The sequence below is a fragment of the Tardisphaera saccharovorans genome (assembly GCF_046635845.1).
Classification (GTDB): domain Archaea; phylum Thermoproteota; class Thermoprotei_A; order Marsarchaeales; family UBA168; genus UBA168.
In genome coordinates this window covers 628994-686664 of record NZ_JAQQXN010000001.1, presented here as the reverse complement: position 1 = coordinate 686664, position 57671 = coordinate 628994, and the positions used below count along the sequence as shown (strand labels likewise).

39 protein-coding genes and 2 pseudogenes (2 of these 41 running past the window's edge) are annotated in these 57671 nt (G+C 50.5%); 23 read left to right on the top strand and 18 right to left on the bottom strand.

Going from position 1 to position 57671, the window contains the following annotated elements:
* A protein-coding gene (locus tag PRZ02_RS03270; protein ID WP_449464441.1) for a sulfatase crosses the window boundary here: on the bottom strand, nucleotides 1-944 show its 5' portion. 463 nt of this gene lie to the left of the window's left edge; the window shows 944 of its 1407 coding nt (coding positions 1-944); its start codon is at nucleotides 942-944; the stop codon falls past the left edge of the window.
* 613 nt (nucleotides 945-1557) lie between these two features.
* Between PRZ02_RS03270 and PRZ02_RS03265 the strand changes: the two genes are divergently transcribed.
* Both PRZ02_RS03265 and PRZ02_RS03260 read left to right on the top strand, forming a co-directional pair.
* Entirely contained in the window at nucleotides 1558-2562 is a 1005-nt protein-coding gene (locus tag PRZ02_RS03265; protein ID WP_449464405.1) for a sugar phosphate isomerase/epimerase family protein, read from the top strand.
* A 3-nt stretch (nucleotides 2563-2565) separates the two neighbouring features.
* Nucleotides 2566-3624: an aldo/keto reductase gene (locus PRZ02_RS03260; RefSeq protein ID WP_449464404.1), complete on the top strand. Its 1059-nt coding sequence runs from the start codon at nucleotides 2566-2568 to the stop codon at nucleotides 3622-3624.
* 225 nt (nucleotides 3625-3849) lie between these two features.
* Here the strand turns inward: PRZ02_RS03260 and PRZ02_RS03255 are convergent, their stop codons facing one another.
* On the bottom strand, nucleotides 3850-5091 hold the full coding sequence (locus PRZ02_RS03255) for a GNAT family N-acetyltransferase (protein ID WP_449464403.1): 1242 nt from the start codon (nucleotides 5089-5091) through the stop codon (nucleotides 3850-3852).
* 266 nt (nucleotides 5092-5357) lie between these two features.
* Here PRZ02_RS03255 and PRZ02_RS03250 point away from each other — a divergent pair, with 266 nt between their 5' ends.
* Nucleotides 5358-5573: a hypothetical protein gene (locus tag PRZ02_RS03250; RefSeq protein ID WP_449464402.1), complete on the top strand. Its 216-nt coding sequence runs from the start codon at nucleotides 5358-5360 to the stop codon at nucleotides 5571-5573.
* Between the two features lie 193 nt (nucleotides 5574-5766).
* Nucleotides 5767-6495 carry a glycerophosphodiester phosphodiesterase gene (locus tag PRZ02_RS03245; RefSeq protein ID WP_449464401.1) on the top strand — a complete coding sequence of 243 codons (729 nt, stop codon included), beginning with the start codon at nucleotides 5767-5769 and terminating at the stop codon, nucleotides 6493-6495.
* A 592-nt stretch (nucleotides 6496-7087) separates the two neighbouring features.
* On the opposite strand, the gene PRZ02_RS03240 is transcribed toward PRZ02_RS03245, so the two are convergent.
* Complete coding sequence (locus PRZ02_RS03240; protein WP_449464400.1) at nucleotides 7088-8281, bottom strand: MFS transporter; 1194 nt, start codon at nucleotides 8279-8281, stop codon at nucleotides 7088-7090.
* A 1956-nt stretch (nucleotides 8282-10237) separates the two neighbouring features.
* Between PRZ02_RS03240 and PRZ02_RS03235 the strand changes: the two genes are divergently transcribed.
* Complete coding sequence (locus PRZ02_RS03235) at nucleotides 10238-11413, top strand: ammonium transporter (RefSeq protein WP_449464399.1); 1176 nt, start codon at nucleotides 10238-10240, stop codon at nucleotides 11411-11413.
* Nucleotides 11414-11774: 361 nt separating this feature from the next.
* Here PRZ02_RS03235 and PRZ02_RS03230 read toward each other — a convergent pair whose 3' ends face one another.
* Both PRZ02_RS03230 and PRZ02_RS03225 read right to left on the bottom strand, forming a co-directional pair.
* The gene (locus tag PRZ02_RS03230; protein WP_449464398.1) at nucleotides 11775-13079 is read right to left on the bottom strand and encodes an ABC transporter permease; all 1305 of its coding nucleotides are present in this window, start codon (nucleotides 13077-13079) and stop codon (nucleotides 11775-11777) included.
* Nucleotides 13076-13984, bottom strand: coding sequence for an ABC transporter ATP-binding protein (locus tag PRZ02_RS03225; RefSeq protein WP_449464397.1), 909 nt, complete (start codon nucleotides 13982-13984; stop codon nucleotides 13076-13078). The genes PRZ02_RS03230 and PRZ02_RS03225 overlap by 4 nt, the downstream gene beginning before the upstream one ends.
* Before the next feature lie 475 nt (nucleotides 13985-14459).
* Here PRZ02_RS03225 and PRZ02_RS03220 point away from each other — a divergent pair, with 475 nt between their 5' ends.
* Complete coding sequence (locus PRZ02_RS03220) at nucleotides 14460-15797, top strand: PhoPQ-activated protein PqaA family protein (RefSeq protein WP_449464396.1); 1338 nt, start codon at nucleotides 14460-14462, stop codon at nucleotides 15795-15797.
* Between the two features lie 955 nt (nucleotides 15798-16752).
* Here PRZ02_RS03220 and PRZ02_RS03215 read toward each other — a convergent pair.
* A complete protein-coding gene (locus tag PRZ02_RS03215; protein WP_449464395.1) occupies nucleotides 16753-18063 on the bottom strand; it encodes a fucose isomerase in 1311 nt (436 codons plus the stop codon).
* Nucleotides 18064-18463: 400 nt separating this feature from the next.
* Nucleotides 18464-21001, bottom strand: coding sequence for a family 78 glycoside hydrolase catalytic domain (locus PRZ02_RS03210; protein WP_449464394.1), 2538 nt, complete (start codon nucleotides 20999-21001; stop codon nucleotides 18464-18466).
* Between the two features lie 777 nt (nucleotides 21002-21778).
* Here PRZ02_RS03210 and PRZ02_RS03205 point away from each other — a divergent pair.
* Together PRZ02_RS03205 and PRZ02_RS03200 are read left to right on the top strand one after the other, a co-directional pair.
* Nucleotides 21779-22333, top strand: a complete 555-nt coding sequence (locus tag PRZ02_RS03205; protein WP_449464393.1) for a family 4 glycosyl hydrolase — start codon at nucleotides 21779-21781, stop codon at nucleotides 22331-22333.
* A 12-nt stretch (nucleotides 22334-22345) separates the two neighbouring features.
* Nucleotides 22346-22987, top strand: a complete 642-nt coding sequence (locus PRZ02_RS03200) for a family 4 glycosyl hydrolase (RefSeq protein WP_449464440.1) — start codon at nucleotides 22346-22348, stop codon at nucleotides 22985-22987.
* A gap of 160 nt (nucleotides 22988-23147) precedes the next feature.
* On the opposite strand, the gene PRZ02_RS03195 is transcribed toward PRZ02_RS03200, so the two are convergent.
* From PRZ02_RS03195 to PRZ02_RS03185, 3 genes are all read right to left on the bottom strand, one after another.
* Entirely contained in the window at nucleotides 23148-23921 is a 774-nt protein-coding gene (locus PRZ02_RS03195) for a sugar phosphate isomerase/epimerase family protein (RefSeq protein ID WP_449464392.1), read from the bottom strand.
* A complete protein-coding gene (locus tag PRZ02_RS03190) occupies nucleotides 23905-24891 on the bottom strand; it encodes a Gfo/Idh/MocA family protein (protein ID WP_449464391.1) in 987 nt (328 codons plus the stop codon). The genes PRZ02_RS03195 and PRZ02_RS03190 overlap by 17 nt, the downstream gene beginning before the upstream one ends.
* A 91-nt stretch (nucleotides 24892-24982) precedes the next feature.
* Nucleotides 24983-25192 carry a hypothetical protein gene (locus PRZ02_RS03185; RefSeq protein WP_449464390.1) on the bottom strand — a complete coding sequence of 70 codons (210 nt, stop codon included), beginning with the start codon at nucleotides 25190-25192 and terminating at the stop codon, nucleotides 24983-24985.
* 395 nt (nucleotides 25193-25587) lie between these two features.
* Here PRZ02_RS03185 and PRZ02_RS03180 point away from each other — a divergent pair, with 395 nt between their 5' ends.
* The 3 genes from PRZ02_RS03180 (at nucleotide 25588) to PRZ02_RS03170 (ending at nucleotide 30216) form a co-directional block, all read left to right on the top strand.
* Nucleotides 25588-26691 carry a Gfo/Idh/MocA family protein gene (locus PRZ02_RS03180; RefSeq protein WP_449464389.1) on the top strand — a complete coding sequence of 368 codons (1104 nt, stop codon included), beginning with the start codon at nucleotides 25588-25590 and terminating at the stop codon, nucleotides 26689-26691.
* Nucleotides 26692-27254: 563 nt separating this feature from the next.
* Nucleotides 27255-28700, top strand: a complete 1446-nt coding sequence (locus PRZ02_RS03175) for an L-fucose/L-arabinose isomerase family protein (protein WP_449464439.1) — start codon at nucleotides 27255-27257, stop codon at nucleotides 28698-28700.
* Nucleotides 28701-29394: 694 nt separating this feature from the next.
* On the top strand, nucleotides 29395-30216 hold the full coding sequence (locus PRZ02_RS03170; protein WP_449464388.1) for a sugar phosphate isomerase/epimerase family protein: 822 nt from the start codon (nucleotides 29395-29397) through the stop codon (nucleotides 30214-30216).
* A gap of 233 nt (nucleotides 30217-30449) precedes the next feature.
* On the opposite strand, the gene PRZ02_RS03165 is transcribed toward PRZ02_RS03170, so the two are convergent.
* Together PRZ02_RS03165 and PRZ02_RS03160 are read right to left on the bottom strand one after the other, a co-directional pair.
* A complete protein-coding gene (locus PRZ02_RS03165) occupies nucleotides 30450-30995 on the bottom strand; it encodes an N-acetyltransferase family protein (protein WP_449464387.1) in 546 nt (181 codons plus the stop codon).
* Between the two features lie 240 nt (nucleotides 30996-31235).
* The gene (locus PRZ02_RS03160) at nucleotides 31236-32273 is read right to left on the bottom strand and encodes an aldo/keto reductase (RefSeq protein ID WP_449464438.1); all 1038 of its coding nucleotides are present in this window, start codon (nucleotides 32271-32273) and stop codon (nucleotides 31236-31238) included.
* A 131-nt stretch (nucleotides 32274-32404) separates the two neighbouring features.
* Between PRZ02_RS03160 and PRZ02_RS03155 the strand changes: the two genes are divergently transcribed.
* The 8 genes from PRZ02_RS03155 to PRZ02_RS03120 all read left to right on the top strand — a co-directional run bounded on the left by PRZ02_RS03155 (nucleotide 32405) and on the right by PRZ02_RS03120 (nucleotide 45760).
* Complete coding sequence (locus PRZ02_RS03155; RefSeq protein ID WP_449464386.1) at nucleotides 32405-33631, top strand: NADP-dependent isocitrate dehydrogenase; 1227 nt, start codon at nucleotides 32405-32407, stop codon at nucleotides 33629-33631.
* A complete protein-coding gene (gene acnA / locus PRZ02_RS03150) occupies nucleotides 33628-36201 on the top strand; it encodes an aconitate hydratase AcnA (protein ID WP_449464385.1) in 2574 nt (857 codons plus the stop codon). The genes PRZ02_RS03155 and acnA overlap by 4 nt, the downstream gene beginning before the upstream one ends.
* Nucleotides 36202-36258: 57 nt before the next feature.
* Nucleotides 36259-37443, top strand: coding sequence for a citrate/2-methylcitrate synthase (locus PRZ02_RS03145; protein WP_449464384.1), 1185 nt, complete (start codon nucleotides 36259-36261; stop codon nucleotides 37441-37443).
* A 215-nt stretch (nucleotides 37444-37658) separates the two neighbouring features.
* On the top strand, nucleotides 37659-38861 hold the full coding sequence (locus PRZ02_RS03140) for an MFS transporter (RefSeq protein WP_449464383.1): 1203 nt from the start codon (nucleotides 37659-37661) through the stop codon (nucleotides 38859-38861).
* Nucleotides 38862-40275: 1414 nt separating this feature from the next.
* Complete coding sequence (locus PRZ02_RS03135; protein ID WP_449464382.1) at nucleotides 40276-41256, top strand: aminotransferase class I/II-fold pyridoxal phosphate-dependent enzyme; 981 nt, start codon at nucleotides 40276-40278, stop codon at nucleotides 41254-41256.
* Between the two features lie 563 nt (nucleotides 41257-41819).
* A complete protein-coding gene (locus PRZ02_RS03130; protein ID WP_449464381.1) occupies nucleotides 41820-42935 on the top strand; it encodes an MFS transporter in 1116 nt (371 codons plus the stop codon).
* 420 nt (nucleotides 42936-43355) lie between these two features.
* Nucleotides 43356-44759: a hypothetical protein gene (locus tag PRZ02_RS03125; RefSeq protein ID WP_449464380.1), complete on the top strand. Its 1404-nt coding sequence runs from the start codon at nucleotides 43356-43358 to the stop codon at nucleotides 44757-44759.
* Nucleotides 44760-44839: 80 nt separating this feature from the next.
* On the top strand, nucleotides 44840-45760 hold the full coding sequence (locus PRZ02_RS03120; protein ID WP_449464379.1) for an ROK family protein: 921 nt from the start codon (nucleotides 44840-44842) through the stop codon (nucleotides 45758-45760).
* Here the strand turns inward: PRZ02_RS03120 and PRZ02_RS03115 are convergent.
* Entirely contained in the window at nucleotides 45733-45942 is a 210-nt protein-coding gene (locus tag PRZ02_RS03115) for a hypothetical protein (RefSeq protein WP_449464378.1), read from the bottom strand. The two genes, PRZ02_RS03120 and PRZ02_RS03115, sit on opposite strands and share 28 nt — an antisense overlap.
* A 188-nt stretch (nucleotides 45943-46130) precedes the next feature.
* Here PRZ02_RS03115 and PRZ02_RS03110 point away from each other — a divergent pair, with 188 nt between their 5' ends.
* Nucleotides 46131-46955: a sugar phosphate isomerase/epimerase family protein gene (locus tag PRZ02_RS03110; protein WP_449464377.1), complete on the top strand. Its 825-nt coding sequence runs from the start codon at nucleotides 46131-46133 to the stop codon at nucleotides 46953-46955.
* Between the two features lie 130 nt (nucleotides 46956-47085).
* Here the strand turns inward: PRZ02_RS03110 and PRZ02_RS03105 are convergent.
* Nucleotides 47086-49326: pseudogene (locus PRZ02_RS03105) on the bottom strand (ABC transporter substrate-binding protein).
* 63 nt (nucleotides 49327-49389) lie between these two features.
* Between PRZ02_RS03105 and PRZ02_RS03100 the strand changes: the two are divergent.
* The gene (locus PRZ02_RS03100; RefSeq protein ID WP_449464376.1) at nucleotides 49390-50277 is read left to right on the top strand and encodes a glycosyl hydrolase 2 galactose-binding domain-containing protein; all 888 of its coding nucleotides are present in this window, start codon (nucleotides 49390-49392) and stop codon (nucleotides 50275-50277) included.
* Nucleotides 50271-51512, top strand: coding sequence for a glycoside hydrolase family 2 TIM barrel-domain containing protein (locus tag PRZ02_RS03095; protein WP_449464375.1), 1242 nt, complete (start codon nucleotides 50271-50273; stop codon nucleotides 51510-51512). The genes PRZ02_RS03100 and PRZ02_RS03095 overlap by 7 nt, the downstream gene beginning before the upstream one ends.
* 4 nt (nucleotides 51513-51516) lie before the next feature.
* Here the strand turns inward: PRZ02_RS03095 and PRZ02_RS03090 are convergent, their stop codons facing one another.
* The 4 genes and pseudogenes from PRZ02_RS03090 to PRZ02_RS03075 form a co-directional block, all read right to left on the bottom strand.
* Nucleotides 51517-51903, bottom strand: a complete 387-nt coding sequence (locus tag PRZ02_RS03090; protein ID WP_449464437.1) for a glycosyl hydrolase-related protein — start codon at nucleotides 51901-51903, stop codon at nucleotides 51517-51519.
* A 1107-nt stretch (nucleotides 51904-53010) separates the two neighbouring features.
* A pseudogene (locus PRZ02_RS03085) lies at nucleotides 53011-54159 on the bottom strand (glycoside hydrolase family 38 N-terminal domain-containing protein); the annotation flags it as partial.
* 425 nt (nucleotides 54160-54584) lie between these two features.
* The gene (locus PRZ02_RS03080; RefSeq protein ID WP_449464374.1) at nucleotides 54585-55838 is read right to left on the bottom strand and encodes a GNAT family N-acetyltransferase; all 1254 of its coding nucleotides are present in this window, start codon (nucleotides 55836-55838) and stop codon (nucleotides 54585-54587) included.
* A gap of 882 nt (nucleotides 55839-56720) precedes the next feature.
* Nucleotides 56721-56930: a hypothetical protein gene (locus tag PRZ02_RS03075; protein WP_449464373.1), complete on the bottom strand. Its 210-nt coding sequence runs from the start codon at nucleotides 56928-56930 to the stop codon at nucleotides 56721-56723.
* Nucleotides 56931-57468: 538 nt separating this feature from the next.
* Between PRZ02_RS03075 and PRZ02_RS03070 the strand changes: the two genes are divergently transcribed.
* Nucleotides 57469-57671, top strand: the 5' end (the start) of a protein-coding gene (locus tag PRZ02_RS03070; protein WP_449464372.1) for a sugar isomerase. 943 nt of this gene lie beyond the right edge of the window; the window shows 203 of its 1146 coding nt (coding positions 1-203); the start codon lies at nucleotides 57469-57471; its stop codon lies beyond the right edge, outside the window.

Here is a 57671-nt window from a genome sequence, read left to right as displayed (position 1 = left end):
TCTGGATACAGCCCCGATGCGACCTTTCCAGTTAGGTTGTGCTCCCCAAGCTGATGTCCGTGGTCAGATATGACAGCCAGAACGGTGTTCTTATCGAGGCCCAGCTCGTAGAACTTCTGCATGAAGATCCCAAACCACTTATCCACAAGCGTGACCTCTCCCGCGTAGTTTGCCCTCATGTGCTTTAGCTCCGCCGGCGTCAGGTAATCCGCGGTGCCGTACTTGGGAGTTATGACGTTTACGCCGCTATAGCCTGGATCGTACATGTCCACGAACTCCTGGGGTGGGTCCCAGGGCTCGTGAGGATCAAATGGCTCAAGCGCCAGGAAGAAGTCTTGTTGCTTGGCGTTCTCCTCGAGCCACCTAGCTCCCTCCCTGAACGTGCTGGGCGCAAACCAGTCCTCCTCGCTCCTCCTGAACTTGACGTTGCCGAGGTAGTGCCTCACCAGTCTTTCCACCCCAGTCCCCTTCAGGGCTGGAGTGAGATGCGACCTCACCTCTTCTTCCGATACCAGCGTCGCTGACCTGTACTTGTCCCATTCCTGTCCCCTAACGAATATCCACTCATCAAACCCCCTGTTGAAGTTCATCCCCGGCTCGAAGAGGTGGTAGTTGTCCCCAATGAGCGCCGTCCTGTAGCCCTTGAGCTTGAAGACCTCGGAAAGGGTAACGTCCTCATCGCGGAGAGGCTCCCATCCAAACATGAAGACGTTGGGAAAACCCTTCGCGAACCTTCCGGATGGGACGAAGGGAAAAATTCTTTTGCCTGTATATAGGCCACGCCTAACAGGTATCGTTGGAAGCGATTCGGGATATGCGTCATCATAGATCACCGACTCCTTCGCAAGCGCATCGATGTTGGGTGTGCGGGCGATCCCACCGTAACATCCAACGTGATCCTTCCTTAAGGAGTCAATCACCACAAGAATCACGTTATGTGCCATCTTCAAAGTCTCGCTTCGGGAAGTACCTAGATATACACCTTCCGGCATCGACTTCGCCTCAATGATTTAGCGTAGGCATGTGCTGTAGCTTTGGAAGGCCATAAGGGCTCTGTGGGTCGAGAGACGCAAGTAGATGTGATGATGAAATCGGCCTATGAAGATGGCCTCTTACCTCATATTGCAACGATAAGCTACACAAACGTTAGAATCGCGTCCCGTTCGTATCAGATAATGTTTTGCAATTACCACGCGGAAGCTAGAACGTTGAAGGAACGCAGGAAGCTGGTCTTCGTAGTCAGGGTACGTTTTGCAATTACCACGCAAAGCAGGCTTTGTCTGCACGTTACCTTCGCACCAATGCCAATTTTGGTAATGGCTTGCCTCCTTTCTAGAGGAGGAAAAAGGGTCGCAAACAGGCACACCCCACGAATCACGTAATGCTCTTGCAGTTACATCCGCATTTTGGCAGCCATGCAGCGCTGCATCCTAACGCTGTTGAAATTGACGCTACCTTTTGTGAGGACCATTTCCAGCGTACTGGCGCGTTCAGAACAAGGTCCTACTACCGACCAAGCAATAATCAACCCTTAAATTTCGTTGCCATATTACCCTCATGTATTCAGGGATAAGGGATTTTACGCTCATATGGGCAGGTTATCCTGACATCGTAACCGGGATGAAAGACCTCGGCCTTGTCGGCCTTGAGGTTTACGTTGGGCCCGACCTCAAGTCTTCTGATTACTCGGATATGGGTGTAAGGGCGTCCACTGGGTTGGACTTTAGCAATGCTGCGGCCCGGCGCCAGTTCCAGAAAACGCTTAGGGACCACGGGGTAAAGATATCAGCAATTCTCATAGAGAATGACTTCGGAAGAGAAAACCTTGAAGCGGAACTCAAGTGGATGAGGGCTGCTTCCATGGTCGCTCAACAGCTGGAAACGGACGTCGTAAGGATTAACTCCGTGATGTCTCCCAAGCAAGGGGTTCCTTTGGAAAAATATGTGGAGAGGACCGTTCAAGCGGTAACTCAAGCCATCAAGTCCACGGAGTCCGTGAGCTTTGCCATGGAAAATCACGGGGTGGTGGGAAACAGGGAGGACTTCATCGTCGAAGTACTTGAGGGTGTAAATTCCGATAGGTTTGGACTAACCTTGGATACTGGCAACTTTTACTGGTACGGCTATCCGCTGAGCAAAGTTTACGACCTGGTTTCCCGCTTCGCACCCCATGTTAAGCATACGCACGTCAAAAACATGACTTTTTCACCTGATGCCAGGGAGAAGATGAGGGACTGGTGCCGCGACTGGCCAAAGGAGGCCACCCCGATCTTTGAGGGAGATATCGATTACTCCAAGGTTTTACGGAAATTAGAGCTTGCAGGATATGGCCGCGACATTACCATAGAAGACGAGTCGTTGGGAAATTATCCTAAGGACAAGGCACTGCAGTTCCTGAAGAGGGATGCCGAGTTCTTAAACGGGCTTCTAAGCCGCTTCGCGCGACATGAAAGCTGGCATGGGAGCACGCGTTCCCGCACTGAACGATCCATCAAAAAGCCGGTTAGCATAAAAGCAAGCCCTGCGCGCAGGAGAACCCTTAAACTTGACTACTTAATGTAAAGTATGGAATACATTAATCTAGGTAATAGCGGTCTAAAGGTATCCAAGCTTTGCTTGGGCACTTGGCACCTACCTCCGTCGAAGGAAAGAGATCAGTTCGGCGTGCTGAAGGTAGACGAGGAACTCACAAAGAAGATCGTGCAAAGAGCTGTCGACCTTGGCATCAACTTCTTTGACACCGCCAACATATATCATGGGACCATGCAAGGCGTAGATCCCGCACATGCGGGTAACTCAGAAAGAATACTCGGCGAATCCCTGGAGGGCTATGACAGGGAGTCGCTGGTAATAGCGACTAAAGTGCTTGGGAGGGTAGCGGAGCACGCCAACGGAGCTGGGCTCTCGAGGAAGCACGTAAACTGGCAGATAAAGGAGTCTCTCAAGAGGCTAAAGACGTCTTACATCGACGTCTATCAGATGCACCGCCCGGATCCCAGCACGCCCATCGAGGAAACTCTGGAGACGTTTTCCGACTTGGTGAGGCAGGGATTGGTGAACTACGTTGGCGAGAGCTACTTCGACCCCGTGGACATAGCCGATATGGTGCAGATCTCTGCCTCAATGCATCTCCCCTTCATATCGATGCAGGAGCCTTATAACCTAATTGAAAGAGGGATAGAAACGGAGAAGTTCTGGCTGGCCAAAAAATACGGCCTAGGGATCATGGCTTACATACCGCTGGCACAGGGCGTGCTCACGGGCAAGTACGAAAACGGAATACCCCCCATGTCGAGAGCCGAATACGTTTCAGAGATAGGAAGAAGGTACCTTACGCCTCAGACGCTTGAGGCCGTTAAGGAGTTGGGCGAGATGGCAAGGGAAAAAGGTGTGAGCAGTTCTCAGCTGTCGTTGGCGTGGATCCTTAAGCAATCCGAGACAAACGGTATAACCATAGTACCCATAATTGGCGCCACCAAGGTAGAACATCTGGAAGATAACGTCGGCGCCCTTGACGTTAAACTGATTTCAGACGACATGAAGCGCCTAGACGAAATCTCGAAGAAAGCCGTTGTGAACTGGAAAGACGAGTTCACCAAGGTCCGGCACAGAAGCTACGGCTGAACGCTGCAAGCCAATGGCGCTTTGTCATAAGTTTTGAAATGGGTTCAATGGTATTTAAAGCTGGCGATGCCCCCGCCTTGCCATGCATCGTTATCATGGCCCGTGAGCTAAATTAGAGGTGCCACATCGCAGGGAGCTCATTCGATGGGAGCACATTTAGCCGTGATTTTATGGCCCACCATAGGGGCTAAGCACCGACAGGAGCCAAACTCGCTGCGACGCAGGTCACCAGTGATCAGGGGGCCATAGGTGAAAACGCCGGAGGTAGAAAAGAGACCTAAGAGAGGTCATAAGGTAAGAGGAAATCCCGCTGACCTCAATTAGCCCTGCTTCTGCCGCCCTCTCGGGCGATTCCAGCCCCGCTATCATCCTCAAGAGCGTCCTCTGGTGCAAGCCAACCCTTACGTCTGCCGCCTTTTCTGTTGGCGTGAAGTCTCTTAGGTTAACGTTTACCGGCTCCAGCTGAGTTACGTCATTGTAAACTCTTAACTCGGCCACGCCTGAACCTGCCCCGGCCAAGGGCCCCACCTGATTCAAGAAATCCCTCAGGTTAGTTATGCTCATCATGTAAGATCCCGGCTCCCTGAACTGGTAAAAGTCGCCAAGGAGGTAACTGGCTGCGGGATCTCCCTCAGGAATCGATATCGTTATTTCATGCGCATCCTGATGTTGCTCGATGGCTTTCCCGTATAGCGACGCCAGTGCCCCAAAGTCATTGGGATGAGCCAAGCATTCCCTTATGTGAAGCGCTTTCCTTTGCTCATCCCAGTCAAGATAAGCGTATCCCCTATCTGGAAACACAAGCACGTCATCAGGGCTCAGCTCCCTGTAGAAGAACGTCTGCCAAGAGTTCCTTTTGAAAAGCTTTTCCTCCCAGTACCCGTCGCTTCTCCTGTGAACTCCCATGGTGATTTCGGCGTTTTCCGCATAGATTTTCTTCATGGCTTCCTCCTGATTTCTCTCAAAGGGCTGCACTTCATCCATCCCTTCAGAAAAGCGCTTAAGCTTGTCAAGGCTTCTCCGCGCATCCCATGCCTCCGCAGACAGACGAGCGAAGAAGTGAAACGGAGAAAAGCCCACCCTGCGATAGATTCTGTGGGCAGATGAGCCATATCCCGTATCCAACCCCGCTAGGCAATACTCCTTCGAGACCTGCTCCATGACGAACCTCATGAGATCAGTGGCCATGCCCATCTTCCTGTATTCGGGATCTGTGCACACGTTGGCTATGCCCGCCGTCCTCACGAACTTCCCGAAGTGCAGCTCTCTCTCAACCACTTGGACATGACCAACTATCTTCCCATCCTCCTCAGCAACAAAGGCGTTTTCTCTCTTAAAGCCTGGATCTACCTCGTAACCCAGCCACTTTTCAGGGGTTAGGCCCCATTCCCGGAAGGTGGAAAACGACTTGTTCATCACGCTGACTATCCCTTCCTCATCTCCGCTTTCATACCTGCGAAATTTCATGAGCTGAACTTCGCCGTCGCACTTAAGTTATGCTTTCCCACCAGCCACTTTCTCTCACGTTTTACGCTTAACCGCGCAGTGCTGTATTTTTTACTGATGGCTTACCACTCTGCATGGTACGGTACAAATCTGGCGCTGGGAAGGGCAGGTGGCTTGGCATAAGCATGCGCAAGTTTTCACCACGACTCATGATAAGGTGATGCGTGCGGCTTTCCTTTACTCAACAGCGCGTGGAAGACTTATTTGCCAGCATGCTTCACGTAAGCATGAACAGTGCCAGCGATCTCATAGGCGAAGCCAAAAAAGAGCTAGAGGAGATAAGGCGTTTGGTCATAGAGACGGAACAGGCCGGTGAGATCAATGAGGATGACCTTGTGGAAATAGGCGTGCGCATAACGGAATCAATCAACAGGGCAGAGAAGGCACTGGAAAGCGCGCAAAAGCTCCTTGCGACTAGGCGCGACGCTGGTGAAGGCAGCTGAAGCGATAAAAGCGGGCTATTAAGACGGGCTGCCCAGTCGCTTGGCTGATTCTTAGGTTCAATATACGTTTAATCCAGAGCGGAGAAGGGCGCTAAAGACATCCTCAGAACTGCGCAAATCGACAACGATTAGGTTACATAAGCACGTACCGCGTTTGGCCCTCAACCTTTTACGTGAGGTGCTCTTGTTTACCATGTTTGTGGTAGGCCACAGGGGTTACCCGGTCAAGTCCCCTGAAAACACGATACCCTCGTTTCAGGCCGCCATAAGGGCTGGAGCCAAGGGCGTGGAACTCGACGTGCACATGACCGCCGATGGGCAACTCGTAGTTATCCACGACCCCACGCTGAGGCGCACAACTGATGGACAGGGCGAGGTAGCCAATCACACCCTAGCAGAGATCAAAAGGCTCGAGGCCGGTGTTAGGTGGGGCATGAGCGGTATCAGGGTACCGACGCTGAGCGAAGTCTTCAGAGAGGTTAATGCGGAGCTCTTCATAGTGGAGCTGAAACAAGGGCTGTCCTCTCCATATCCAGGCATCGAAAAGAAGGTAGTAGAAACGATTTCGTCTTGCAGGCCTGCAGGAGAAGTCATGGTTAACTCTGCCGACCCATCTTCTCTCGTTAAGGTCAAAGAGATTGACGAGCGCATCAGCACGTGCTTGACCGTTGATGGAAATATAGAAAGTTCGCTGCAGGCAGCGAAGGCTGCAGCCGTTGACGGCTTGCACGTCAACTTCAAGGCCGCCACGGCCCAAGGAGTGAGCTTGGCCAAAAGCAAAGGGCTCAGAGTAGGGCTTTGGACTCCTAACAAGGAAAGTGAGCTCCTAGAGGCGATTTCGCGCGGCCCCGACTGGATCACATCAAGCTACGTGGAGAGAGCACTGGCAACGTTACGGCTAAGGGGGGAGACGGCGCCATAGTTTCCCTTAGAGCTCACGGACATGGCTAAATGAGGCCAACAAAAAGCGCGTCCTCATCAAGTCCTTGCTCCGGATACTAAGGAGGCCGGCAGTCAGCAGGATATCCCTATCCCTATCCTGCTAAAAGGTCAGCTTTGTTGCCCCATGGTCGCTTGAAATGAGGCAGGGCATTTGCCAATAGGGGCTTTGTGACGCACTTCACCGCACGGGCAAATGAGGCACCTAGGCCCGGAAAAGTCCAATACCGGATGAGAACAAAGTTAAGGGATCCATGCAGAGTTCTCGGCCTGATTACGCTGAGCATAGGCCCTACAAGCGCATACCGCAAAGGGTCGTTCTGCGATTTTCGCGGTCCATTTTTGGCCCACCTTGGCCTCTAAAAAAACAAAACGTGGGACGCTTCTCTCTTTTTGAATCGCTCCGAGTTCCAAATCATGAGTTGATGGTGCAAAGAAGCGCTTCAATCTGAGAAGTGACCCCAGCGTAATCATGCCAACTCAAGTCAAGCCCGCGGGACAGCGATGCGAGCGGGCAAAAGAAAGCGCGGTTTTCTCCTCGCAAGGGCCTGAAGTACTCACGTCGATAGGCTACCCTAAGCTAAGAGATCCGCCACCCATCGGTATCGCTTTTCGCCCCATTGGCCTTTGAACATCAAGTAGTAAAGCAACGGATCAAAAAGAGCTATGGCGCCGCCAAGAAGCGGGAGGTAGGTTATGAACTCACGCATGGCGTACCCCGAGATCGCGGCGCCAACGGAGGAAGCGGTATTCCTGCTGAAGGAAGTTGAACCGTTGGCCGTGGCCCTTTCCGTTTCATGAACGTTCAACATGACAAAGGACTGCCTCACTGGCATACCACCCATGGCGAAGGCTCCCCTCAAGATGAGAAACAGCCCTGCTATGGGAAATATGGGAGAGAAGGCCATCAAAACGAACGATAGCGAGCTGGCAACCCTTGTGAAAACTATGATCTTCAGCCTGCCGGCCTCGCGGGCGAGCCTGGGGATCACCAACGTGAAAGCTATCATGGCAAGGTCCATTGCCCCGAAGACGGCACCTATCTCTCCCGTTGTGGCGTTGTACCTAAGCTTAAACCAAAGTGAAAGAAGCGGGATCACAAGCCCTGATCCAAGCCCGCAAGGAATCGTCGGCGCGCTTAACTTGAATATGTTTTTGTAGGAAAGAGAAGGAACAAGCTTCTGGCTGCGTATCCCCATGTCTTTTATGAAACCAGACCCAATGGCTGAGGCAAAGCCCAGCAAGGCGGCAACGTAGAATAGGGAGTAAGGGCTAACGCCCAGAAACGATGCCGCGGTGATGCTAAACGCCCCGAGCATAGCGGACGCCATTTCCGCCACGGCCGCGATCCCCAGTAGCTCCGACATGCCAGAGCGCGAACTGACCTCTGATATTATGGCCGTCTGAACTGCCCCCAAAGGGCCACCCGAGCCGATTGGGCCACCCGTGGCTCCAGAGGTAAAGCCTGCAAGCCCAGCCAGCAAAGCCAGTAGGATTGGGCTTCTAAGCGATGTCGTGAGGGCGGCCGACGCGGCAAACGCGATAAGCAGGGCGGTAAGGACGTACTTCCTTCCGTAATGATCTGCGAGCATTCCCGCTAAGACCGCCAGGGCCGCATTCATTACCATGGCCGCGAACACGGTGACACCCACCAAGGGGGTTGAAAACCCGATTTTCTTGAGGTAAAGCGGAAACAACACCACGATAAAGCCGTAAGCGTAACTCACAACTGCCCTTGACGTTATGGCTAACTTCGCGTTGAGCTGCAAGGTAGACCACGTTGGTTAAGGATTAGCACTTACGGGTATCGATTTACCTATATAATATCCGTTCAGGGCATCAAATAAGGTAGAGGCGAAAGAGAGTGCCCGATTTCGTGGCACCTAATCCCGACAACGAACTAAGGCAGACCGACCTCAAGGGCTGCGACGCACCGCCATGGCGCGGTCGGCACCGGGAGGCGCGGGCAAGGCCATTGGCGCAAAAACCCGGCAACCCCGAGATCGACCATTTTTTGCCCTAGCAATCTAGGGTACCTTGACCAAAAAATTTGAAGCTCGCCCCTCTGGCTAAAGCACTCGCGCGGGGACGCTCGCCGTGTACCAACACGGAAGACCCCCGGGACAGCCGACCGCTAAAGCGATCCTCGGACGCCGCCGAGGCGCCGGCATTGTGTCATAACAGCTTTGCTGAAACGGCGGCCGCCCGCACAAAAACCAGGGGGAGTACCGAATTTCAGCTGAACTGTTATGCGGACCCCCCTCGGAAAGGGAGCATGGTAGCTGAGTTAAAAAATATCCGAAGTCGTCAAAGTAACAGTTCAGCTGAAATAGCTCAATCGGCGGGATCGTTCAGGCGTCCCTGACTTCCTGTACGCGACTAACGCTCCTTTGACGAAGAACCTAACTGGGCCGAAGATCAAGAATAACGTTCCCAGGCCGAGAAATGCGGCATAGCACGGCGGGGATGCTCCCAAAGAAGACCACGAAACCGAACTCAAAAGAACTCAAGCCTCCCCTTACGCAGGAAACGGCGGTCTGAATCATGTATCCTCTAGACTTATCGACCAAGAAGAGGGGGCAACCGCCGCAGCGATCAGTCCAAAGACTAACCACATGATCCAGGGAAGCGCGCTAATAAAAGAAGCGCCAGTTCGTCCTATGGATAAGGTGGAAGACAAAAACATCAGTGCAACGGCAGTTGCATACCAAAGAACGGCTAGGCCGACTTTCTTTAGCTTCATCGCTTCTCAAATTCCTCTCGCTCTTTCACGCTTAAATTTTTGACAGATCGATATCCAAATTCGCGCATAAGAAGTTCCTCGCGCCCATCGAGGCTCATACGTTGGTTAATTAAGTCAGGTCTGAGATTCCTGCGATATGATGCGTTAGTGCCCTTTTTCTGCGTAGCTCCCTTTGTGGGGTTCTTCCGGGAGCAGGTAGCCAAACCTTCTTTGCGATCGCGCGATGCGCCAATCCGCACAGAACGACGGGCGCAGCGAAGATCAACGGCCTGGAAAACAGCCTTTTAACTTTGAATTACTAAGTTAAACATAGCCAGACAAAGCGAACGCGTCCTAAGCCAATTTTCAAGCACTTAATAATACCGTTCTCGGGCATAAATCAAGTTAAGCTAGTGACCCAGATTTCCTGGGGCACCTCTAGAAAAGAGAAGATTCCATGCAATGGGCCCGCCACGGCTGTTGAAGCAGTGGCTCCGTGCGCCAAGGCAGGCATTTTTGCCGTGATTTATTAGCCGCAGCTAGCTCTACTCCTTTAAAAACATCGCTTTGCTATTTACTATATATTACAAAGATTACCGTTGATCTACGCGAACTTTTAGAGGGAAATCTCAGATCTGCACGTTAACAAGTTTTACGCTTGGGATGCCGTAAGATGATCTTCGAGAAGCCTCGTTAACTTTACAGCCGCTTAAACTAATGGATATCTCGAAGGGGAACCCGGCCCCGGTAAAACTTCCTTCCTGCGCTATTATCCTTAGATGGGCAAATTTTAGCCGTAGGCACCTAGGGTACTATGGCCAAAAATCCCTGCTCTTCGATGCATGAATCTTATGGCTACGTTTTTTCTTAGATTGACGAATGATTTTGCATAAATCTGCTTAAGTGATTAAGTATTATTCACATTTGTCATCAAAAATCGGAAAGGCGTTCAAAATATTTGCCTATATTTAGAAAAGCTTTTAGGCCCATTACACAACGTTTCATGCTACCAAACGCTGCGTCTACCGCATGGGTATTGGTCTCGTCAGCCTTGGTAATGATAATGATACCGGCGCTCGCGTTATTCTACGCAGGCATGGTGAAGGAAGAAAGCCTCCAAGCCGTTGCCGAGCAAACGGTCCTTGCTTTGGTTATTGTTTCGATAGAGTGGGTTCTGGTGGGTTTTTCGTTGGTTTTCTCGACTGGCTCGCCTTTAATAGGGGGCACGTCTTGGTTTGGATTATCGGGAATAACGTTCCAGGAAGTTCTCCAGGGTTCCGACGTTCCCATGCTTGCTTACGTGACGTTCATGGGACTTTTTGCGGCCATAACTCCTGCGCTTATAATGGGTGTGTTTACCACAAGGGTAAAAGCCACGACGCTCGCGCTTTTCATCGTTACATGGTCGGTCCTCGTTTACAATCCGATAGCTCATTGGATATGGGGAGCTGGTGGTTGGCTTAAGTCATTGGGCATGCTCGACTTCGCCGGAGGAGCGGTAGTCCACCTGAACGCCGGCATGGCTGCGCTTGCCTTTGCTCTCTACGTTAGGAAATGTGGAAGGAGACCATCCGTGAGCGAGCCAGGCAATAGCACTTACCTCGTTTTGGGTTCTTTACTGCTGCTTTTTGGTTGGTTCGGTTTCAATGCCGGAAGCGCTTTGAGCGCTGACGGCCTTGCTGCCCTTGCTTTCGCCAACACGTTGTCGGGCGCATCAGCGGCTGGCCTCGTATGGATGCTTATTGGTTGGCACAGAAGGTCCCACGGAATATTGGATGCCATGCAGGGCATGATAGCTGGCCTTGTCGCCATCACTCCAGCTGCTGGCTTTGTCACCCCCGCGTACGCCATGATCATCGGTTTTGTCGGAGGGATCATTACAAACTTAGCTTCAAATTTCAGGGCAAAAACAGGACTTGCCGATCCTCTCGACGTTTGGGGCGTGCACGGAATGGGAGGAGCGTGGGGAGCGCTGGCGACGGGATTGTTTGCGAGCGTCGGGGCAAGAGGCCTAATATTAGGTAATATGAGCACCGTATTGGTCCAAGGACTTGGCGTGGTAACCGTGGCAAGCTACTCATTTGCGGTATCGTTCCTCATCATTGTATTTCTGGATCGCTGGTTAGGCTTTAACCTGCCGGAGGCCCTACCGCTAGCCGCATCTAAAAAAGCAAACTGAACCTAGGGCGCCTGACGCAAAAATGCCGATCAGAAAGCACAATAAGAGCTAGCAATACTCATGAATACCAAGGACAACAGACGATTGAAGATCACATGTGGACGATATGTATTCGGTGTTCAGGCAACCAGGGCCGCAGCTCACAGGTACGTTGGCAGTGAGATGGGCCTCGTTCCCAACGATTTGTCGCCAACGTGCCTCTTCGAAAGAATAAGATTTGCGCCTACCTCAGCGCCTATCAAGAGACATGTCAGCGAACAGGCTGCTAACTGCGCAGAAACATGCTCCAGTAAATTAAAAAGAACTCGGTCCTGCATCTTGCCGTCATACTTTTTCCATACCAACCTAAGGGACTTCTCATTCACGCAACCCTCTGCCTTTCATAGGAGATCATCGCACCGAGCAGTGGGAGAACTATCCAGAGGACCGCTGCAACGCCCACCATCAGGGGGCTGGAGTAGGGGAACAACAAAGACGTATTAGAAGAGGTGCCAAAGCTTGCTATCATGTCGTAGAGCCCGCGAGGGTCTAGATAGTAGAGGTTTGGCAAGTTCTCGAGGAGCACGATCAGGTCGAATATACCCATGAAGAAGAATATGAAGGCCGCTATGGATATCCCAAGGTAAGACCCTGTCCCTCTGACCCACGTCCCTATGAGGAAAGAGAGGGAGAAAAAGGCCAGCAACTCAACGGAAAGGCCGGCGAAGATCAGTCCAATGTCTGAATAAGTCGGCTGGACCCCCAGGAGAAACGCCACAGTTAGCCCAAGAGCGGCGGCAACGATGCCCGCCGATACCAGGAGCGTGAGCGCGCCCCCCAGGTACCTGGCGGTGAACAGACCCCGCTTCGTGACTGGACGCGCAAGTATGAACTCCAGCGCACCGGTTGCCCTAGGGCTGACGAACATGGCGTACACGAGGTAGAAAGCCATTATCGGGAAGAACTCAGCGAAGATGGTCGCTGAATTAAATAGGACGGAGGCATAGCCCGTCGGCATAAGGAGCTGATAGATCTCGTTCGAGCCAGACGTAAGCACGAGACCAGTGGTGGAGTTCACCTCGGCGTAAGAAACAAACGGGAGACTGGCGTTAAGGGCAATGACGTGACGGAAGATGGGAGACGTTGCGACCCCCAAGTCCGTCATCTTTGCGTACTCGCTGGGGCTATTGGTCGTCACGGAGGGAAAGCTCTTCGACTGCTTGAAATATATGGAGAGGCCAGGCCTTGCCCCAACGATGAATATGGCCGAGTGAGAGGCGAGGTTGATTCCCACGATCGCATCGAAGCCGGCGCTGGCCGTGTGGTTAGAGCCGCGAAAGCTGAACGTCACTGGCGCGCCGATCATCAGGGGTTGTGTCGGCGAGCTTTCCCAGTGGAAGTAACCGCTGGAGTTTGTGACGGCCTTACCGCCCGTGAGGTATAAGGTGGCCCCTCCTAAGCCAGTGCCCTGCTGGTTGAAGAGATAGCCCAGTAGCTCCTGCGAGCCGTTGGCCTCAGCTGGCCCAGGGTACCCGTAAACCACGTAATAGCTCGGCTGGCTGATGCCCATGGTGGAAATGTCGAGGTAAGCTATGCCCACGCCGGCCGCCACGAAGAGAATCACAAGCACTATCAGCGAAGGCCTGAAGAGGGAGCGCCTGAAGTCGTAGAGCACGCCGTTAGTCATGGTTGCTCACCTATGAGCTTAAAGAAGTAGGACTCGAGGTTCCCGGTTACCCTCTCGATCCCTGAGACCTTGTAACCCTGTTGGACGAGCACCGAATTCAGGTCCTCTGGGTTGATCTTGATACCCTCGACCTCGTAGCTGCCCTTCCCGAGCTCCTTGACTTCCCCATAAGAAGAAAGTATGTCCTTAAGATGGGCGTCTGGGTTGGAAACGGACACCTTCACACCTGAAGTCTGCACAAGGGACAGGATCTCATCCATGCCCTTGACTGCCAAGACCCTTCCCTTGTGTATGAAAACGACCTCGTCAGCTATGCTCTGGACCTCTGAAAGTATGTGCGAGGAAAAGAGGACGGCCTTTCCCTGCTTCCTGAACTCCACGGTCTTATCCCTGAAGAAAGCGATGCCCTGGGGATCCAGGCCGTTCATCACCTCATCCATTAAGAAGTTGTGGGGGTCATTCAGCAGCGAAACTGCTAGCGCAAACCTCTTCTTCATCCCTTGGGAGTAATCCTTCAGCTTCTTGCTGGAGCTCTCCAGCAGACCGAGCTGCTGGAAGAGATCTTGACCCACCCTCTTCGCCTCAGTTCCCGAAAGACCATAGTAGCCGGCCAAGTAAACGAAGTAATCCATGGCCCTGACCCCCTGCTCGTAGGTTGGCAGTTCGGGCACCCACCCTAAGCTTCTGGATGCTTGGGCCTTCTGCTTGACCACGTCTAGGCCGTCGATCAGGACGGTTCCCGAGGTCGGCTTCAGGACGCCACAGGCCACCTTAATTGTGGTTGTCTTACCCGCGCCGTTCACTCCCACGAAGCCAACTACTCTCCCATCAGGAACCTTGAAGCTGGCTGAGTCGAGGGCCTTGACCTTGCCGTAGTTGACGGTTACGTTGGAGACTTCGATCATTTATTGATCCCGTCTTGAAACTATTAAGCTTATGTAACTTCAACAGAGCCTCAAAAGAAGCCTTACGAGTGCTTGCAGCGCGTTTAGCGAAGACATGTGACCGTAGTTGCGTTCGTTTTTTATCGGCGAGATCGCATCCGTTAGCGATATAAAAACAGGGCAGTTTACCACCGCAATTTACCTCGTACGATCAGATGTCCCTGAAGAAGAGGGCCGCCTTAGGAGACTGAACAATGCAAGTCGCGAATTGCGTGACCGAGGTCTGTGCATGTCCGGCGCCCTAGTCTCGAGCCCCATGATGACCCTGCGTGCGGATAGATTGTGCTGTAACTGGCGTGGTTACTTCATTAGAAGACCGTGACGCCGTGAATGCCCATGAGGCCTACGAAAAGCTTTCTGATTTCAATGGAGCAAAGCGCGAGATCGGGCCAAGAAATAACTAAGTAAGCTTTAAAGTGATTACCATGATGATCTTATGGAACTTGACGATTTCGTGAAGAAAAACGATATATTCGATTATACCGTGAGAGAAACGATTCGCGACTTAACCCGCATCGAGCTCATATCTCAAGTCTGGAAGGGCATTACCTGGAAGCATACCGTTCTCATTGTAACCCCTTCGTCCATAACATCCGACCAAGCCCTCCTCTACATAACGGGAAGTTATTCAGGCAAGCTGGAATACCTGAGCAATCAATCAGGTGAGTTAAATGCGGTGCGCTGGATTGCTGAGACGACTGGTTCGCCCGTTGCCGTTCTCTTCGACGTGCCAAATCAGCCCTACCAGGGAATGGTCGAAGATGAGATTATATCTTATACGGTCGGCAAGTTTGTCGAGAGCGGCGATCCAGAGTGGCTTCTCCTTTTCCCCATGACGAAAAGCGCGGTTAGGGCAATGGATGCGGTATCAGATTACTTCTCCAAGAAAGGGATATCCCTTAAGGGATACACGGTAACTGGGGCATCCAAAAGGGGATGGACGACGTGGCTGACATCAGCCGTTGACGACCGGGTAAAGGCCATAGCCCCCATGGTCTACAACAACCTGAACGTACCGGAGCAGGTAAAAAACCAGGTAAAGCTTTTGGGAAGTTTCAGCCCTGAGCTCAAGGACTACTATCAAAGAGGCCTGTTTGACCTGCTATTAAAAGGAGATAAGGTAGCGCTTGAGGCGGTTAGGCTCATCGATCCGTTCACATATTTGGACCGGATAACGATGCCAAAGCTGATAATTAACGGGGCAAATGACCAATTTTGGGCCATAAACGCCGACCAGTTTTACTACGACAGATTGCTAGGGGAGAAGAGGATACTCTACCTTCCGAATTCCGATCACAGCCTGCAGGATAGAGATAGGCTTCTTTCAACGCTTAAGACCTTTCACGAAATGACGTCGAGAGGAGAAAAGCTGCCCGACCCCAAAGCACAGGCCACATACGACGACGAGGGAGCCCTGATCACGGCCTATCCGGAAGAAGGAGCATACGTTTGGACAGCGGAGTCAGAGAACATGAACTTCGTGAAGAGCCGTTGGCAAAGGATGAAGTGGTCAAAGGGTTTCAAATTAAAGAGGGAGGGAAGAAACAAGGCAGCGTTCGTGGAGTTCGAGTTTAAGGGAAGGCCAAACTTTTACCTGTCGTCGAACATGTTCGTGGTACAAACAGGCTCACGAAAGCCATGTGGGCTTATCACTGATCATTTAAGCAAAAGCCTATCTACCGTGCTGGATCGCCGTGAGTATGATGGGTGGATAGTGGCGGCCAGGCGCTCGCGGGAGGGGGCGAAGCCGGACCCCGATAATAGTTGGGCATGATTCAAGGCTGGACAAGCGCTCAACTTACGATTGAGGCGCTGCTCCGCCTTGTGGGGAAGCCGCTTGGGGACGCGGGCCGCTTAGGATTACGAAGAGACTAGGGTATTCGTTATGACCTACACTGCCTTCGGTTCCTTTCCAGGCTTTATATCCCTACAAGATGTCGAGATGTGCTCCTCGAGGGCGGGCCCTTCGAGTAATTCTCTGACGAGAACAAGAAGAGAGCGAATAATAATGTGAGTGGAAGGTGTTGAACGCGGTCTTGTAAAAGGGAAAACGAGGCAAGAAGCAATTAATACCGTGAAGAACTTCGAGGTTGCTTCGCCGCGTCAGCTTGGTAGACGTTCCGTAGTGTTCTGCGGAAGTCGCAGTAGAGGAGACTTCAAGTTTAGAGCGGCGTTGACGTGCTCCTTAACGTGTAAAGAATTTGAGGGAATTAGGTTTCTCGATCCCTATGACCAGTTCGATATTCAGGAAAACCTCGAGGTAAAGCCTTGCAGTCCACTGAGTTCAAGCGACTATTACAAAATGCTATTGGAAACAAGCGCTCAAACGCGGGATAGTTATCCGCGATGACCTAAACTTATTTGGTTAAAAATCAAATTCTTCCACTACCATGTCTTACCAGACACCAGCCCCTAGATCCTAAAAAGCGCGTAAATCAGTCAAACGATCGCTGGAAATTGTGAGCTCAATTCAAGAAACGATTACATCCCGAACGCCACTTGCATGACCATTAATCGTTGATCACCTACGTGCTGATCAAGCGCCCGCTTATGCTGACGTGCTGTGCTACGCTTGCGCAAAATCCACGATAACCAGTAAGCGAAAAATCATCAATCTGGTGCTGCCTAAGTGGGTATCATCTAAAAAACTCAAAACGGGCGCCACGCTTAACCCTCATGCTCTACGAGGGCATATAATTACAACGATTTCACAATAACGTAAAAAAGGCCTATGGCCGATCTTCTTCGAGCACCTTCACTCCCATCAGCACAGCAAATTCTTTTATCTCGCGTCTTAGATCGCCATAAAGCAGCACCCTATGATAGCCGCTTCCGGCAGACCAATTCCACGCCACCTCTTTGGCCTTGCCCTCTGCTACAAGCTTAGTGGCGCACAGCTGCTTCCAGTAAACGTTATCGATCGCTTTTGCCTGATGCAGGCTCAGCTCTGATGCAATTGGGTTATAGCCTAGAACAGTAACAGTCTCGTTAACCGGAAGTTGAACGTGTACTGAGGCGTGTTTATGTCCTCCATGCGCGTCGGTGATCACGTACGGGACTTCTTGTTTCTTAGAGTTGTGAGGATTTGTGGGAAGGTAGCAGTGCCAATAGACAAACCTGCCCTTAACCTCATCAACCCCAGGATCGTTCACGTATCCGTTTCTGTCGAAGAGGTAATGTCCTATGAGCAAGGGAAATATGGAATAGATGTCAGCCTCACAAACCGGAATAACGTCATCGTACCAAAGCTGCATGTACCCCAAACAAGGCCACGCGTCGATGAGCCCAGAGTTAAAGTTCATTATGCAATCAAATGCGATCACGTTGGCTCTACTTTCCCTCACTGCCCTTAACATTGCCAAGTAAAGTCTCGCGGCTTTTATCACGTCTTCCGCTGAGGGTTCCAGCATCTGGCTTGCCCCCTCTATCCACTTTTGAGCCCACTGCCTTGCTTCCTGCTCGTCTACCTTGCTGTAATATTTATCGATGAACGCCCGTAAGTCCATGAACTCGATGGGAACGCCTATCTTTTGCTGAAATTTGGCGGTCGCACGCGATACTTCTGTAGAATTTGGGAAAGCCCACGTCATGTACGAGGCCAGGTCCCGCACGGTAATCAAGAGCACCTTGCTTTCCCTTATTTTCTGGATCGCCAAAAGGTATCTGACCTTTTTCAGCGCATCAGCAGCCAGCAGGTCTTGTGTAGCTATCCCGAGAACGGGATATCCTTCTTTGCTCGCTTGAACTACATCCATGAGGTAATTTGGAGATCCCTCCATGGTTTGCGACAAGACAAGCACTGGCTTTCCACTCGCCAAAATGGTCCTAAACGTTCCTTCATCGATGACCCTAGAACTGAACACCAGATAACCCGTGGCCTTGGCCTCCGCTGACAAAAATGCCTCAGCATCTTCGACGTTTCTTACCGAATATGGCTTAAAGTCAACGCTAGGATATCCTTGCTTAAGCGCCTGAAGCGCTTCCTCCGGATTGAGGAACTCGTTTTCGAAACTCCCCAAGAATACCACGGGCAGCTGCATGCACCGCGCATGTCTGGTCATTTAAGTTTTGCGGCCTTGCGTGGCTTTGAGAGATGCTCAACAATTATGGCACTTAACCGTTTTCATTATAAAACCCGAACGAACCTAAAAACGAAACAACCCCATCATAAAAAGTCGGTTTTGCCAAATAATGCCATTAGCGCCTTGCCTAAATCGCCTTAGCCATAAATCAGTAGCGCTCTTATGGCCTTCTCCCCCATGTGACAGATGCTTGGATGGTAGCCCACTAGTTCTCGTCACGAACAAAAAGCCATGCCCCCTTTGAGCTCTATCGAACTATCAGCGTCCTTTGAACGCAACTCTGGAAATGCCGATTAGGGTATTTTATGCTACAAAAATCAGGAAGAGTTAAGTTAAAGCCTTATGCCAACTTTAAAAATCACGCCTTTTTTGACATGGATACAGTGAAAGCGTAGTCGCCGGAAGATATCTCTACGTTAATCTGCCCTTCAGTTTCGCTTATCCCGTGAACTCCTTGAGGAAGCTCGCCGGCAGCTTCCTTTTCTTCGATTAAGAGCTGCCCTTTGGGCAGCTGCACGGTCGCGCGGCTTCCCACCGGCACGTGAACCCTTACGTTCAAGGTGTTGCCTTGACGCTGCCACTCAATTGAAACCCTTCCCTTTAAGGTCATCAACGACGCTGATACGTGATCAAGCAAAAGCACCTCTGGCTTAAAAACTATGTGAGAGAACCCTGGCTCACCCTCATCTGCCCTTATGCCCGCTATGTACCTGTAGAACCACGAGTCAACGCTTCCAAACATTATGTGATTGTGAGAGTTCATTGCCTCCCCGGTGAGAAGCTCCCACCTCTCCCACAGCGTCGTTGCCCCCTCCCTTATCATGTAGCCGTAGCCGGGATAAGAGCTCTGGTTCACCACGGCATACGCAAGGTCCGGCCTCCCCACGTCGCACAGCACGTCAAACAGATAGCGAGTTCCGATGATCCCAGTACTAAGGTGAGAGTCATGCTCAACTTCCACGTCATGTATTAGGTGCTTCGTCACGGCTTCCCTTTCGGCTCCTCCTACAAAGCCTCCGTAGATGGCGAGCGCGTCAGATGTCTGGCTGCCAGGACCATAGTGATCCTTTGCGAAGAAGCGCGAGTTAAAAGCGCCTACCACCCGCTTCGCCTCTTCCGCATACTGCTCTTTTTCCTTATCCTTCCCAAGGGCAGCGGCAATCTTTGACAGGAGGAAAAGAGACCTATGATAATACCATGTATCGGTAAGCTCCCTCGGAGTGTCCGGAGATACCACATGCGATGGAGGGCACCAATCCCCGTACTTATTTATGGATAAGATGCCATCCTTTGCCTTGGATGCCAAGAAGCCAACGTACTTCTTCATGGGTTCATAGTTCTCCTCAAGCACCCTCTTGTTTCCATAATAAACGTAAAGAAGCCAGGCGATCTCCAGGTAAGCTATTCCCCAAGCTGGATCGGCTGGGTACGTCTTCCAGAACGGAGGCACCACATCAGGTATTTGTCCATCCTCAAGCTGACTCTCCCTTATCTCAGATATCCAGTTCTGGTAGAAAGAAGGCATCCAGAAGTTGAAAATTGCCTCCTCCGCGGAGAGCTGAGCATCTCCCATCCATCCCATCCTCTCATCTCTCTGAGGACAATCGGTGGGTATGCTCATGAGGTTGCTGAGCTGCCCCCTCACCGTAAGCTCATGTATCCTATTTATGAGAGAATTCGAGGTGTAGATGCCTCCTGTCGGCTCCACGTCCGTGTGGACAATCTCCCTTTCAACGCTCTCTATGGACGGAGTGCCAGGATAACCAGTTATCTCAGCATAACGAAATCCGTGATAAGTGAAGTGAGGTGAGAACTCCTCTAGTTCATCTCCCTTGAAGACGTACGTGTCGGTTGCCTTGGCTCCCCGTATGTTTTTTACGTTTAACGTGCCATCCGAGTTGATTAGCTCTGAGTGCCTTATGACAAGAGCGCTTCCTCTGGCTCCTCTCGCCTTAACCCTTAACCAGCCGGTGAAGTTCTGCCCGAAATCTAAAACGAATACACCGGGTTTGGGGCTTGTAATTGATATTGGCTTATCTTTTCCGGTAACCCTTACGGGAGGAAACGCTTCAGCGACCAGCTTTCCCCTAGGAGGATCCGATAACTTGGCCTGCTTCCAACTTGAGTCATCAAACCCTGGGAGGTCCCATCCCTCCTGTTCAAGTCTTGCATCGTACGTCTCTCCTCCATATACGTCATCGAACGTTATGGGACCCTGATCGCACTTCCAGCTCTCATCAGATACGACAACCGTCTTTCCGTCAATAACTAACTGAAAGATGAGCGTCGGCGCGTCAGAGTATCCGTACCTCTTTATGTATCTTCCATGGCCAAGCAAAACGCCAATGGCGTTTTCTCCTCTCTTGAGGTAATCGGTCACATCATAAACGGAGTAGAGCACCCTCCTGCTGTAGTCTGACCAACCTGGATCCAGCACCTTGTCTCCGACCTTTTTGCCATTTATGTGAAGCTCGTAATAGCCTAGCCCCGAAATAAAGGCCAACGCTCTTTTGACCTCTTCAACCTTTAATTCCTTTCTAAACACGCCGCCTCCCTCTATCCACTTTGCCTCCCAAGAACGAAGCCCGGTTACAAAGCGTGCCCAATCGCTCCACTCGCTTTCATTTTCCTGCTCGTCCCACCACTTAACCCTCCATCTGTAAGAGGAAGCGGGCTTCAGGGGAGAACCACCGTAAACAGCTGACTGTTCAGTCGACGACACACGACCGCTCCCCCATACTCTTTCTGACGTACCCTGATCATATACCTCGATCTCATAAGATGACTGTTTTTGGCCCCTGTGCTCAGGCTCAGCAGACCACGTGAACCTTGGAGCCTCAGCCTCTATGCCCATCGGGTCGCGCGCAAACTCGCATAAGAGATTATATGCTTTCATACGCTTAGAACTAAGCGATATTTAAACCTATCACGAGTCATACTTTTTACATAACTCTTATGAGTTCACACTCATAATTCAGGTATTTCTACATGGAAAGACCTTTGACCACATAATCAGAATACCCGATATCTTATAAAATCCATGAAGCGGCTCAACATTAGATTTCGAATCATCTGAGGGAAAGCCCAAGCACTTCCAAATCGCTGCCACCTAAAACACAACGCGCAGGGCGCAAGGCCCATGTGAAAGACGTAAAGCGATGATGCCTCAAACAGCGCACATTAGAAGTACTCCACGCAAAAGCGCCAGAAAAGAAGCCGTTAACGGCAGTTACAGGCTGCGGAAAGGCGCATCGCGGAGGTCCAGCGATGGGCTTGCGGTATCAGCTTTTCGGAAAATCGGCATTTCTTTCCTCCGATCCTTCAACGATGAAGTGAACCAAGCCCAAATGAAAGCCTGGCCAAATCTTTGGCAAACCCGTAAGGTTCAACTCTCCCGTAAGCGCTGCCACGCGGGAGCGTGCGTGAAAGTCTTCTAGGTGATTTAAAAAGCCCATCACTTCTACGAGTCGTTGCTCGTCCACAAACCGCGGTCTCAATCTGCGGTTTCGCCGAAAATCCCTCGTGCAGCCAAATAACTTCCCACAAAAAGATTGCCTAGCGGATCACTGACGGTATTAAGCTCCTGCGAGCGAAAACTTGGAGTCATCGAAGAAACGACCCTTCCTTAACGCCGATAAAAAGCGCTTAACTGCCCTATGTCAAGGTGACAATAATGGGTGCCGGGAGCATAGCTTTTAGCCTAACAATTACGGCTGACCTCTTGACATACCGGAGTTTAAAGGGTATAAACCTTTCTCTGATGGATATGGATCAAGAAAGGCCGGCTTCAACGGCAAGGCTCGTTGAAAAGGCAGCAGCTGACAACCGTCTGCATGCAAAGCTCGACATTACAAATGACAGGAAGGAGGCCATAAGAGATACCGACTACGTTATAACCTCCATAAGATCAGGAAGGATGGAGGCTTATCGGCTGGATCTCGAGATCCCTGCGAAGTACGGCATTGAGCAAGGAGTAGGTGACACGCTGGGCCCAGGTGGCATATTTTATGGCCTTAAGAATGCTTCCGCCATCGTTGACATTGCCCATGACATGGAGGAAGAAAGGCCAAACGCGCTGCTCATAAACTACACAAACCCGATGGCAATCGCGTCATGGGCGGTTTCGGACCCAACCAAGGTAAAGTACGTGGGGCTATGCCACAGCGTGCCTGGCACCGCTCGTACGCTGTCTCTGTACGCGGGTATACCATGTGAGGAATTGGAATAAGTTGCAGCGGGCATAAACCACATGGCGTGGTTCGTCAAACTAATGTGGAAAAGCAATGACATATATCCCATGTTAAGGGAAAAGCTGAACGATCCAAGGGTATATACCGATCCCACGCATCCGGCTTACAACGACCTTGTCGGGGTAGAGGTCTTCAAGGCCTTCGGATATTATTCCGCAGAAGACAGCAATCATCTTTCGGAGTACCTGCCCTATTTCCGGAAGAACCAAGAGCTTTTGAAGAGGTACCGCATATTGGATCACAACGAAAGGCTCGAGTTAATGGATAGGCGCGCAACGCGCGACAGGGAAAGCAGAGATCGTCTCGAAAAATCACCCAAGATAGTACTAAATAGGAGTAATGAGTATGCAGCGCAGATCATCCACGCGATCGAGACAAAGACACCGGCAAGAGTGTACGGTAACGAGAAAGATCATGGCTTGATATCAAACCTTCCGCCTGAGAGCGTAATAGAGTTGCCCGTGCTTGTTGATGGGAGCGGCATACACCCAACCTACGTGGGAAAGCTGCCTTCGCATTTGGCCGCCCTGAGCCTGATGGACATAAACTCTCAAGAGCTAGTGGTCAAGGCACTAAAAGAGGGGAGCAGAAAAGCGGTAATTGAGGCGCTCCTGCTGGACCAGTTGACTTAAGCACCCTCACGATTCCCAAAATTGAGAGAATGGGTCATGAAATGCTTGAGGCAGAAGCGCCATACTTGCCAGAGCTCAAGCGAATTTGCTTTCCCTCGGATTGGAAGCGGACTTCCACCCCATCGACCTTCGGCGAGCTAAAAGTCTGGCGCAATTCCCTTTAAGGTCGCACGGCGTAGGAAAATATAGTTGACATTGCCGCCCTGGCATCTACCGCTGCCTGATAAGGATGACCCCTGTATGGGCCCTGCTCAACCATGACAAAGCCACTGTAGCTAGAGAGGAGCGGCATTACTTCCTTCCATGGAACGTCTCCCTGAAGCAGGGGGACGAACCTTTTCGACTGAAGATCGTAGTCTTTAAAGTGAACGCCAACTATCATACCGCGAAGCTCCTTCAACCACTGAGTTGGATGACCTATCTCCATCACGTTTCCTACGTCAAAATATGCGCCAAAGCCCTCTCCTAGTTCTTTTATAAACGCCGCGTACTCAACCGGGCTGTACAACAGTTTGTTCCAAACGTTCTCGACACCCACGGTTATCCCTAGATCCCTGGCTACCTTACCTATCTGCTTAAGGGAAGAAGCGGACAGCGCGAGAAGCTGGTCATAGCTTAGGCTTGGGTTGTTTACACCTGGCACAACCAGGATAACGCCAGCCCCCAATTTTGCTGCAGTCTTAGCCATGGAGATTCCAACGCTTACTCCCTTGCGCCTTGTTTCCTCGTCAGGAGAGTTAAGCGGATACCTCCAGAAAAGGGACGTGCATAGGCTGGGTAACGCCAGGTCACGGGGAACTTTAAGGCCGCTCTCATCCTGAACATCGTCTCCATAGTTGAGCTCAATACCTTCAAAGCCCAGCTTCCGCGCCATGCTGATCTTTTCATCGACCGGCAGCGACCCAAATATCCAGGCGTTAATTCCTGACCTCATCGATTCTCACCTCCCTCATCAATTCCGATGATAGACGGGCGGCCTCAGAAAGCTCCTGAGCCCTTAAAGCGTCCAGTGCGGAAACGGGATATTTGATCTCTCCCTTCAAGAACCTCGTGAATGCCAACATCTCGTCGAGGTACATCTGTTGCCCTCCTCCTTGATAAGAGTGTGTCTCCGTGACGCCGTAACCTTTGATGTCAACCCTTAAGCTCCCGTCAACGTAGCCCTCAACGGTTATTGAGCCATTTTCACCTACGATCCCCCACCCTTCAAGCGACCTTGCCGAAGTCCAACTTTTACTTATATTGCCTATGGCTCCCGATTCAAAGCGTACTGATGCCGAAACGTTATCCTCGATGTCAGAGCCCGGGGTGAACGTGGAGTAAACTGCGCTTACGGATAAGTATTCTCCTGCAAACCAGCGAAGGGCGTCTATCATGTGAATGACGTTCTCCGTCATCATTCCGCCGCTTCTCCTTTTTTCGCGGACCCACCCGGAAGGGCCCAGCAAGCCCTCGGCGTTTCCCAGAGCAAAGCTGTATGCGTAATGGAGCCTGCCCAGCTCTTTTACCCTAGATGCGGCGTACGTAAACATGGGATTAAACCTAAGACAGAGCCCAGGGACGAGCTTTCTCCCGCTTTCAGTCGCAGCCCTGTAAAGATTCTGTGCGCTTTTCAGGTCGGCTGCCAAGGGTTTCTCTAAGAAAACGTCCTTTCCATGCTCTAGGGCATATCTCGCTATTTCATAATGCGTATCGGGTGGCGTTGCTATTACGGCAAAGTCGGCTTCAAGTTTTAGGGCATCGCGATAATCCTGAAAAGGCGATCCACCGTATTTTTTCGCCGCATCTTCGGCCCTCTGCTCCACTATATCGCATACCCCGACCACCTCAACGCCTAATTTCTTCAAGTTCGGCAAGTGCGCCCAATTTGCGACGCCGCCGCAACCTATCACGACTGCCTTCATACGCCCGTGATGCATGAACGTTTAAGCTTTCACAACACGATTCCGTCCTTCCCAAGCCTCACGCTGCCGTTTCTGCCCGCTTTATATCGGCCTAAGTCGTCCTGGAAACCTCGCGTTGCATCACGGTACTCGTAAGGACCTTTGAGGCGCATTTCCCCTGTTGATCGCTGAGCAGTCCCCCCTTAATGTCAACCCTCGTAATGGGCACAATTAGTCTGACTCTCGAGCTCGCGATGGCACGACGTACTCTCAAGTTGTGGTCATTTGACGATCTCCCATCGGTCGCCGCTTTTGATCTCACCGACTGCCACCCCCTTTTACCGAACTCAAGTTGCAAATGCGATCGATCTAAAGCACAAGAGAAAAGATGCGGGAAGAAATGACGTTCAAAAGACCGCGATGCCGCATATTCACGTGACCTGTGGTAGCGTAAGCGAATATCGACGTGCTGTGCTTCGCTTGGCCTTGCTTGCGCCTTTTATGTTGATCGAAAAGTGAAGAGGCAAGCCTCTAATAGCCGTCCAGGGCTGCTAAATCTACCTGGACCATCTCCTCCTGCTATACTTATGCAGGCGATTGCCGTCATTTAATAGCCCTTTGGCTCTGACCGCTGCCTGCCTAGTTCTGAGAGCCTTTTAGCGGTAGCGCAAAGGCCCAATTAAAAGAAAGCCTTTAATGCATCAGCCTCTGCGTCGTATGCCAAGCCAAACGGGAAAGGTAAGAATAGGCTTCATAGGTGCTGGTGGTATAGCTGGTGCTCACTATCAGAGGTACATGACCATACCTGATGTCGAAATCGTAGCCGTTTCTGACGTTGACGAAAACGCCCTAGAGAGGAGAATAAAGGAGTGGAACATTCCTCGCGAGAACGCCTTCAAAGACTACAATGAAATGCTTTCTTCCGTTGAACTGGACGGAGTTAGCATATGCACTCCGCACAGGTATCACGCTCCAGCGGCTATAGCCGCAATGAAGAAGGGAGTTAACGTTCTCGTGGAAAAGCCCATGGCGTCTACCGGAGATGACGCATATGCCATGTATAAAGCTGCGGTGGAAACTGGAAAAACGCTCATGGTCGCATTTCAAAGCAGATACGACCCAGCTCTAATTGCTTCGAAAAAATTTGTCGATTCTGGTTTCTTAGGTAAGGCGTATTATGCTGAGGCCACTGGCATGGGCGTTGAAACCGGAAGAAGAAGAGGGCTACCCGGAAGCCCAACCTTCATAAGCAAACAGCTTGCGGGAGGAGGGGTCACCCTCGACATAGGCGTCTATCCGCTTGATTCATCTCTTTACCTTCTGAATCATCCGATTCCAGTTGCGGTAGATGCGACCACAGCCAGCTATATCGGTCACGACAAGGAGGCAAGTGAGGTAGTAGGAGCGTGGAAGTGGGATCCAGAAAAGTTTGAGGTCGAGGACTTCTCGGCCGCCTTCATAAGGTTCGAGGGAGGTCTCACCATGGTTTACAAGCAGGCGTGGGCCATGCACGCCGAGTCCTTGGGCAATCCTCTTGTCCTTGGTACAAAGGGAGGAATCACCATAACGAACGGAGTGCCCACTTTTTATACTGATCAAAACGGCTACATGGTAAACATATCTCCTACGGGTCTGCCTCGTGTAGACGGATTTAGGCAAAAGATAGCAGACTTCGTGGACGTAATAAAAGGCAAAAAGCAGAATCCCATTGACCCCAGAGGCATAGTCATGATGCACTACATCATCGACGCCATATATGAGTCCGCGTCAAAAAAGAAAGAGGTAAACGTGAGCTTGCCTAGCGACTTGTCTCATCCCTGATCAACAAGAAGCCCTGCACAGCCCCGAACCTCAATTAATTTTTGAATCGGATGTCACGATAAGCAGCGGCAAGCATCCCGCTCAGGAGCCCAAGCACGCCCATGAGGCTTCTACCAAGTAATCGGCATACTTCCGAGAGCGCAAGCTGCACTCTAACGTCATAGCGGTGAACTTCCCATTTAAATTAAGGCTTTAACACAAATCCAAAAGCGCTTGTAATCGTCAGGCCTTGGCTTTAGGCTTACCCTGTACTTGCCTCTTTTAAATGGAGCGATCGCACGCTTAGAGCGAAAGCGCAAGGCAGAGCGCGTTAACTTAAACTTGTATCAAGCACCTACCAATGCCTCATATGCCGGTTGGGGCAACGCCAAGTGATCCATTGCGATCACTGCATCGGTTTTATTAGCTGAAAGCGCTAGCGACCTACATCGCGGTGCGATTGAAGACATCTAGGTTTCCTTGGCACCCATACCAGTTTCAACTGCACCAATTACTCTGTTTACGTATAATAAACTATAAGATATACTTAATAACAACTTCTTGCATATACTAAATTGAGATTAGTGCCCATAGGCATAGTTATGCTAGGTGATGAAAGACCATTTGTGATGGAACAGCTAAAACCTCTCTGCGAGAGGCAGGTGCAAGCACTTCGCGAGTTCCTCTTGCAAGCTGTCAGTTATGAAGGAAATCGTCCAAAAGTAGTCACGGCGCCAAAAATAATTACATCGGTAAAAGAGTCGAAAGAGGTAGGCGAATACTTCCAAAGAGAAGGGGTAGGAATTCTAATACTCCAATATTACGTGTGGAATTACCCGTATTTGGTCTGGCCCATGTTAAACATCATTGGAAAGGAAAAACCAATCCTAAACTTTTCAAACAACGAAGGAGACTATCCTGGTAACGTAGGGCTTTTGGCCACCTCAGGAGCGCTCAGGCAATCGGGCCTGCGGGCAGATCGGATAGTCGGTGATTTAAAGGACGAGCGCGTTCGCCAGGGCATACTTAAGTGGATAAAGGCCGCGGAGGCGTACGCGTCGCTTAAGGGGCAGGTTTACGGTTCGTATGGAGGCCATTCCATGGGTATGGAGACCGGTTATTTCCACATAATACCATTTCAGAGGTACTTTGGCGTAACGGAATATCACATAGACCAGCTGCTGTTACGCGAAGAGATGGATAAAGTGAGCGCAGAGGACGTTGACAAAGGCTTCGCCTGGCTATCCTCGTTACTGGCGGATAGGATAAAGTACAGCCAGGGGCTAAGTCCAGAGATCCTCAAGAAACAAATAAGGCTTTACCTTGCCATAAAGAGTGTAAACGAAAAATATGATTTTGATTTCTGCGGCATTAAAGGGCAAAGGGAATTTACCGAAAGCGTTGTTACTACCGACGTGGCGGAAATGCTCATGAATGATCCCTATGATTGGAATGGTCGTAAGGAACCAATGGTCTGCGCTACCGAGGCAGACGCGGCGGGCGCGCTAACCATGCAAGTTCTCAAGTACATAGGAGGGGGGGTGCCCGTCCTTTTCGCCGACGTGAGATTATATGTTCCTGATTATGATGTATGGGTTCTAGCGAACTCTGGCGAGCATTCGAGCTGGTATGCGTCAAGGAGCTTTGATCCACGCGATAACTTCAAAAAGATAACACTTTATCCGGCCGTTGCAAGGTACTTCCCGAAGGGTGGGGCATCAGTGGAATTCGACGCAGCTCCAGGTGAGATGACCTTCGCAAGACTTGGCATAGTTGGCGAAAAACCGTTCATGGTAATAGCAGAAGCAGAAGCAGTAGACCTTCCCGACGAGCAAAAAGAAAAGATAAAAGACAAGACGAATCCCACGTGGCCACATATGTTCGTTAGGTTCAAGTGCTCATTCGACGACTTCATGAATGTCTTTCCCGCAAACCACATCCATGGAATAGCTGGAAATCATGAGGATGAACTTGTTAAGTTCTGCAATATGGCTGGGATCGACCCTGTAATCCTCGGGCAGATGGGCTAATCAACACGGGAACATGGCTACGTACACGTGAGTATTCCTAAGTGGAAGTCGAGAAATTAATGGCGACTGCACCTTGGGGTCGCTTGATCCCATTTGGAGGCAAGCTTTGCGCGTTCTTTCAACTTTGAGATGAAATAGCCTCCGATCCCAGCAACTGTTTGCTATTCAGGTAACCATTTAACTTGCGATCACGTGTCTTATGAAGACCAGTTTCCTAAAGAATTAAGCACAGAAGGAGACGAACGTCATACAACACCAAATTCATGCAAGCATATAAAATTGGTGCCTTATTTTGGGTTTCGCTTCAGAACTACGATGTTTAAAACGTCGTGCAAGCCACAAGCTCGTGCTGCAAGCATAAGAGTTCGTGGAAGGGGCATCGTTAGGAAGCCTTTGCTAGGTCGTCGCGAGAGTTTCCCCCAAGACTTCCGATTATGTTACTTCGCGCTAGCCATAGGGGGATGCGCCATCCTTAGCCTATTGCGTGCTGCCCAAACGTTAGCATTAGGCTCTTCTTGTTATCTTTTCCTCCTGAAGGATTTAAACATCCGACACGCCAAACCGTCGACTTAAAAAAACGCCCCATGAAAGTAAACCAAGAAAATAGGGGGCACAAGCGCCGTAATCAGACTATTTAAGACCGTAAAATGAACATGTTTTTACGCAACGATGCATGGGTGCATGGTGAAACGACATGAAGGTTGGCTTCCTTTCCTCTGCCTTAAGGAATGTTCCCCTTTCTGATCTTTTTGCCTTTGGGAAGTCGATAGGCGCTCAGACGGTGGAACTCGCTTACGCTCCTTATAAGGAAAGCCCGAGAGAACTGGCTAGAGAAACGGGCATAAGCATATCGGCGATCGGTGCTTACGCCAATTTTCTCGATCCAGATGAGGAAAGAAGGAAAGCTAACTTGAATCACGTGAAGGACGCCATCGACTTCGCATCGAACAACGATATCGATTTGGTATGCACTTTTGTGGGTCGCGACCCATGGAAGGACGTAGAAGAAAACTTGGCTTTAGCCCAGGAGCAATTTGGGCCGGTGCTCGACTACGCTTATTCCAAGAACGTGAAGATCGCGATCGAGAATTGCCCCATGGAAAAGTTCCCATCCGGTACAAACATAGCTTATTCGCCAGAGATATGGGATCAGCTGTTTAAAATGTTCCCTAGTTTGGGCCTAGAGCTTGACCCATCTCATCTGGTATGGCAGGGAATTGACTACGTGAAGGCTGCGCATGATTACGCACCTAAGATAATGCACGTGCATGCCAAAGACACAGAGCTACTCACTGATAGGCTTTCGCGCGTCGGTATATTCGGGCATGGCTGGTGGCGGTATAGGATACCTGGATGGGGATCCATAAACTGGAGGGCATTCATAACGGCCTTACGCGAGGGCGGATACGATGGTGCCCTTGACGTGGAGCATGAAGACCCGGTCTACAGCGGGACCGAGGAAAAGGTCAAAAAGGGAATCACGCTGGGAGTATCGTACCTATCTAGTCTTGTTTAACGGTCAATGCCCTAGCGGAAAAGGAAAGCAATTCCATGAGAGGGTGGGAATGTCTAAGCCGCGCCTTAGGTTCGTAACTTAATAGGTAGGCTGAAAGAATTAATCAACGTTAAGCGCAGCGCGGAACCCATTTTCGTGCTCTAACATGTGCATCTCAAACGTTCTAATTTACGCTTAGATGACCTATCACAACATGAGCAACCGTGCGCCAGTCAAAAAGCCTTCACGATAAGCTAGAGCTCTCTGCACACGATCAGCGCGTCTGCGTATCCCCCTTTAAAGAGCCCCATCTTTGGCACCATTCCCGTCTGGACAAATCCAAGTTTCTCGTAAAGGTGAATCGCGGAAGCGTTGTGGACGTAGACTTCGAGCCTTATGAGCTTGTAGTTTTCGGCCCTTGCAAGATTTAGCAAAATGCTTATGAGCTCGTAGCCTAAGCCCGCATTCCTCCATCCACTGAGAACGCCAATGCTTAGGGTTCCGACGTGCTTTGCCCTGCCAGATCCTCTCCTTATGCTGGCATGTGCAACGATTTTTCCCTCAGCAAGCGCGACTAGACTCAAGAGATCTCCTTTAAGCATTCTCTGAATTTCATCCGCTACAAACCTCACCTCCGAGAGATATGTCTGCCTTTCGTTAGTAGAGATGGGTGCATCTTCCTCTATAAGCGCGTTTATGTAGTTCAGTAAGCCTTCAACGTCTCCTAGGTCGATCGCCCTTATGAGTACAGGCCTACCGTCTTTTGTGGTAAACGTCCCCATTATCTGAGCTGGTTGCACGTTGGATTGGTTTTCGGGCTACTCTTAAAGGTTTTGGGTGATGGGTCATCATTTAATCCGCGCATATCGAGAGGATGACGCCTGTTATCGTCGCTTATTAGCTAAAAGATAAGCCGTTCTTAGCGTAAACTCCCCACTCGCATAACGTCTTGTCAAGCGGTTGGGCCGCCGATAACACCAGCGCCTAGGCGTGCCGCTTGCGTAACCGCGTGAGCTGAAGCGTCCGCGCGCGTCGTGATGTCAATGAGAGATCATGCCCTTGCCCGTGATCTCATCGATCCTTTGCAGGTCATCCTTCGTAAGCTTCACATCAAGGCTTCTTAAGTTCTCTTCCAATTGATCGATGCTCGTAACGCCTATTATTGGGATCGTGACAAAACCAAGCCTCTCCTGCGAACTCATAAGCCATGCCAGAGAGACCTGCGTTACGGTTGCGCCCTTTGAGTCGGCTATATCCTTGAGTTCCTTAATTAGCCTTAGGTTTTGATCGGTGAAGTACCTCCTCACAGATTCGAACCTCTCACCTCTTGTCCCCTCGGGTACAACCCACTTTCCGGAGCTGAAGTCCACGTATTTCCCGGTGAGCACACCTTGAGCGATGGGAGAGTAAGCAAGAACTGCCATTCCATACCTATTTAAGATCCAAGTCTTTTCTGCTTCTAGCCCTCTATCTATTACGTTGTAGAGATCCTGCGTGCTGATGAACCCTTCAAGCCCTCTTTCGGCCGAAAGCTGCATAAACCCAGCCACGTCAGCGGCCGAGTGATTACTTATGCCAATGTAGTTAACCGTTCCATCAGATATGAGGTAATTAAGCGTGCTAAGGATCTCAATTTTTGGAGTAGATGGATCAGCCCAGTGTATCTGGTAAAGGTCCACATAAGATGTACCCAACCTCTTGAGCGATTCTCTGATCTGCCATCTGATGTGCTTGCGAGAAAGACCCTCCCCGTTCTGCCAAGCCGCCATCTGCCCCCTTACCTTTGTGGCCAGCACGACCGACTCCCTGTCGACCTCGGCCAAGAACTTGCCGAGCAATTTCTCAGCGTTGCCAACATGGTTAAGGTCAACAGGGGCCATGGCTCCGTGGTAACGGTTTGAGGTGTCGTAGAAGTTTATACCGCTGTCGTATGCCCTCTTGGCGATCTTAAGAAAAAGGTCATCATTTATCTTGTGGACGCCATATTCATCTAGCTCCGACAGAATTGGAAGATGCCATGTGCCAAGGCATAGAGCCGAAACCTTCACTCCACTAGATCCAAGGTTCACGTACTTCATGAAGTAATTATCGGCTACCAAACTTAAGTGCTTCTTTTTTCGGCGGAACGATTTTCAATTTACAGCCTTTTTTTGAAATAAGAATTTTTCGCCAAGCTTAAATCGGGAAAAATATTCCACAAGTAACCGAATTGCATGAAAAAATATACATGAAGAGACCAGTAGTTGAAATAGACGGTGACGAAATGGCCCGCGTCATGTGGAGCCTCGTAAAGGAGTTGCTACTTAAACCTTACGTGGACCTCAAAACCGAGTACTATGACCTTGGATTAAGCCACAGAGATGAAACCGATGATCGCGTAACGGCTGAGGCAGCAAATGCCATAAAAAAGGTTGGCATAGGAGTTAAATGCGCAACCATAACCCCTAACGCGGAAAGGGTAAAGGAGTATGGCTTAAAAAACGAATGGCCAAGCCCAAACGCAACCATAAGAAAAGCGCTGGGAGGGACCATATTCAGAAAACCCATATTGCTCAGGAACATAATTCCCGCTGTGAGGTCGTGGAAAAAACCCATAGTTATAGCTAGGCATGCCTTCGGCGACATCTACGATGGAGAGGGACTGGAGTTTGGGCAGGGCGGTTACGTGGAACTGTCCTTCAAGTCAGGCACTTCGGTGAACTCGGTGCGTAAGTTGGTAACGGGACCGGGCATCGCAGAGGTCAAGGTAAACTCCCTAAGTTCAATCGAAGAATTCGCGCGCTCATGCTTCAATTACGCGCTTGATGAAAGAATGGACCTCTGGTTTGCCGCCAAGGACACCATATCGAAGGTTTACGACGCCAAGTTCAAGGAGATATTCGACGAAATTTACGAGAAATCGTACGCCCAGAAGTTCAGGGCGGCGGGAATTACGTACAGCTACTTCCTCATAGATGACGCCCTTTCGAGGGCCGTTAGATCTGAGGGAGGATTTGTTTGGGCGGCAAAGAACTATGACGGCGACGTTCTCTCCGACCTCATATCGTCAGGGTTTGGCTCGCTTGCCCTGATGACCTCAGAGCTCTACTCTCCAGAAGGATTCAAGGAGTTCGAGGCGGCACATGGGACGGTTCAAAGGCATTACTACGCCTACTTGAAGGGCGAACCCGTCTACACGAACCCCATAGCTACGATCTTCGCTTGGACTGGCGCCCTGAGGGCAAGAGGGAAAGCCGACGACACGCCACAACTCTCCACGTTCTCTGATACCTTGGAGTGGGCGGCAAAGAAGACCGTCGAGGCTGACGGCGTAATGACCAAGGACGTGGCCTCCATGTCTGCCGTGCCCCCTAGTCACGTAGCAACGCTTCAGGAGTTCCTGACAAAGGTGCAGGAGAACCTAGAATTGGCGCTGGATCGGGGAGAGCAGAAGTGAGCGAGAAAGGCCCTGAGGAGTTACGGCAGAGAGCGCTTTCGCATTTGAACGCACCGCACGGGACCATAGCCGTTTACAGCTTGAGGCGGCTACTAGGCGACTCGGTGAGCCACCTTCCGTATGCGGTAAGGATGATGGCTGAAAACGCCCTCAGAAACGGCGATGAAGACTCGACCATAGCTCTCATCAACTGGAAAAAGAACATTGGTAAGCCCATTAGGCTTTGGCCAACAAGGATAATACTTCAGGATGCAACGGGCATACCAGTACTGGTGGACTTGGCGGCCCTCAGGGACGAGGTCAGGCGCAGGGGGGCGGATCCGCTTAAGGTAAATCCCGCGATACCCGTTAACCTGGTAGTTGACCACTCGATCAAAGTTGACTACTTTGGATCTTGGGACGCGGCTGCCGAGAACGCAAAACTTGAGCTGAAAAGAAATGAAGAAAGGTTTACGTTCCTGAGGTGGGCCGAAAAGGCCTTTAGGAACTTTGAGGTTGTCCCGCCTGGAAAGGGCATAATACATCAAGTGAACATGGAGCATTTCTCGAAAGTGATAACTCAATCGGGAGATGGGTCAACGGCTTTTCCAGAGATGCTCCTGGGCACGGACTCCCACACAACCATGGCCTCCGCGCTTGGTTACCTAGCATGGGGCGTAGGGGGACTTGAAGCCGAGGAGGCCATGCTTGGTCAGCCGTATACCGCGGTCATACCAGAGGTAATCGGGGTCAGGCTTGTAGGGGAAATAAAGGGATGGGCGACTGCCACCGATCTCGCACTTTTCATAACGCAGAAGCTCAGAAAAAGCGGCGTGGTGGCGGCATTGGTGGAGTTCTTTGGGCCAGCGGCGAGAACGCTTCCGGTACCGGACAGGGCTGCGCTTTCTAACATGGCACCTGAATATGGAGCAACCACAGCGCTCTTTCCTATCGATGAGCAAACGCTTTCCTTTCTGAAGACCGTAGGAAAGGGCGACGATCAGGTTACTTTGGTGAGAGATTGCGCCAAGGAAATGGGTATCTTCGCCGACGATCCCGAGCCCGATTACTCAAGGATCATCGAGGTAGACCTATCAGATGTGGAACCTTCCATATCTGGCCCATCGAGACCTGACCAGAGGATGCCTCTCGGAAGCTTCGGTAGCTCACATGGTATGGCTGCTGAAAGCATGCAGGACGGCTTCGTTGCCTTAGCTGCAATAACCAGCTGCACGAACACGTCAAATCCATGGCTCATGATAGCCGCTGCCATGCTTGCCAAAGAGGCCGTAAAGAGGGGACTAACGGTTAAACCTTGGGTGAAGACGAGCTTTGCCCCGGGTAGCCCTGCCGTGTTGGCCTATCTAGAAAGAGCAGGACTTATCCCCTATCTCGAGGCGCTCAGATTTCACGTGACGGGCTTTGGCTGCACCGTGTGCATAGGTAACTCTGGACCGCTGCTGCCTCAAGCCGAAGAGGCCATCGGCAAGGGATTAAAGGGTGTTTCCGTCATAAGCGGAAACAGAAACTTCCCTTACAGGATTCATCCTCTTATAGCGTCGAACTACCTTGCCTCTCCCCCACTCGTGATAGCCTATGCCATAGCCGGAACGATCAACGTAGATCTGAATAGCGAGCCCATGGCAATAGACCCCAACGGTAGGCCTGTCTTCCTTAGGGACCTCATGCCATCACGCCAGATGGTTGACGTGGCCGTTAGAAGCGTTGTCCGCGCTGATGACTTCAAAGCGGCGTACTCATCCGTAACCAAGGGGAGCGAGCACTGGAGCTTGCTCAGAGTTAATACGTCTGCGCTTTTCTCGTGGGATCGCAAGTCTACGTTTATCAGGCCGCCGCCGCTTTTCGCGTCTGAGGAGCGCGGGGAAATCGAGGGTGCGCGCGCTCTTTTAGTTCTGGGTGATGACGTGAACACGGACATGATCTCCCCCGCCGGAGAGATACCGGTAGACAGCGACGCGGGACGGTACCTTGTTCAACAAGGTGTGAGCCCTGAACAGCTGGGAACCTACCTATCCAGAAGGGGAAACCATGAGGTGATGGTACGCGGCACCTTTGCGCACCCATCGGTCAAGAACGCGCTCGCTGGAGGAAGGACAGGACCGTGGACCGCGCACCTGCCAGATGGTCAGATCATGAGCGTGTTTGAAGCGGCTCAAAAATACATATCAGAGCACGTTCCACTGATAATCATAGCCGGGGAAAGGTACGGAAGCGGGAGCTCGAGGGACTGGGCAGCGAAAGGCCCAGCGCTCCTGGGGGTCAGGGCAGTTATGGCTGCCAGCTTTGAGCGCATTCACCTTTCAAACCTGATCTCGGTTGGGATCTTACCCCTGCAGGTTGATGCCCATAGCCTAAGGGTTTTGAGCGGTAAAGAGCTATTTTCCGTGCGCTTTCCCCACGGCCTTTCGCCGGGATGCGATGCCCTCGTGACCTGTCGCGACGAAAAAGGCTCATGGTCGTTTGTCGCTAAAGCGCGGCTTGACACGCTACCGCACGTGGAGAGGTATAAGGCAGGAGGGATCTTACCGCTAGTCTTAGCACGGTATACCAAATCCAGCCCAAATTATTGAATGGAATTCAAATTTTTAGCCATAAGGTTTAAAAATATCCATTATCATTCGGGCATAATGGATACAATTTACAAGGCAAGCGAGGATTCTGCTACGGCTTACCTGTCGGATTCGCGTCTATCGCTTGGCTTAGAGGACGTCTACATAAAGCCCACAAGGCTAACCTACATAGACGGAGAGAGGGGGGAGCTAAGGTACCTCGGATACAGAATCGAGGACATAATATCCTCCGGCGCGAGCGCCGAGGCGATCCAGTACGCTTTCCTTTACGGCAAGCTTCCGGACGACAGCGAGCTGGCCCGCTTCAAGACCTTGGTAGAAAAGGGCTACGAGCTACCTGATTACGTCGTTAGCTCGGTGGCAGCGCTTCCCCGCTCCTCAGATGTGGTAGGAATGCAGGCTGTTGCCATGGCTTCACTGGCCGCGGGGTCAGATTTCCAGTGGAGAAAGACTCACATGCCCGATGCCTTTGCAACCATGTTGGGGCAGATGGCAGCGATTACGGTAATTGCTCTCAGGCATGCCATGGGTAAGGAGCCAAAGCTTCCGAGCCCGACCGCCAGTTATGCCCGCAGCTTTTTGGTCGCACTTCAAGACAAGGAACCAAGCGATGAAAAGGTAAGGGCTTTAGACCAAGCCATAATACTCTACCTTGATCACGAAGTGCCTGCCTCGACAACTGCTGGGCTCGTGACCGTGTCCACGCTCGCAGATCCCTACTCAGCGGTGTTAAGCGCCCTTGCCGCCCTGAGAGGCCCTCTTCACGGAGGTGCAACAGAGGGCGTTATGGCCCAGCTTAACGAGGTGGGAGCACCGCAGTCCGCAAAGGAATGGTTCGACAAAAATGTGGCAAGCGGAAAGAAGCGCCTCATGGGTTTTGGGCATCGCGTTTACAAGACCTATGATCCCAGGGCCTTGATCTTCAAATCCATTGCCATCAAGTTGGCATCAGAAGGGCAACTGCACGAAATGCTCGCAACTGCCCTAGCCCTGGAACAGGTAGGCCTCAAGTCCCTCGCCGCTAAAGGCATCTATCCAAACGCCGATTTCTATTCCCCTATAGTATATGCATCCCTTGGTATTCCCTACGCGAAGGGAGCATACACAGCGATGTTTGCGCTTTCAAGGACCGCTGGATGGCTTGCTCACTTTGAGGAGTATGTGCAGATGGGAGGAAGGATAATAAGGCCAAGGGCCCTTTATATTGGACCTGCGCTGAAGACTTTGACACCTAAGCCGTAAGGAAGTGATGACCTCCCTTTAGACCGTGAAGGCTCTACCCGCCTACTGAAAAAAGATGGTTCGCCTGCTTCGTGATCATGGTCTAGCTCAAGCGAGCTCGGCCTCGAGCAAAAGTAAGTCAGCTACTGTTAGCTCATGGCAGGCGAGCTCTGGGCATATAACCTTTTAAAATCGAGCGAATAAAACTTTTTATAGCAACGACCCTAGCATTTCGTATGAAATCATCAATAATTATTTCAATCATCGTAATAGTGGCTATGACGTTTGCCCTAAGGGCAAGTAACAACATGGTAGTCACAACGGTGCCTCTGTTGGCGAAGTATGAGTTTTCCATGGGCCCAACGGAAATCGGCGTAATATCCGGGGTATTTGCTGGATTTACTTTCTTGGCAAGCGCTTTTTTGAACTCAAGGTTATGCGCCGTTAGGAGAAAGTTCTTCTTCATACTTTCCAGCGTTGGATTTGCGGTGATGCTTCCGCTGTTCTACCTGGCCACTCCACTTACGATTTGGTTGTTAGCTGCCCTTTCGGGGTTTGTGCTGGGCTTTTTAATGCCAAACATAGTGACCTCGGCCGGCCTGTTTCAAGATGCCAAGACTAGAGAGCGCGTACTGGCTATATACACGCTGAGCCTAAGCACTAGCCTGATCGTGGGCCCTTCCCTAGAGGGCCTAATACTCATGAAGTACACGCTAAGGCAAGCCTTTCTCTTTTTCGCGCCGTTAGGTATTTTGACTGCCGCCCTTTCTCCAACTATACGCTTCCCAGCAAGTGAAAAAAAGGAACCAGTTAAGTTTGGCCAAATTTCTTCTAACCCTTACTTCATGACTGCCGTATATAATATACTCAGTTACAACGTGCCGTTTGCAATCCTGACGGCTTTTGGAGGCATATATGCCAAGGACGTCTTCGGCGCGTCCTATGCTCAAATTGAGCTCTTATTTGCCGTATTTTTTGCTGCATCCTTCACCGTGAGACTTATCCTTTCGATTAAGCACTTCGAGGCGTTATTTAACTTGACTTATTTTGGCATAACCCTTACCTTGGTAGGGTTAACGCTCATGGCGATTTCTAGGTCATTGCTTATGTTGGCGGTCGCTTTTCTTCTGCTTGGAGTACCTCACGGGCTTACGTATCCGATTTCGCTGATTTACATAAGCCGCGGCTTTGAAGAAAAACTAAGGAACGCTGCAAATTCTTTCTTTTTTTCTGTAATGATGATCATTGGGGTGGCCGTGCCATTTCTGGCTGGCGCGGTCATATCCTTAATTGGGATGAGGCTAGCGTACTTCTCCCTGATTTTGCCTGTGGTGATTCTTCTTATTTTGATAAGGCTAAATCAGCAAAGGCTCAACAGGCTTAATGCAAAACGAAAATCAACCACATCGAAAGTTCAGTTGTATACGCAGCCACACTAAAAGATCACCTTAAGCGTACTGTGCCATTCCCTTACCTTAGTACCTGCAAGGAACTTTTCTCATGCGCTCGGTAATGGTTTCGCTAACATCAGCCAGCTATTATGTGATGGCTCATATGTTAGCAGGGCTTTCAGAGAGGTAGCAAGGCTTCAGGCATGAGATAGGCAAATACCCTAGTAAGCGCGGAGACCTCCCGTTTGTCTGCAGTATACAAAAGGGCCAGCGTATTGTACGCGACTTTCATTTCATCTCATGATGGGTGCTTTAACGTGATGGGCCGTAGGAGTGGAAGTCCCCTTGAAGGAATGGATGGCACTTCATGGAAAGTTTTTTGTGGCTAATGCGCAATGGGTAACTACGCGGTAAAGATGAAGGGGATCGCACTCAGTTTTGCGATCTCTGCTATCGCTATGTCCAAGCGGTGAAGTAAGGCAGGAAGGTGTTCTAAAAAACCGGGAATCGCGAACTTCCTTAAGGGGCAAATCCGAGAGACAAAGCGCTCGAAGGCCAAGGTTATGGAGGCGCTATTTGGTAGCGATCGCCCACGCGCTTCAATGTACAAAAAAGCGACCCTCAATACCTAGGAGCGTCAGCGCCGCAAAAACCAAGGCGTCTTAGGACACGCGAAGAAGGCTTCCGCAGGTAAAAGAGAACCGCGGAAAGGACTCTTTTGATCACCATCCCGATTCATGGCGATAAGCGGACAGGTAATACCAGAATGCTGAGAAAATACGCGGAGAGCCTAAGGTTACGTAAGGACGCCTGACCCCAAGAAGAATGAGATTAACACGAGATAAGAAAAGAAGCCTGGAAAGGAAAGGCGCAGAAGGCCAAAACCTACGACCTACGGTTTGACGAAGGCAAGATCTTGTAGGCTCTTTCTCCCACAGGAAGCTCTTCCTTGAGGCCGAGTGGTCCACCAAGCACGTGATAGCGAGTGGCATAGCTGCGCTCGAATTAAATAGAGGACAAAAGGCGGATAAAGTGCTGGTTAACGTAAGGAATGCGCTCAGGGGGGCTTCGCCCGTTCCTCATGCGGCTTCTGATCCCAAGGGGTATTATGTAGTCCTAGTCATAACGGAGCAAAGTACTTCGCCTGTGGAATGCAGGCGAGGTGCCTGGGACGATCGCGCCTCCGCGAGCAGCGCATTGGAACAATTATCTCGTACTTCACGCAAGGAAGCAAGCGGGTCAACGAACCGGGAAAGCCTACCTGTAGCAGTGAAGCAATTCACTAACCATCCTTCGCCGGCCTTCTTTTCTCCCGATCTCCTAGAAGTCCACTGATGAAGCTTCCCTCTTAACGTTAGCCGCTCTGTACCCGTCATGTTTAAATTCGTTTCGATTAAGAGCGGTTGCCCATTTCACGCTGCATTCTACAATGGAAGCTTATTAATTCCGTTAAGTTTATCCCATGCAGATTGAGCATTTCGAGTGGATGAGAACCCATAGGGCGAGGTTTGACCTTTCCTCTAGTTCCATGTCTCCAATCAATCCCGATGAGCTTGAACCTACAGATGCAGATGCGCTTTCTCTGGTTGCTCAGGCCTATGGCGCAAGCTTGGATGAAGTTGCTCTCGTGCATGGCACTCAGGAGGGCAACTTCCTTTCCCTGATCGCCATAAGGAAAGCCGTCAACCAGGCCGTCAGTTTTCTTCCCGAATATGAACCCATAAGGGTACTTCCATCAGCCTTGAACATTTCAGTCCTTACCGCACGCGATCTTGAGGGCCCCCTGCCGCGGTCGTCCGCTCTTGTGATCTCGAATCCAAACAATCCGACGGGAAGATACATGGACATGCACAAACTGGAAGAATTCAGCAGCTGGCTCCAAGAATCTCATTCTTATGCCATAGTTGACTCCGTGTTCTCCGACTTCGTTAAGCTCAAAATCAAAGCACCTTTGCCTAACGTGATTTTCACTGGAAGCACGTCAAAGTTCTACACCATGAGCGGCGTGAAGCTCGGCTGGGTTATAGCTGAGAAAGGCATTATAAGAGAGGTAAAGGGTTATGCAGATCTAATATCGCCTGGACCGTTCGATCTCGAACTGAGGTACGCTGCTAGGGCGCTGTCTGAAAAGCGCGAGTTCGAATCTAGGAATGCCGACATAATATCAAAGAATGAGCGCGCGCTGGCAAACCTCTCAGATGTTATCCACGTCCCTGGAATGCCCATAGCCTTTGTCGCTTCACGCTGCAGCGTAAACAGCCTAGCGCTTGCAAGTCGCTTACTTGATGCCGATGTGATGACGATACCGGGCCGCTACTTCGGAGTTGAGACGGGAGTTCGTATAGGCCTCGGCAGCGTAGGACCTGAAGATTTCATGAAAGGCATTGAACTGGTTAGTTCCGTGATAGAGCCATGTGTCCCTCAGACCAGCGGAAGAGCGTAGGTAAAATCACTACGAGAAAGCGATGCAGTGGTCATTATTCATGACTTGACACCCGTAACCCGAAAGGCATTGAAGTTGAGAAGTTGATTTCAGAACGCGAGGCCCGCGGTCTACCCTCCAACATATAAGCAGAGAACCAGATCGGCTAGGACTGGCCACAAAAAAGTTATTTCTAATCAAAAGCTTAGTACCATTGGAGCCCAACCACTTTCCATAGCTGCGCTTGACGCGGCTGTCTCATGAACTCGTTACCTTTCCCGCTTCCCGCAAAAGTTAAAGCGCGGGCCCGACACGCTCCCTTTTGAGTCACCCTCTTAATGCCTCAAAGCGCAATAGCCGGCGCGCATTTCTATAAGCGCAAGGCGACAAAAAAGCAGGGCAACCCCAGTTATCGGCGTCCTCACCGTGGCTCCGGGAGTATCCCTTATGGCATGTCCCCATTGCCGCTTATTCATTGCGCGGCCTCTCATTAACACATGCAGGCCAAGCTGCCAAAGGAACATGTAGAGGTGTTTCCCTGGGCTTTTGCGCGCATCGCTTATAAGGTGTACAAGTCGGAGCTCGTGAAACCTAAGCGTGCCTTTGCGCTTTACTTGGCCTTCCTAGGAGACTTTGTGTTGGGAATCGAATTTGTGGCATTACCCATAAAGGGCTACCTGCTTGGTGCTAGCCCTTTAGAGATAGGCCTGTTGGGAGGGCTCTCAAGTGCCTTATATTCCTTTATGCCTCTCATGGCAGGAAGGATAGGAGATAGGATCGGCTCAAAGGTGCCGATCACGCTTTTCCTCATAACTTATCCAGGAATAACTGCGGTCTACTTCGTCTCGAGGTCGTTAAACCTACTCATGATAGCGCGCGTAGTTGAAGGCATGGAATGGCCATTTTACTGGCCAAGCCTTGAGTCAACGGCAGCTATAAGCGGGGGCAGAAAGGGTCTCAGGAACTATAACCTATCTTGGGGAATTGGCGCGCTGGCAGGGCCATTTGCAGGCGGAGCTTTGGTCTACGCGATCGGTCCTTCAGGAACCTTTGCGGCGATAACGCTGATCGTTATAATAAGCGCCATCCTTTCGATTTTTCTCTTCAAGGGGGAGAAAGAGGCAAAAACGGTCGAAAAAAACGGGAAAGGAACTGTGAACGCCATGTACTTTTTAGCGGCCTTCGGCTACGGCTTCGCTGGGACCGGTTTTCTTTCCTACTTTCCGGTGACCGCTTATCGTTTAGGAATATCCTCGCTTTACGTTGGATCGTATGAAGCGCTTATGGGCTTCTTCAGGGTAGCAGCCATGGTAGGTATTGGTGAGGCGCTTGATAGGATTGGAGACAAGATCGTCAGGAATTTATCGCTTTCCCTTTTAGCGGCTTTTATAGCTCCGCTAGGTCTCATGTTGGGATCTTGGTTCTGGGGGCTTTCCCCTTCTCTGCTCGGGCTTTTCCTTGGCATGGCCTACGCGATTTCAATACACGGGGTGCTGGAGGGGCAGGGTTCCAGGGGAACCAAGGCGGGCATTTTCGAATCTACGATTGGTGCTGGGTCTTTTCTAGGGCCTGTCTTTTTGGGCTTCTCCGCGTCTTACTTCCTTCATTACGTTTACTCTCCATACATCATGCTGGCCATTAGCGGTGTTTTCATCGCGGCCGCCACGGTAGCCGCATCTAGAGCAAAGTTGCCCCTGTGAAATTCCAAAAGCTAGCAGTGAAATGGCCCTCGCGAAAATCACAACGACTACAGGAACAACCGGTTTAAGATGAGCTGTGAGCTCAAGCGTCGCTTGCGATGCCTAAGCGATTTCACCACGTATCCATGTGCTGCAAGCTCGAACAGAACCCTGCCTCCTTATCTGCAAGACCTTTCGCTTTCGTTGCTTTTTATTGCTTGGACGCTATCCGAAAAACCCGACGCTCATGGGTCTTTGGCAAAACCCTCAGATCAAGAAATTCGAGGAGGTGCATTCCCGATTTCATCATGAAAGCAGCTCATGAGTACAGAGGTGGCGCTAAGCGGAGAACTGTCCAATTTTACAAAATTTTCTCTTATTTCACGAATTAATATATTATAACCTATGAATCAAATTTATAAGCTGATGCACCACATTACTATGGAAAAGATTCCAGTTGTTTATTTAGAGCCGCCGCTGGGAGCTGTCGGCTTTCCAGGCTCTCCTAACATTAGTTATCTTGATGCAACGGCCAGCCCTGAGGTTCGCTCATGGTACGATACATCCTGGAAATGGGAAGATGACATAAGGCATAAAATCTCATCAAAAATTAAGGAACTGTATCCCGATGTTGAGTTCGCCGAGTACCCGATAAAGAACGTTGATGACCTTAGAGCGTTCCTCGATCATGAGGGCAATGCAGCTGGTTACGTGGTCGTAGACCTGCAGGGTCCTTCTGCCTTGTTATCTGAGATCATACAGACTGGTAAGCCCATTGTGCTACTTGCGGAGTCGCTAGGAGGCGGTGGGGATTACCTCCTGGATAGGGATCTTATTGACAGATATCCCGTGGTGAGCATAGCGACAAGGGATATAACATCAGAGAATGCCCTAAGGAAGGTCAGATACCTCGTTGCCCTTCAAAATCTGAAGAGCACCCACGCGCTAGTTATCACCAATAGGGACATGTCGGCGTGGATTAATCAGGTATCGCTTCTCACGGGGATAAAGCTTACTCTGATGAGCGGTAGTGAGTTTTCCGATAAATATTTCTCAAAAGTTGAAGATGCAGCGGCAAAACCGATTGCAGATAACTGGATAAGCGGCGCCGCTCAATTTCCCGATAAGGAAAAGCAGTATGATGAAGTTCTCAAATCGGCAAGGCTTTACATAGCCATGCAAAGGGCGCTAGAAGACAAGCAGGCCAACGCTATAACCATCGATTGCTTGGGGCTAAGGAGCGCCAACTCTGTTGTCCTCGACGCTTGGCCATGCCTAGGTTATGCGCAGCTCTATAGAGACGGCAAGTACGTGCCCATGTGCGAAGCGGATCTTAACTCGCTTCTTGTTGCCTTGATTGGCAAATACCTCTTAAACGTTAATGGTTCGGCAACAGATCCAGTTACGGACGACCTGAACGGCACAGTAACCTATTATCACTGCTATCTACCCACAAATCCGATCAACGGCATGAACTTAAGGTACTCGATAATCCCGTCGCATCTGGGAACTAGATACGCCGCCGTCAACGTCGAATATCCCATAGGCGAGAAGCTAACAGCAGTCGGCTTCAACCTAGGTGAAAGGTCCGTTTACGTTCACGAGAGCACGATCGTTGGTAATGAGCTCTCCTTGCCGGCATGTGGAACTAAGGTGATCGCGAGCGCCCCAGTTAGAACGCTTGCGAGAAGATGGGGGCACGGCTGGCACAGAGTCCTTTTGCTAGGCGATCACAGGGATGCCATAAGCGAATTCTCGAAGCTCCTAGGGCTCAAGGTCATAAACGAGGACTCCGAACGATTCCAAGAAACGGGTGTCCAGCTCTCTTCGTCGAACGCGATCTGAGTTTCTGGGGTTTCTTGGAAAGGCACATTACGGACAGGCTGCCGAAAGAGAAAATTTAAGGGACCCTCCGCTAATAGCCTATGATACTTGGTATAGACATAGGAGCGACGTGGACAAGAGTCGTGCTAGCCAAAGAAAACGGCGAATTCGTAAAAAGGGAAAAGTTTCGTACAACACCGGATCCCGTTGCGACTGCGCTGGGAGTAGCTAAAGAGTGGGACTACGACTCGGTAGGGGTTGGTTCCATAGGACCGCTAGACCTTAGGCAAGGGCTGGTCGTGGCCTCGGCCAATGCCCCTTCAGGCAAGTTCTCCATAGCCGAGCCCCTTCTGCGCACGGGTAAGCCTTTCTACATAGCGAACGACTGCGTGTCCGGAGTCTGGGGAGAGCACGTCTACCGCTGGAAGGACGTTAAAAACATGGTTTACCTAACGTTCTCAACCGGCATAGGAGCTGGAGCTGTTGTCGATGGCAATCTCTTGCTGGGAAAAGATGGCAACGCACATGAGGTAGGATACATAGTTGTAGATCTCAGCTCAGAGATAGCTTGTTGCGGAGGAATTGGCTACTGGGAAGGTATAGCAAGCGGAGGCCACCTGGTCGATGCTTTCAACGTAATGACTAAGAAATGGGGCGTTAAGCCAAAGGAAAACCCCAAGGAAGCGCCCGATGTGTTCAGGCTTGCATCTGAAGGAGACAAGGCCGCTGAGAAGTTCATCGATTACTGGCTCGACATCAATGCCGCGGGGATTGTTACCGTTTCCGTTTCTTACGATCCTGAGCTCATAGTGATCGGGGGTTCCGTCGCACTTAACAATTGGGGACTCTTCTATGACGGCGTTCGCGATAGGATAAGGGGTCACCTTCGCGTAGCGGAGCCAAAGCTGGAAAGAGCGTCGTTTGGAGATGATGAGGTTGCCATGGGGGCTATTGCCCTTGTGTATAACACCCCCGCTTCGCTGAAGGCATTTAACTATCCCAGAAAGGGAGGAGCAAAGTAAGTGCCCAAGCAGTTTTCAGCCGACTTCCTTTCATCGGCCTCGAGTGCGGCCAGTAGGAAGCGTGCTTCATGTCTCTCTTTAAATAACTTAAGAACGCGGTAGTTAATCCTAGAGCCTCTTTGCGTAGGATTTTTCAGGGCTGCGTTTTCCTCCACTATCTCGGCCGCCTTTTTCCTAGCCACTTCGGTGAGCGCTAAAGATAGCTTAAACCTGTTCTGACCCCGTAATACGTTAGGCCTTTCTCAACCTTCCTACTGGCCACACAAAAAGAGAAAAAATCGACCGCGCGCATGGCCGCGACCACGACGTCGATGCCGCGCCCTTTCTGCTATTTTTGCGGCACCCTTTTAAGCGCGCCCAAAACGCTTCTATGAATTTCTCAATTTGCAAGATAATTTTTGGCTCACTGAAATTAAACGACTTTCTTGGGGTCGCCGCAAATCTCGGATTTGATGGCGCTGAATTTGGATATGATGAAGCTATTGCCTACTTCCCAGACCCTCAGGCCTTAGATCAGGTGCTGTCGGCAAAGGGTTTGCGCTGGGCTGCAACCTACTGGGGAGCTCCTTGGCACCTGAAGTCGCAAAAGGCTTCGTTAATTGAGGAGGCACAAAAGAGGGCAAGGTACATGTCGGAAGCTGGATGCACGAACTTGATACTCGGCCCTCCCTCTCGTTTTGACGGATATGAAGAGAACAAGGAGAATTACTTGATCCAAGCCGTAGATACCATGACCCAGGTCGCACAAATAATGTCCGCATATAAAATCAAAGCGTCTTTGCATAATCACTACGGTACGATCATAGAAGGCCCTGACGAGATAAATTACGCCATGCAGAATACTGATGATCGGCTTATCGGCTTTTGTCCCGACATAGCACACTTGTCCTTTTCAGGAATAGACCCGCTTCCCTTCGTGCAAAGATACGTGAAAAGGGTCGCTCACGTGCACCTTAAAGACGCAGTTAGGCCTGGGGAATTCGTGCCGAGAAACGAGAAATGGGACGAAAGGCTCAGAGACCTGGGAAAAGGTGACCTTCCCCTCGTGCAAATCGTCAAGTTACTCAAGGACCACAATTATGATGGATGGATATCATATGAGCAGGATAGGCCCCAGAATGGGGAGAGCGCAATGGAAAGCGCTCGGGCAAGCAAAAGCTACATCGACTCCGTTATTAAGTCATCGCTTATCTAAAGCGAGCGAATAGTTGCCCACGTCGACTTACGTTTGTCGTTGCGTCAAAGAAGCTCAGGGACATCCTTCTTTCTGCGCCTACTCAAGCGCTTCTAAAAAAATCATTCAAGTGTTTTTGACCTGCTTATCGTCATTTCGTCTGCTTACCCTTCCGCGATAGGTATATGGCGATCACGGCCACTATTATGATGACCACAATCACCACTGCAACTGCGGCAATCAGACCACTGTTCGAGGGAGCACTGGCCGAAAGGCTTGCTGAACTGGTGCTCTTAACAGACGGGTTCGAGGCTAGCGAGGCCGTTATGGTGTAAGTACCAGATGAAGATGGTGTGTATGTCACGGAGGCTACGCCTTGACTATTGGTGCTCATGCTACCCACTAGCTGACCGTTGGCATAGAAGTCGATGATCTGATTGGGCGCAGCGCTGCCGTTGGCAAACTTTGCAGTAGCGCTAATTGTAACCGGCGTCCCTACGGAGACGCTGGTTGCGCTTAAAGATGGAGATGTTATGCTAGAGGCGTAGGCTGTTACCGTTAAGGACTTCCACGCCACGCTCAATGAGCCTGAACCACTCACAGTCATGGTTCTAGTGCTAGAGCTCGGCGAGGTGACCGACACCGAACCAGTAGACGCGTAGCCGCTGAACTCATACCCGCTTGGTGGCTGAGCTGAAATGGTGTACGTGCCAGCTGCAAGCGAGGCAGTTTCCCCGCTAGTGTAGGATGTGCCGTTAATAACCACTGAACCTCCACTTGGTGCAGTACTTATGGACACGGAATAAGTTGGTACCACGGGCTTAAGGAACAGGGCCACGAAGCCGTAGAAGTCACTGTCTCCCGGGGTCATCGAATACACGCTTTGAACTTGATGCCAACCGTCCCACTGCGCGGTGCTGTACTCGAAGGCGAAAATCGGGTCAAACAAAGGTATGAGTGGCTCTTGCTGGTTTATAATCAAGGCCATCGTATTAAAGTCGGCGAGCCTTTGGGATGGCTCAATCGGAGCGTTGTCCCTGTTAAACATGTTAGCCATGGTTACATTCCAGAATCTCACGAAGTCACCTGATACGGAATAATGAAGCGGTGTGTTCGGCTTCGTGTTATTAGGCAGTGGATAGATCACACTAGAGAGACCTTGAGGAGTACCGTAGCCTATTATGAACTCCGGATTCATTACGTACTGCCATGCGCTCCACGGGGTGAAGCCTCCTCCCTCGATTATCATCATCTGATAGTACGCGGTCGACTCGTCTTCGCTCAATAATGTCGGGGTCAGAGGTTCTACGTTTATGGTTATGCCCAGCGGTTGCAGTTCGTTGGCAATTATAAGGCCATCGGTCTCCCAGTCGGACATTGTAGATGGCACAAGCAACGTGTAAGAGGCTATGCTCCCGTTCGGAGTCACCAGTTGCCCCTTTGAGTTCCACGTGAAACCCAAGCCCTTGAGGATTTCTTTCGCCTTGGTTATGTTTGTATTGTACGGATTCAGCTTGGCCCTGGTCTGGGGGGTCAGATATTTATAATACATAGTTCATGAGAGTCCTACTGGCGGGGCTGGCACGCCATATCCCACTTCGCCCACGTCTGCTATGTAAGTCCTGTTTATGGCGTATGCTATAGCCTGCCTAAACCCAGAAAGATTGAACGGATACAGCTCCTCATTAAGCCCCAAGTATACCGTGTTTGTCGTGTTATACCACCACACGTGCTCGTTGGGGTTAATTGAAGGACTCCATACCGTGTTTATATCCGGAATGTTTATCTGCGCTGCCTGGATTTCGCCAGATTTCAAGGCAAGCTCAGCTGAAGATGTGCTCTGGTAAACTTCGATGACCAGCGTCTTCACCGAGGGCGTGATTTTTTCTATGCGAATCGGGCCATAGGCGTACTCACCAGCTATGTAACCCTTTACTTCAGGTATAGCATTGACCCAATACGGGTTGAAGGTAAAGGTCTCAGAATCCGAGGTCCAAGACTGCAGGACCCATGGACCCAATCCTATCGGATCCTTCGAGTAAAAGGCCTTGAGCGCTGCCTCGTTCTTGAATGAATGGAATATGTTCCAAGGCATCGGAGCGTTACTCCACATTAGCCTGATGTCAGATAGCGATGTAGCGTCAACAATGCTAACCGTGTAGTTATTTGGAGCGTACCACCAGAAGCCGTTATCGGTAGCCCAGTTTATGTTAACGTCACCGGTCCAGTTGCTCTGCATGGTGTAAACGTCAGTTCCAGGAGGCATATTGGCAGCCCCTGGGGCTTCGTTAAGATCCATTTCAAGGATAACATCTTGAGCACTAAGAGGGTCCCCATCGCTAAAGTGTATACCAGGTATCAGCGTGAAGTTTATCCACTTGTAAACAAGCATGGGCTGATCAAGTATCGCTGAACCTAAGAAAGAGTAATTGACGTAATGCATCTGCTGCGCAATTTGAGCGAAGGTCGTATTGACCAAGGGACCTACGAGTTCTACCAATGGTTGTACGTTAAGGAGTTTGACCTAAACGCTCCTCTTAAGGAAAAAATACAGCTCATATTTCGCGGCATAATTGGCGTAGGCGAAGTATGGCTTAACGGGGAGCTATTGGGCTCATGCGAAAACTCTTTTATCGAGCACGCATACGACGTCACCAACCGCGTTAAGAGCCACAACCTGCTGGTCGTCAAGCTCACGTCGCCACTGGACTACGCGGCAAATAAGGGTTATGACACGCTCACCCTCTCCTGGGAGGGAGGGGAAGAGGCTTTATGGTTGCGCATGCCTCAACATTCATTTGGATGGGATATTGCTCCCAGAATCCTTTCCGTTGGCATAACAAAGGGCGTTGAGCTTGTGTCAGCCAAGCCTGGAATTGAGGAACTGCATTACAGCACAAAACAAGCGAGCGGGTCGGAGGCCACAATAGACGTATTCTTCAAACTTAGCCCTTCCTTGTTATCAAAAGAGCGCTTGACCCTTAGGTTCTCGCTTTGCCCGCTATCGCGTGACGATAAGAAGCTCTGCCAGAGTGCCGAGTTCGCGGTGGAGTTCGTCGCGGGTCACCTGAACCTCAAGTTAACCTCCCCCCTTTTATGGTGGCCAAAGGGTTACGGCGAGCCAAACCTCTACAATGCCAAGTGCGAGCTCGTCCAAGCGGGAAAAATTATCGATGTAAGAGAGGATAGGATAGGCGTTCGCACCGTACACCTAGAAAGGAATGCTAAAAAAGGCCTGTTCAGATTCGTAATAAACGGCATACCTTTGAGACTAAGAGGATCTAACTGGACTCCCTGGACGCGTTCCATTCTAGAGACTCTCAAAGGCTTCAAGAGGTGTTAGCCCTGTATAATGACCTGGGGTGTAACATTATAAGGTGCTGGGGAGGAGGTGTTTACGATGATGATGAGTTCTTTGATTTCTGCGATGAGCACGGTATAGCGGTCTGGCAAGACTTCGCCATGGCATGCGCCCGTTATCCGCAGACTGAAGACTTCAGAAAAGCGCTGGAAGAAGAGGTCACACATGTGGTTAAAAGACTGAGAAACCATCCTAGCCTTATCCTTTGGGCTGGTGATAATGAGTGCAATATCGCCTATCGCGAGGAAAACCTATCGCCGTCAGATAACTCGTTGACGAGGCAAGTCGTTCCAGCGCTACTTAAAAGGCTTGACCCGAATAGGCCTTACATTCCTTCATCTCCGTACATTTCCGATAACTTGCCCATTGATTCCTTGCCTGAACAACATCTATGGGGTCCAAGAGACTACTTTAAGGGTCCATTCTACACTCAAAACAAGGCTTCCTTCATTAGCGAGATCGGCTATCACGGCTGCCCTGATAGGGAAACGCTTGAATCCTTTTTGCCCGCATCTGCGCTTTGGCCCGCAGACGATTACTACTGGCGCCTGCACTCGGTAGAGCATTGGTTAGGAAGAAGAAGGGATTACAGCAGGATAGAGCTGATGATCAACCAAGAGAGAGAATACTTTGGTAAAGTCCCCGAGGACTTGGATGATTTCATAAAGGCCAGTCAAATAACTCAAGCCGAAGCCCTAAAGTTCTTCGTAGAAAGAGCAAGGCTTTCCGATCAGATTTGGGGTATAATCTGGTGGAACGTCATTGACCCGTGGCCGCAAATATCTGACTCTGTAGTTGACTATAACTTCAGAAAGAAGCTGGCCTACAATTACGTTAAGAGGGCTCAGAGACCATTTACCATCGCCATTGCAGAGCCGATGGCGTGGAAAATGGACGTTGTTGCCATAAATGACACGCGGAACCTCGTGTCTGGCTCCTATGAGGTCGAGGACGCCGACGGAAACGCGCTGGCTAACGGCGAGTTTGAAGTTCAGCCGATGTCAAGAAAGGTGCTGGCCTCCATCCCCGCCAAATCCTCAGAAAAGAGGCTGTTGCTGATCTCTTGGGAGATCGGCGGCAATCGGTTTACCAACCATTACGTGGCTGGGATGCCCCCCTTTGACCTAGAGCAATATAACGCGTGGCTGAGCTTTATAAGACCTAATGATGCACGATATCATACCGTTTCACTGGCAGTCACCTCGCTTGCAAGTTAACCTTTTACCCGGGTCTGTCGGAAGCGTTTGCCAGAAGAACTTTAAATGTTTCGACAGATCCTGGAGGCAGCCGTATGAGATAGCCAGGAATATCTTCGTTGACGTGTTTTACTGGCACTTCTTCGCCGTCGCGCTCATCCATAAGGGAGAGCAAAACGCGCTCCACGGGAAAGGCGAAACTCATGGGTCTCTCGATAGGCCGCTCGGTAGGGTTGTAAACCCTGATCACTATTCCCCTCCCGTCCTCAGATGGCTTAAGCGACGTTAACACCGCCTCTTGCGGCAAACTCACAAAAGAACCAGAAGATGAAGGCAACACTTTCCCTCCAGCAGGAATCGCCAAGAGGGGAGCCGTGAAAGCCTCGGCTTCTTGATAAGGTGGTTCGCCCATATAGGGTATTATGGAGACCCGGAACCTCATCTTTTTTAATACCTGCGACGCTGGTGTCTCTATGTGAGGCCCAGCATCTCCTTTTCTTACTGAGAGATCAGAACGTGACAGCCATCCTATCGACCTGTAAAGCGTTATCATCAGCGCTTTCTCGCTGTCCACTTCGCCAGCCCAGCACTCATAAACGCCCGGTGCAACGACCATCAGACCTTCTTTTCCTGCTTCACCTGCACACCAACCCTTGAACGCGTATGACTTTGCGGGGAGCTCTGCCCATTCCTTCCCACTTGGTAGCTCGCCATACTTATGGGTAACCACTCCAAATGCGGTCGATGTAAGAACCTTTTCAAGGCTCGGATAGATAAAGGCTAACTGCATCCTATGATCTTTGGCGGTGTTATTGACGGTGATTTCCATGTCGATCCTTCTAACTCCCGAAATGACCCTTACCACGACTTCAACGGGCAAATCCACAAGTTCTGCCGATCTTTTGTCGCCTTCCAACGATGCAGGAACTCTCATAACCAAGGAGGCACGAAGCTCTTGCCAACCCGGAAATCTCCGCGCGCTTGCTTGCTTAAGGGAACCTGCGCTCTTAACTATAACATCCCCATTTGGCGGGTTATACGCGTATTCGTCTCCCGAGTCTCCACCGTCTAGCAATAAGGCCAGCCCTTCCAGCCTCTTGTTGCTATTCTTATCGACTACTTTTAGCGTGCCATCCGCAGCCATCGATACCGTAAAGTGCTCATTCTCGATGTTGGGGACACCTTCCGAACTGTCTCCCCGCGCCCCACTTGAGGCTGCTTCGTCAGACGCCGCGACTTCTGGATGTGCGGTAACAAAGCTGTAGCCTACCGCTGGAACGGTTGCAACAAATCCTCTCTTGATTATTTTTCCCGTTGATCCCGACGCTACGTCCTCCTCCGCGAAAGCTGCACCGCCGCTTTCTCCCTTCCCGATATCGATGATTTCTACGAGATCGCTCCTAGATTTGTTTGCTGGGTTAAAAATAAAATACGTGGGACCCTCGTTCTTGGTATCGCTTAACCTCAAGATATTGGACAGATATTCCATGTTTGCCAGAGAAGCTCCCATGGCCGCCTCGAATGCTGCCGTCAACCTTTCAGCTACCTGCTCGTTAACCTCATCGACGCCAGTGCTGCAGATACTATCATGAGCCTGTGACTGTAACAAAAGCTTCCAGGCATGCTCCAAGGAACGAGGCCTGCCGCCCAAGGCCTTCATGACAGCCGAAAGCGGCTCAGCGTATCCCGTTAGGGCTTTTTCCGCAGCAAAATTCATGAGCTTTATGTCAGCCCGCGTCGTCAGCACGCCGTAATCCACCATGGTGAACCTCGCTGCCCTTAGCTCTCCTCTATAGGTCTTCAGAGCAACGGACCCGAGCCTAGAGATTAACTCGGTCGCGTACTCATCCAGATCCCCAACCTTAAGCTCAACGTCAGGCATCGCTTCTCTGGCGCTCTCAAGTATGTGCTTTAGCTTTTGTGGGGCCATGTGGTCACAGCCGTTTGGTATAAGATAGACTTCGAGCGCAGAGTGCTTTTGCGCTTCATCGACTACCTGCCTAAGCTTACTCACTCCCGATTCCACGTCGGGTTCGCTTGGCACCTGTCCCTTCAGCCTAAAGGCCAGCCCTGAAGCAGATGATAGGTACAGCGGTGAGTATGGATCGTTCAGCCCCAGCGCGTTCGCCGAACAATATCCTTTCCTCATGAAGACCGCCACCACTCTATCGCCAGATGGCGACTCCCAGTAGAACTCATCTCCTAAATCCTCGTCTGCCAACCCGCGATAAAAAACAAAAACGCACAGCCCAAACTGAGACAATATGGTGGGGAGCGTGGCCACATGCCCAAAGGAGTCAGGCAGGTAACCAACTCTCATATTTCCTCCGTGAATTTGTGCTACTTTCATTCCGTACAGGAGATTTCTGATTAAGGACTCACCGGAGGGAATTCACTCGTCGGGCTGGGTGTACCAAGGGCCAACTACGAGCTTATGATCCCTTATCAGCCGATCTACATCGGATCTCCGCTCGGGGCGAACCTCAAGGTAATCCTCCAAGGGAACCGATTGGCCATCTAACGTGAACCGTTCGAGCTCTCCAGAAATCAGCATATCGAGAGTGACGTCCATAACGGAGACCAACCACTGCCTATAGCCCTCAAAAGGAAGATACCATTCCCTGTCCCAGTGAGTGTGCGGTACAACGAAAGCTTTTCTGAAAACCATGTCGATTAAAGGACGAAAGCGTTTATGCATTGCGCAGGCATGGCCTGGACCTATTGGGTAAGGCTTGAAAACGCTACAGGAAGCAAGGCTTAGCGAATGCATCCATCTCAGAATGCTTGTCTGGCTTGGCAGCTAATGCCCATATCAAACCGTGGATGGTCGCCAGAGATTTGCGCGCTTATTGGCTTTTTTACAGGCCAAAGAAACGTTAAATACCGGCCTCAAACGAGCTCTAAAATTCGTTGACTAGGTTACGTTTCGGTATATGAAGTCATTGGAGGTACACGCGCGAAGCTGATCTTGACTTCAAAAGCACGCGCTAAGGGTTTACTCTTGACTGTCTGTTACGTCAACTGTCTATTACGTCAGTTCCAAAGGCGGACTCATGCGCTTATCCCTCGTGAGACCGCCAGGTACGGGGCTGATCACCACTTATCGGAAGGCCATAGCACAAATGGGCTTACGCTGAAACGTTCTTTTAGCGCTTTTGGGATGCCCTCAGAGTTTCCTGATATGGTTATCCTGTCCTGCTCCAGGGCACTGATCGGATTTTCCAGGCCGGCCAGCAACCTGAGAAAAGTCGTCTGATGAAGGTAGAGGGTGGCGTCAAACTGCGCGCCATCTGGAGCCAGCGCTAAATCTCCCAAGTCAACTACCGCTGGCTCCAGAAAGCCCAAATCGTTGTAGACCTGAATCCTTACGTTTTTCCGCGAGGAATGGCCAAAACCTTTCAGCTGAGAGAGCAGCGATCTCATGTCAAGCACAGAAAACATAAAGGAACTAGTAACCCTGAACTTATAAAGATCCGCTAGTAAGGCATCAAGGGTAGGATCACCCTCGGGCGCTACCACTATTATCTCATTTAAATCAGGCCTTGAGGAGAACGCCTTTAAGTACACAGCCGCTAAACCCTCGTAATCGCCTGGCAGGGAAAGAGCTTCCCTGACCGTCAACCGCCTGGCAGCTGCATCCCAATCAACGTACGCATAAGCCCGATTTGGGAGCACAAGCAGGTCATCGGCTTTAAAGCCCTTGTAGAAAAACGTTTGCCATGAGTTTCTGGAGAAAAGCTTGCCTTCCCAATATGAGTGATCTCTCCTAACGGAGCCTTTTATCCTGGTTGAGTTAAGGGAGTATATGTTCTCAATAGCCGTCTTGTCCTGAAACTCAAAGGGTCTAACTTCCTCTTCAAGAGGACCTGCAATTCTCTGCAGACGGCGGATCGCCCTTTCAACGTCCCATTTCTCGCCGCTGTAGCGCCTGAAAAAGTGAAAGGGGGAAAAGCCCAGCTTTCTGTATATTCTATGAGCGCCAGACGCATAAGTTGTGTCAAGTCCAGATAACGCAGACCAGCTCCTGGCATCCAAAAGGGCCTCTTTGAGTACTTGAGTTGCAACCCCATGTAGCCGAAAGTTGGGATCGGTGCAAACGTTAGCGACGCCCGATACCAACACGAAGGTTCCGAGATTTAACTCCCTCTTCATCAATTGAACATGACCTATTACCTTGCCATCCTCTTCCGCAACGAAGGCCTTATCCCTGCTGAAACCCGGATCGATCAGTTCGTAATCTACCCATTTTTCAGGAGTAAGGCCCCACTCATTGAAAGTTCCAAACGACCTATTAATCACATCAGTTATTGATTCTTCGTCTCCGTTTTTGTACCTGCGGATTATCATGCAAGACTTATGCTCTAGGACAAAAGTTTATGCTTAGCTTTCTCGAGCATCACGCAAGTTCGTTACCACAAGAGGCACGTTCACTGAAGATGCATACCATTTGCTACTTAAACTAGCCTTTCATGATGAGCCTTATCGATTTTACGGGCAAACCCGCTTTCTGCGCGGAGTAAAAAGAGAGGCGCCGTAGCTGTTACATCGAACGCGTGCGCTTCCCCTGCCCATCTAACCTGCATTCCGTAGATAAAGCTCCTCATTTCTTGATTACCCGACCAAAGCCGCATCTCCATCAAGCTTTGCCTCCGAGGTTTTCCCTTCTCAGACCTTTTGAAAGAGCTCTTTCAATTGTTGTCGATTTTCAGGTACTTCTCAAGGCCAGCCGATCTATATGCAACGTGGCTTTCCGACTTTTTGTTAGCGCCTCTTGCCTGCCGCCATTTTTGTAGGACAATGGCCGCAGGCGCCATTTTAGCGGTTCTCCTTTTATTCGAAGGGATTTTTCAGCGTTTCCCCAGAAGTTAAGGTGTTGATCGCGTTGGCGTGTCTCGGGTACGGTCGGCGCGGGTTTGCTTTTTGAATACCGTAAAAGAGGTAAGCGTCATTCATCCTATTTCAGCTCAGGCGCCATATTCTTCCTAGGCTCGCTCTTTGAAGGAACTTGCCGCTCTTTCCATAGCCGAGCACGTCGCTGCAGCACGTTGATACTTGAATGTGGTCACGATAAGTTGCGCAAATCCGACGAAATCCTCTGCCTCACGGATACGGCATGGTTTTTGCTGCCTTTTTACCTAACTAAAAATTCCTAGAGGCAGACCACGCAATCCATCCTTCACGAGCTCTAGCCCTAATCTCCGCCTAATCTCCATTAGCCAAAAAATTAACTCATCTGCTAAAAATTCGGTTTCGCTTTTGATCTATCACCGAACTAAGTTTAGATGTTGCGTGATTTACGAGATTGGTTATCTCAAACGCTATGTTGAGTAGCTCGCTCTCGTCAAAGTAGGTCATGCTTTGCCCCCTTGCGACCGCTTCCCTTATCTTTTCGAGATCGTCCCTTACGTCTACCAAAACCTTTCTTGTTTCTTCATCCATGATAAAATTGATGCCACCGCTTTTATATTTTTTGCTTAGCATAAACACAAGCCTAGGTTCACAGTTCATATCCGTTAGATCTTAGAGCCATTGAATCACTCTTTTTATGGAATACCTGTAGATGACAGGTAAAAGGTAAGCGGCCAAAGCACAATCATAGGAGGCGTGGAGCTTACCCGCGTCCCCGTTGGCGTTTTTTCTTTCTTTAACCATGAAAGCTAGAAACACCGACAAAAGGTCGCGTTCTTAACATCGATTTCAAGGAGGTTACTCCTTATGTGGTATAGGCTGAACGAGCAATATCTGTCTTGATCACAAGCTCCTCATGCCAAAGAACAGCGCAGCTCTTTTCGAGGGCATTACCCGTAATCAATGAAAAAGCAATGCGTTTTGCTCGTTTTTTGTCAAATATTTTTGTCTTTAACTTCGGACGGCGTTTTACCGAACGCCTACGCATATGTAATAACCATGGCGCTGTTCAGAAAGATATTCACAAAACTTCCACGACTTCACCTCGATAAACTTAAGAGATCACGAATTGCGATACAAAATTGTCGTATCATTGACCGTAAAACCAATTCTGGTGTATTCGACTCCTGAAAGGAGGGAAGCCACGTCGTGGAGAGAGTGGGGAGGCATACAAAACGAGGCACAGGCCATAGAAGAAGCAAGGAGAATTGAAGGTGAGTTATCCTCGTTTAAGGTAGAATTTCCTCTAAGTTTTCTTCCCATTTCTATGGT

Bases quoted from the DNA above. Each gene is read 5' to 3' on its own strand.
- PRZ02_RS03250 (WP_449464402.1), top strand. From the start codon at position 5,358: ATGAACAGTGCCAGCGATCTCATAGGCGAAGCCAAAAAAGAGCTAGAG.
- PRZ02_RS03075 (WP_449464373.1), bottom strand. From the start codon at position 56,930: ATGGATGAAGAAACAAGAAAGGTTTTGGTAGACGTAAGGGACGATCTC.
- PRZ02_RS03245 (WP_449464401.1), top strand. From the start codon at position 5,767: ATGTTTGTGGTAGGCCACAGGGGTTACCCGGTCAAGTCCCCTGAAAAC.
- PRZ02_RS03205 (WP_449464393.1), top strand. From the start codon at position 21,779: ATGGGTGCCGGGAGCATAGCTTTTAGCCTAACAATTACGGCTGACCTC.
- PRZ02_RS03220 (WP_449464396.1), top strand. From the start codon at position 14,460: ATGGAACTTGACGATTTCGTGAAGAAAAACGATATATTCGATTATACC.
- PRZ02_RS03215 (WP_449464395.1), bottom strand. From the start codon at position 18,063: ATGCAGCTGCCCGTGGTATTCTTGGGGAGTTTCGAAAACGAGTTCCTC.
- PRZ02_RS03180 (WP_449464389.1), top strand. From the start codon at position 25,588: ATGCCAAGCCAAACGGGAAAGGTAAGAATAGGCTTCATAGGTGCTGGT.
- PRZ02_RS03160 (WP_449464438.1), bottom strand. From the start codon at position 32,273: ATGAAGTACGTGAACCTTGGATCTAGTGGAGTGAAGGTTTCGGCTCTA.
- PRZ02_RS03145 (WP_449464384.1), top strand. From the start codon at position 36,259: ATGGATACAATTTACAAGGCAAGCGAGGATTCTGCTACGGCTTACCTG.
- PRZ02_RS03230 (WP_449464398.1), bottom strand. From the start codon at position 13,079: ATGACTAACGGCGTGCTCTACGACTTCAGGCGCTCCCTCTTCAGGCCT.
- PRZ02_RS03225 (WP_449464397.1), bottom strand. From the start codon at position 13,984: ATGATCGAAGTCTCCAACGTAACCGTCAACTACGGCAAGGTCAAGGCC.
- PRZ02_RS03110 (WP_449464377.1), top strand. From the start codon at position 46,131: ATGAATTTCTCAATTTGCAAGATAATTTTTGGCTCACTGAAATTAAAC.
- PRZ02_RS03170 (WP_449464388.1), top strand. From the start codon at position 29,395: ATGAAGGTTGGCTTCCTTTCCTCTGCCTTAAGGAATGTTCCCCTTTCT.
- PRZ02_RS03135 (WP_449464382.1), top strand. From the start codon at position 40,276: ATGCAGATTGAGCATTTCGAGTGGATGAGAACCCATAGGGCGAGGTTT.
- PRZ02_RS03080 (WP_449464374.1), bottom strand. From the start codon at position 55,838: ATGATAATCCGCAGGTACAAAAACGGAGACGAAGAATCAATAACTGAT.
- PRZ02_RS03210 (WP_449464394.1), bottom strand. From the start codon at position 21,001: ATGAAAGCATATAATCTCTTATGCGAGTTTGCGCGCGACCCGATGGGC.
- PRZ02_RS03190 (WP_449464391.1), bottom strand. From the start codon at position 24,891: ATGAAGGCAGTCGTGATAGGTTGCGGCGGCGTCGCAAATTGGGCGCAC.
- PRZ02_RS03255 (WP_449464403.1), bottom strand. From the start codon at position 5,091: ATGAAATTTCGCAGGTATGAAAGCGGAGATGAGGAAGGGATAGTCAGC.
- PRZ02_RS03195 (WP_449464392.1), bottom strand. From the start codon at position 23,921: ATGAGGTCAGGAATTAACGCCTGGATATTTGGGTCGCTGCCGGTCGAT.
- PRZ02_RS03125 (WP_449464380.1), top strand. From the start codon at position 43,356: ATGGAAAAGATTCCAGTTGTTTATTTAGAGCCGCCGCTGGGAGCTGTC.
- PRZ02_RS03090 (WP_449464437.1), bottom strand. From the start codon at position 51,903: ATGGGCGAACCACCTTATCAAGAAGCCGAGGCTTTCACGGCTCCCCTC.
- PRZ02_RS03120 (WP_449464379.1), top strand. From the start codon at position 44,840: ATGATACTTGGTATAGACATAGGAGCGACGTGGACAAGAGTCGTGCTA.
- PRZ02_RS03235 (WP_449464399.1), top strand. From the start codon at position 10,238: ATGCTACCAAACGCTGCGTCTACCGCATGGGTATTGGTCTCGTCAGCC.
- PRZ02_RS03265 (WP_449464405.1), top strand. From the start codon at position 1,558: ATGTATTCAGGGATAAGGGATTTTACGCTCATATGGGCAGGTTATCCT.
- PRZ02_RS03140 (WP_449464383.1), top strand. From the start codon at position 37,659: ATGAAATCATCAATAATTATTTCAATCATCGTAATAGTGGCTATGACG.
- PRZ02_RS03260 (WP_449464404.1), top strand. From the start codon at position 2,566: ATGGAATACATTAATCTAGGTAATAGCGGTCTAAAGGTATCCAAGCTT.